The sequence below is a fragment of the Arenimonas alkanexedens genome (assembly GCF_054781355.1).
This window is the reverse complement of the sequence record NZ_BAAGUO010000006.1, coordinates 1-56526: the sequence shown is the minus strand read 5'-3', so window position 1 is coordinate 56526 and position 56526 is coordinate 1. Positions and strand designations below refer to the sequence as shown.

Here is a 56526-nt window from a genome sequence, read left to right as displayed (position 1 = left end):
CGGTCCCGTCGTCGGCGATCTGGCCCACCAGCACCGAGCCGCCAGGCGCGTAACTCATGATCTGCGCCTCGCCGCCGGGCCAGTCGGCCACGCGGTGTTCGGACGCCTGTCCGGCGACGGGAAGAGCAAGAAGCAGGGCGAGCAGCAAAGGCGTACGACGCATGAAAGTCCTCCAGGGACACAATGGCTTTCTTTAAAGTACGCAGTGGAGCGGCTTCGTGGGCCAAAACGCAGCACAGCGAGCGAGCTGAAACTGGCGAGGCCTCGCGAATCACACGCGAGGGCGCCAGGATCAGCCGTTCCGGCTGCGGATGCGGCCAGCCCGGTTGATGATGGCCACCAGCGAGAGCATGACCGGCACCTCGACCAACACGCCCACCACGGTCGCCAAGGCGGCGCCGGAGTTCAACCCGAACAGTGATATGGCCACGGCCACGGCCAGCTCGAAGAAATTGGACGTGCCGATGAGGCAGGCGGGGCCGGCGATAGCGTGCGGCAGCTTGAGCAGCTTGGCGCCCCACCAGCCGATCAGGAAAATGCCATAGGTCTGAAGGATCAAGGGTATGGCGATCAGAACGATCACGGCGGGCTGCGCGATGATGGTTTTTGCCTGAAAACCAAACAGCAGGACGACGGTGGCAATCAGGCCCACCATCGACCACGGCTTGATGCGCGCGACGAACTGCCCCAGTGCGGCGGCTGAGCGCTTGACCAGTATCTGTCGGGTCACCATGCCTGCCAGCAGGGGCAGCACCACATAGAGCACCGTCGACAGCACCAGCGTTTCCCACGGCACGGTGACATCGGTAACGCCCAGCAGGAACGCTGCGATCGGCGCAAAGGCGACGACCATGATCAGGTCGTTGACCGAAACCTGGACCAGCGTGTAGTTGGCGTCGCCTTTGACCAGCTGGCTCCACACGAAAACCATGGCCGTGCAGGGCGCCACGCCCAGCAGGATCATGCCGGCGATGTATTCGTTGGCCGATTGAGGATCCACCCAGCCAGCGAACAGATAGTGGAAAAAAAAAACGCCGATGCCCGCCATCGTGAAGGGCTTGATCAACCAGTTGATGGCGAGCGTGAGAAACAGGCCCTGCGGCTTCTTGCCGACATCCTTCACCGCGGCCCAGTCAATCTGGATCATCATCGGGTAAATCATTATCCAGATGAGCGCGGCGACGACCAGATTGACGTGGGCCATCTCGAACGACGCGACCGCCTGGAAGGCGCCCGGCAGCAGCAAGCCAAGCGCTACGCCAAGGGCAATGCCCAGCGCCACCCACACGGTCAGAAGCCTTTCAAACAGATTCATGGTGTCCGCCCAGTGGATCGGGAGTGCTGCGGCCGCTGTCGCCGTCGCGGTGCAGCAGGCGATAGAGCGCCGGCAGCACCAGCAGGGTCAGCAACGTCGACGACACGATACCGCCAATCACCACCGTCGCCAGCGGGCGCTGTACCTCGGCGCCGGCCCCGACGTTGAAGGCCATGGGCACGAAGCCCAGTGACGCCACCAGGGCCGTGACCAGTACCGGCCGCAGCCGGCTGAGCGCGCCCTCGCGGATGGCCTCGTCGAGCTGATGGCCCTTCAGGCGCAGGCTGCGTATGAACGAGATCATGACCACGCCATTGAGCACGGCCACGCCGGAGAGCGCGATGAAGCCGACGCTGGCGGAGATGGACAGCGGAATGTCCCGCAGCCAGAGCGCCAGCACCCCGCCGGTGAGGGCCAGCGGCACGCCGCTGAAGACGATCAGCGCATCGCGACCGGACCCGAAGGCCAGGAACAGCAGCCCCAGGATCAGGGCCAGCGTCAACGGCACCACGATGGACAGTCGCTGCGTGGCCGCGATCAGCTGCTCGAACGTGCCGCCGTAGTCCACCCAATAGCCGGCGGGAACAGCCACCTGCGCATCAACCTCTTCCCTGAGTTCCGCCACGAATCCACCCAGGTCGCGATCACGCACATTGGCCGTGACGACGACTCGTCGTTTGCCGTTCTCGCGGTTGACCTGATTGGGCCCTTCAATGATCTCGATCGTCGCCAGCTCCCTGAGCGGTACGGTCCTTGCCTCGCCACGGCTCCAGCTTGCGCTACGGCCCGTCTCGGCCTGCGCCGGCAGCGCAATGGGCAGGTCCGCCAGCCGGGCCGGATCACTGCGCAGGTCTTCGGGCAGTCTTACCACCAGGTCGAAGCGGCGATCGCCCTCGAACAGCTGCCCGGCCACGGTGCCGCCCACGGCCGTGGCCACGGCCTCCTGGATCGCCACCTGGTTCAAGCCATAGCGGCTCAGGCCCTCGGGCTTGGGCGTGATCGACAGGAGCGGCAGACCCGTCGCCTGCTCCATCTTCACGTCCGAGGCGCCGCGCACCGTGCGGGCCACCGCCTCGATCCGCTCGCCCACTTCCACCAGCGTGTCGAGGTCATCACCGTAGAGCTTGATGGCCACGTCCGCGCGCACGCCGGAGATGAGTTCATTCATGCGCATCTGGATGGGCTGCGTGATCTCATAGTTGTTGCCGGGCAATTCGCGTACGCCCACCTCGATCTCGGCAACCAGCTCGGCCTTGCTCTTGCGGGGATCCGGCCATTGCTCACGCGGCTTGAGCATGATGAAGGTATCGGCTACCGAAGGCGGCATCGGATCGGTAGCGACTTCGGCGGTGCCGAGCTTGCCGAATACCCGGTCGACTTCATCGAACTGCTTTATTCGCGCCTCCAGCGCGCCTTGCATCTCCACCGCCTGGCCCAGGCTGGTGCCCGGGATGCGCAGCGCATGCAGGGCGATGTCGCCCTCGTCCAGGCTCGGAATGAACTCGGTGCCCAAGCTGCCGGCCAATAGTCCGAACAGCACCACCAAGGCGCCGGCACCGGACACCACCGCCACGCGAAGCCGCAGCGACCACGCCAGCGCGGGCGCGTAGGCGCGACGGATCGCCAGCAGAACCCGGCTTTCCTTCTCTTTCACCCTGCCGCTCATGAACACCGCCACCGCCGCCGGCACGAAGGTGAGAGACAGCAACATCGCCGCGGTCAGGGCCAGCACCACGGTGAAAGCCATGGGATGGAACATCTTGCCTTCGATGCCGGTCAGCGCGAACACCGGCAGGTAGACCGCCGCGATGATGGCGATGCCGAACAGGCTGGGCCGGATGACCTCGGCCGTGGCGGTCGCGGTCAGGTCGAAGCGTTCGTCGCGCGTCAGCACCCGCCCCAGTGCCTGCTGGCGCTCGCCGAACCGGCGCAGGCAGTTTTCGATGATGATCACCGCGCCGTCAACGATCAGGCCGAAATCCAGTGCGCCCAAGCTCATCAGGTTGCCCGAGACGCCGCCGCGCACCATGCCGGTGATGGTCATCAGCATCGCGATCGGAATCACGGCGGCGGTAATCAGCGCGGCCCGGACGTTGCCCAGCAGCAACAGCAGCACCACGATCACCAGCAAGGCGCCTTCGACCAGGTTCTTGGTCACCGTGGCGATGGTCCGATCCACCAGCGCCGTGCGGTCGTAGACGGGCGTGACCACCACGCCCTCGGGCAGTGACTTGGCAACGTCCTGCAGTCGCGCCGCGGTCGCCTGCGCCACGGCGCGGCTGTTCTCGCCGATCAGCATGAATACCGTGCCCAGCACGATCTCCTGGCCGTTCTGGGTGGCAGCACCGGTGCGCAGCTCGGGGCCGTCGCCGACTTCGGCGACATCGCCCACCCGGATCGGCACGCCGTCACGGCGATCGAGCACGAGCCGGCGCAGGCTATCGAGGTCCGACACCTGGCCCGGCACGCGCACGAGGTACTGCTGTCCATTGCGCTCGATGTAGCCCGCGCCGATGCTCTGGTTGTTGCGCGACACAACGTCCACCACGTCCTGCAGGGTGAACCCGTAGGCGATCAGTTTGGCCGGGTCGGGCGTGATGTGGATCTGCCGCGCGAAGCCGCCAATGGTGTTGACCTCGGTCACGCCCGGCGTGTTGCGCAGCTGGGGCCGGACGACCCAGTCCTGCAGGGTACGCAGGTCGGTGGCGGTCCACGGGCTGCCGTCGGGCCGGGTGGCGCCCGGCGCGGCTTCCACGGTGTACATGTAGATCTCGCCCAGGCCGGTGGCTACCGGCCCCAGCTCCGGTTCAAGACCGGGCGGCAGCTGCGATTTCGCCTGCTGCAGCCGTTCGGCCACCTGCTGCCGCGCAAAGTAGATGTCGGTGCCGTCCTTGAACACCACGGTCACCTGCGACAGCCCATAGCGCGAGAGCGAGCGCGTGTAGTCCAGCCGGGGTAATCCGGCCAGGGCGGTTTCAATCGGGTAAGTGACGCGCTGCTCGGACTCCAGCGGCGAATAGCCGGGCGCATGGGTATTGATCTGCACCTGCACGTTGGTGATGTCGGGCGTGGCGTCGATGGGAAGTTGGGTGAAGCTCCAGACGCCCAAGGCCGACAGGGCCAAGGTAGCCAGCAGCATCATCCAGCGGTGCCCGATCGAGAATCGGATCACTCGCTCGAGCATGCCGGGCGGGTTAGTGGTCATGCGAGGCACCCGATTTCTCGATGTCGGCCTTGACGATATAGCTCTGCTCAACCACTACCTCATCGCCTGCCGCCAGACCGCCCAGTACCTCGACGTGGCTGCCGTCGCGACGACTCAGTTTGAGCGGGCGGCCTTCGTAGTCCTCGCCGACGCGGACGAACACGACATCCTCGTCGCGCAAGCGCTGCAGTGCCGCCAGGGGCACCACCAGCGCCACGCTGTCTTCGGCCACCGTAGCGCGGGCGCGCACGGCCGCGCCGGGGCGCCAGCGGCCGTCGGTATTGGCGATCGTGGCGCGGGCCACGCTGCTCTGGCTGGCGGTTGCAACGCCCGGCAGCACGCGATCGAGCGAAGTCGTCGCGCTCACGCCATCACTGAGGCGGGTGACCACGACCGGCAGTCCGGGCCTGACGTTCTGGGCATCGGCGCCGAACAGATGGAGTTCCACCCAAAGCGAGGAGAGATCGGCGATCTCGAACAGTGGCTGATCGCCGGCGAGATCGCCCACGGCCACGTTTCGCGCCAGCACCGTGCCGGCCAAGGGCGCCGTCAGGGTGTAGTTGGACAGGCTTACGTTGCTTTCGATCGTGGCCAGCGGCTGACCGGCGCGCACCGTATCGCCAATGCCGACGCTGACCGCCTTCACCGGCCCCGGGAATCGCGCTACCACCCGGGCGTATCGGCCTTCGATCGGCGTCAGGCGCCCCTGCACGTCATGCTCATCGCGGATCACGCCCGGGCCCGCGGGCGCGACGACGATGCCGGCATCCGCGGCGATCTGGGCCGGGATGCGCGTGCCGGTTTCCTCGCTTTCGGAGTGTTCGTCGTGTTCGTCGTGTTCGTCGTGCCCGGCCTGCTCGTCGTGGCCGGCTTCTGCGTCATGGGCATGGCTGTCCGCGGGGTCGCCGCCGCAGGCGGCCAGTCCGAACGTGAGCAGCAGGAGGACGGAAAGTTGGCGCAGGCTCATGGCGTGGTTTCCTCGAAAGTGTCGTCCGCGAGCACGAAGGGCTCAGCGGTCAGTCGCTGGATTTCAATTAGCGCGCGGTGGAACTCGTGCGCGGCGGCGATGCGGTCACGGCGAGCGGTCAGCAAATCAAGCTGCAGCTGCGCCCACTCCAGGTAGCTCAAGGCGCCCGCGCGGTAAGCCTTGCCGGCCGAACGCTCGGCGCGCTCGAGCAGCGGCAGCAGGATGTCGCCGCTGCGCTGCACCGACAACGCATCCACGCGCAGGCGGGCGTGGGCCTGCGCCAGCGTGGCGTACAGACTGAGTGCGCCGGCCTCGCGGTCCAGCGCCAGCTCCTCGAGCTCGGCCTGCGCGGCACGGATGGCCGGCTGCGCGCGCTGGCGGCTGCCCAGCGGCAGCGACAGCCCGCCCATCAAAGCCCAGTCCTCGCTGCCCTGCAGCCGCCGCAGTCCCACCTGCCATTCAAGATCAGGACGCGACTGCGCCTGCGCCAGCTGCAGGCGCGCTTCGCGAATCCGCGTCTCGCCGGCGAAACGCTGTAGCTCGGGCGTCCGTTCGATCAGCGCCGCCAGCGTCGCGAACTCGGGCGTATCCGGCAGCACCAGCAGATCGCCGGTCAGGCTTTGGAAATCAGGATCAGCGCGGCCCCACATCAAGGCCAGACGCCGACGCGCGGCGCTCGCGTCTTCCAGCGTGCGCGCATGTTCAAGCTCGGCGCGGGCGAGCGCCGCCTCGGCACCCAGCCTCACCGCTTCCGGGGCGGCACCGGCCTGGACGCGTCGGGCGGCGGCGATGGCCATCGCCCGATGCCGGGTCACGCTGTCTGCCAGTACCTGGCTCTCGGCCTGCGCCGCCAAGGCCTCCAGATAGCGACGCGCCACTTCGGCCATAAGGTCCAGGCGTTGACCTTCCGCCGCGAGGTCGAGACCGGCGAGGCGCGATTGCGCCAGCGTCTGGCGCGCCTGCCGTCTGGCGGCGGGCTCAAACAAGGACCCCAGGGTCAGCGAGAAGTCGGCGCTGTCGGCGGCGCGGAATTCACCGCTGCCCAGCACGTTCTCAAGCTCAACGCCGACCACCAGCGCCGGTGCCTGCGCCGCGATGTCCACCTCGGCCGACCCAACAAGCTGGCGTAGCGGCAGGCGCTTGAGCTCGGGATGGTTGCGTTGGGTGAGTACGAATGCCTGCTCGAGGCTAAGGGACGGCACGGGCGAAACGCTTTGCGTGGCGTGCGCGCACAGGGCGCAAAGCCACAGGGCAGCCATCGCCGCCTTGGAAATAAGCATGGGAGGTTCTCCGACATCGGACGGGTGGGACACGGCGTCCCACGGCGAACAGGCGTCAGGCGGAGATGGGAGGGCGCAGGAAACGCGACAAAGGTGAGGCTGCGACCGTGGAAACGGCGGTCTTCGGCGGGCTGGCGCCCATCACGCGTGGCGTCCACGCCAACGCCGTGCCGGTCAGGGCCGTTGCATGAAGGCAGCAGTCGAAGGCGTGCAGCAGGCCCTCGAGGGTGCCGGGCTCGGGAACCGATTCAGTATCGTCTGCGCAGCCATCGGCCGCGGAAGCGACCTGCACGTGTTCGAGTTCGTGCAGCTCATGGCCGGCACTCAGCACCGGCTGCACCAGCAGGCACAGCACCGCCGAACCCAGCACCAAGGCCAGAAGCGAGCGGAACACGATATTCGGCAGGATCATCACAGCGGCCAAGGGTAGCGGCTAGGGTCCGGGTTACACAATTTCAGCGATCCGGCCAGCTCAGCGCCGGCGACGCTCAAGCGCCACGGATGCCCGCGCGGTGAGCCGATCCACCAGCGCCTCGGCGCCCGCGCCGCCACGGGTGAAGCCGAACGCATGCTCGTCATCGCGCTGCCGGTCGAGCCAGATGCCCTCGCCGGTGGGCGGCCGCGTTGCGGCCAGCCACAGGGCGGTGTCGGCCCCTTCTTCCGGGGTTCGCAGCACAGCGCGGAACAGCTTGCGGAAGCCGGGCAGCGAACTGCGCACGCCATCGGTGTCGACCCAGCCCGGATGCATCACCCACGCCCGCGGCGCGCCGGGGCCGAGCCCGTTCCAGTGATGGGTCAGCGCGAGCTGCGCGCGCTTGTGCTGGGAGTAGGCGCTGAAGCCGTCGTGGCCGGCGGCGGCATCAGCCTCCAGCGCATCCAGATCCAGCGCGGCACCGTACATGCCGCCCGAGCTCATCGAAACAAGGGCGGTGTCGGCGACCAGCGCGCCGCCGCGACGCAGCGCCGCGTCCAGCACCCAGTGCCCCAGCACATTGGTGGCGAAGCTGCGCTCCACGCCCTCGGCGGTCAGCGCGAAATCGTGCAGCATCACGCCCACGTTGTGCACCAGCACGTCCAGCGGTCCCGCGGCCGCAACGTCGGCCGCTGCGCGCTCGATGTCGCGCATCAGCGACAGGTCGACAACGACCGGCTCGATCCGGCCCGGGCCTTGCGCTTTTCGCACGAGTGCGTCGAGCTTCACCGGGTCGCGCGCCAGCGCCAAAACGGTTGCACCGCGGGCCGCCGCGCCCAAAGCAATGGCGAGACCGATGCCGCCGGTGGCGCCGGTGACCAGCCAGCGCTGGCCGCTGAAGTCAGCGTCCAGACCCGCGTCGCCGACGCGCCGCTTGAAGCCAAGGCGCGAGAATGGCCGCGCGAAGCGGGCGTAAAAAATCGCGGCACCAATGGCCTTCTTCATGCCGCCCACCGGCGCAGGAAGTCTTGGTCCAGATGCCCGGTCTTGACCAGGATGCGCGCGCCCAGCGGGGCACGCGGTGCGTGCTGGGAGAGATGCGGACTGCGCAGCCAGCTGCCGGCCGGGTAGCTGCCGTGCTCGTCTTCGAACACGCCTTCGAGCACCAGGATTTCTTCGCCGCCCCAATGCGTATGTGGCTGGAACACGGTGCCCGGCGCCCAGTCCACCAGCGCGGTGTGCTGGGTGCCGAACGAATGCAGCGGCATCACCTGCAGGCCCGGCACCAGGCCGGGGCGCCAGGCCTGCGCCTGGGTGTCGATCCGTACCGACTCGGTGTCACCCGGCTGGAACTGCCGCAATTTCACGAACAGCGTGCAGCCGGCGTCGCTACGCGGCGCATGCCGGCTGCCGTCGGGGTTGCGCAGATAGGTGCCGGGACCGTGGTCGCCGCGCTCATCGCTGAACACCCCCTCCAGCACCAGGATCTCTTCGCCGTCCGGATGCTCGTGGGTCGGAAACACCGAGCCGGGCGCGTATCGCACCACGCTGGTGGCGCGCGCGGCCTCGGCGCCCACCCGGTCCAGCGGGCAGCGGGTCACGCCCGGCGCGGGCGATGGCTGCCAGGGCACGTCGCCGGGGCGGATAACGACGCGCTGGCTGAAGTCGGCGTTGAGGCGCTGGCTGAGGTCTTGGCTGTTCATGCTGCGGATTCTCCCCCGTGCCGCGTGGACAGCAGATGTACGCCCAGCTTGGGGCCGGGCCCGCAGCAGCATTCGCCGGGTGAAGGCAGGGTTCAGCCCGCCGGCGTCTGCAGCCGCCAAGCCAGGCCGGTGCCCGCCCGCAGCGGGACCAGCGCATCGGCGCCTTCGCCCAGTTGGGCCGGCAGGGTCCACGCCTCGCGCACCAGGGTGACGCGGTCGGTGTTACGCGGCAGGCGGTAGAAGTCGGGGCCGTGGAAGCTGGCGAAGGCTTCGAGCTTGTCGAGCGCGTTCTCGGCTTCGAAGACTTCGGCGTAGAGCTCCAGCGCCGCGTGCGCGCTGTACATGCCGGCGCAGCCGCAGGCCGATTCCTTGGCGCCGCGGGTGTGGGGTGCACTGTCGGTGCCCAGGAAGAACTTGGGGCTGCCGCCGGTGGCAGCAGCCACCAGCGCGCGCCGATGTTCTTCCCGCTTGAGCACCGGCAGGCAGTAGTGGTGCGGACGCAGGCCGCCGGTGAACATCGCGTTGCGGTTCATCAGCAGGTGGTGCGGGGTGATGGTCGCGGCGACGTGGGCCGGCGCCGCGGCGATGAATTCGGCGGCCTGGCGGGTGGTGATGTGCTCGAGCACCACGCGCAGCTTCGGGAAGCGCTGCAGCAGCGGCTTGAGCAGGGTTTCGATGAACACCGCTTCGCGATCGAACACGTCCACGTCGGCGCCGGTGACTTCGCCGTGCACCAGCAGGGGCAGGTCGTGGTCCTGCATGGCCTGCAGGGTGTCGGCACAGCGCTGGATGTCGGACACGCCCGCGTCGGAGTTGGTGGTGGCGCCCGCCGGGTACCACTTCACCGCTTGCACGAAGCCGCTGGCCTTGGCCTGGGCGATGTCGTCGGGCGTGGTGCGCTCGGTCAGGTACAGGGTCATCAGCGGCTCGAAGGCCAGGCCCGCCGGCAGCGCGGCCAGGATGCGGTCGCGGTAGGCGCCAGCCAGGGCGACGGTGGTGACCGGCGGCGCCAGGTTGGGCATGACGATGGCGCGCGCGAACTGGCGGGCGGTGTCGGGCAGCACCCGCGCCAGCATGTCGCCGTCGCGCAGGTGCAGGTGCCAGTCGTCGGGGCGGGTGAGACTCAGCGTGCTCATGGGCATGGTTTCGGGACAGTCCGGGTGCGCAGGCGCTCATTTTCCCTGATTCGGGCCGCGTTTGCCCGTGCCTTTGCCCCCATGGCCCGGCTTGGGGGAGGATGGGCCAAGTCACACCGAGTCCTGCCCATGTCACGACACCACGAGGTCATCATCCTTGGCGCCGGCACTGCCGGCCTGGCGGCGCTGCGCGAAGTACGCCGGCGCACCGAGGATTTCCTGATCGTCAACGCCGGACCCTACGGCACCACGTGTGCGCGCATCGGCTGCATGCCGTCAAAGGTGCTGATCGAGGCGGCCAATGCCTTCCATGCCCGCAAGAAGCTGGCTGAATTCGGCGTGGCGGGTGCCGAAGGGCTGTCGGTGGATATCCCGGCGGTGCTGGAACGGGTGCGCAAGCTGCGGGATTTCTTCGTCTCGGGCGTGCTCGAGGCCACCGCCGAGCTGGGCGAGCGCAGCCTCGCCGGACGCGGCCGGCTGCTCGGCGACGGCCGCGTGGACATCGACGGCCAGGAACACACCGCCCGCCGCATCATCCTGGCCACCGGATCAAGGCCGGTGCTGCCTGCGCCCTGGGCCGAGCTCGGCGACCGGATCATCACCACCGACTCGCTGTTCGAACGCCGCGACCTGCCGCGCCGTATCGGCGTGGTCGGCCTGGGCGCCATCGGCGTGGAAATGGCGCAGGCGCTGGCGCGCCTGGGCATCGAGGTCACTGCGTTCTCGCGGGGCGAGCGCCTGGCCGGACTGCAGGACGAGAGAGTAAACGCCACCCTGCGCGCCGCGCTGGAACAGGAGTTCACCCTGCACACCGGCCACGACGTTGAACTCGAAGCCGCCGGCGACGGCGTACTGATGCGTGCCGGCGACTCCCGCGTGGAGGTGGACGCAGTACTGGTCGCGATTGGCCGCCGTCCCAACCTGGACGACGTCGGGCTGGAAACACTGGGCCTGGACCTGGACGATCGGGGCCTGCCGCCGTTCCAGCCAGGCATGCTGCAGATAGGCGACACCGGCGTGTTCATCGCCGGCGACGTCAACACCTTTGCGCCGATCCTGCACGAAGCCGCCGACGAAGGTTTCATCGCCGGCCGCAACGCGATGGCCGAGGAGCCGATCTGCTACCAACGCCGCACGCCGCTGGGCGTGGTGTTCTCCGACCCGACCACCGCTTTCGTCGGCAAGCACCTGCCCGACTTGCCCAAGGACACCGTCGTCGGCGAAGTGGACTTCCGCCGGCAGGGCCGCGCCCGCGCGGCGCAAAAAAACCAGGGCCTGCTGCGTGTGTACGCCGCCAAGGACACCGGCTGTCTGCTGGGTGCGGAGCTGTGCACGCCGTCGGGCGATCACCTCGCCCATCTGCTGGCGCTTGCGATCGACCGCAAGCTAACCGTCTTCGACCTGCTGCGCATGCCCTTCTACCACCCGGTACTGGAAGAAGGCCTGCGTACCGCCCTGCGCAACGCCGGCAAGCAGGTCAAGGACAGCCCGGACCGCAGCGACCTGGCCAACTGCCCGCCGCTGGGCACCGAGGCCTTGGACTAGGTTCAAGTGAGGCGTATCAGGCCGGCTGCAGCAGCCGCAGGCCGAACCAGTCCTTCGGGTCGTTCCAGCCCTGCACCACGGCCAGTCCGGCGCGTGCGGCCAGGCTGGAAAAACCGGCGTCGGTGTATTTGTGGCTGTACTCGACATGCATCGCTTCGCCGGCGGCGAAACGGAAGCACTGGTCGTGCACCGTTACCTGCTGGTCGCGCAGGCTGTCGATGAAGGTTTCGATGCGGCCGGCTTCCGGCAGGTAGACGGCGCGATGGCGGAAACCGTCGAGGTCGAAGTCGGCGCCCAGCTCGCGGTTCAGGCGCGTCAGCAGGTTGAGGGTGAACGCGGCGGTGACGCCGGCGGCGTCGTTGTAGGCGGCTTCGATCAGTTCGGGGGATTTATCCAGGTCGATGCCGATCAGCGCGGCGCCGCCCGGGCCCATGGTTTCGCGCATGGCGGCGAGCAGCTGCACGGCTTCGGTTTCGGTCAGGTTGCCCAGCGTCGAACCGGGGAAAAACACCAGCACCCGGCGCGCCGTGCGCTCGGGTTCGGGCAGCGGCACGGCCTGGGTGAAGTCGCCCAGCACCGGCAGCATCTGCACGGGCCCGAATTCACGGTCCAGGCGCTCGACGCTGGCGACCAGGGCGCTGCGCGAGATTTCCACCGGCGTGTAGGCCACCGGGTCCTGCAGTGCGTCGAGCAGCAGCCGGGTCTTGCGGCCGCTGCCGCTGCCGTACTCGACGACGTGCGTCTGCGGGCCCACCGCGGCGGCGATGTCAGCCGCGCTGGCCTCAAGCAGCGCCAGCTCCACGCGGGTGAGGTAGTACTCCGGCTGCCGGGTGATTTCCTCGAACAGCTCGGAGCCACGTCGGTCGTAGAAATACTTCGAAGGCAGGCACTTGGGCGTCGCTGACAGACCGGACAGCACGTCGCCCAGCAGGTCGTCGCGGCTGGGATGGAGGTCGGTCAGTTCGACGGCATCGGCAGTCGCATTCATGGGGGATCCTTGGCCAGGCGTAGCCCGGAGAACTGCCAGCGGGCATGGGGTGGGAAGAAATTGCGGTAGCTCGTACGGATGTGGCTCGATGGCGTGGCGCAGCTGCCGCCGCGCAGGATGACCTGGCCGCTCATGAACTTGCCGTTGTACTCACCCAGCGAACCCGACAGGGGTGCGAAGCCGGGATAGGCGGTGTAGGCCGACGTCGTCCATTCCCAGACATCGCCGAAGAGCTGGTGCAGGCGCGCGTCGCCGGCAGCCCGCCCCTGCGGATGCAGGGCATCGGAATCGAGAAAGTTCCCATCGCTGGCCTGGCCGGCGGCGGCGTGTTCCCACTCGGCTTCGGTGGGCAGCCGGGCGCCGGCCCAGCGCGCAAAGGCGTCGGCTTCGTAAAGGCTCAGATGACAGGCGGGCGCATGCGGGTCGCGTTCGCGCCAGCCGGCGAGGGTGAATTCGCGGGCGCCGTCCTCGTGCCAGTACATCGGTCGCTGCCAGGCTTCGGCCTGCACGCGGTCCCAGCCGTCGCTGAGCCACAGCGCCGGATCCTCATAGCCGCCTTCGGCAACAAATTCGGTGAACTCGGCATTGCTGACCGGCCGGCTGGCCAGCGCATGCGCCGGCACCAGCACGCGATGCCGCGGCGATTCGTTGTCGTAGGCGAAGCGGCCCGCTGCGGGCCAGGGCGCGGCGCCCTGTTCGACCACCTCTTCCTCGCGCCCGACCCATTGCATCAGGCGCGCCTCACCCGTCGCGTGCACCAGGTCCTTGCGATAGGCCGGCCCGAGGGGGTTGCTCCAGAAGGCGTGCTTGATGTCGGTGAGCAGCAATTCCTGATGCTGCTGTTCGTGGTGCGTGCCCAGTTCAAGCACTCGCAGCGTGGTGTCGTCGAAGCCGCCGGCCTGCAGTTTTTCCAGCAAGCGGGCATCCACCTCCGCCCGGTAGTCCAGCACCTGGGCCAGCGTGGGCCGCGACAACACGCCGCGCTTGGCCCGCGCGTGGAAGGGGCCGACGCTGTTGTAGTAGCTGTTGAACAGGACGTCCCAGCGCGGCTCGACCGGCGTGTAGCCCGCATCAGCAGCCAGCACGAAACGCTCGAAGAACCAGGTGGTGTGGGCCAGATGCCATTTCGCCGGGCTGGCGTCGGGCATGGACTGCAGCATCGCGTCCTCGGCCGACAGCGGCGCGGCCAAAGCCAGGCTGCAGGCGCGAACAGCCCGATAGCGCGTGGCCAGCGCCTGCTTCGCGGGTGGGGGTTCCCGGCGTTCTGCGGTGGCGGATTCATTCACTCGCATTGACTCGAAAGCATACCCCCGGCAGGTGAACGATGCATGATCAGGCGCCGCGCGCGGCGTAAAGTAGGCGTATGCCGATCACACGCTCCGCTTCCGACGCTTTCGTGACCGATGAAGGCGTGCTTTACCTTGATTGCGCGGCGCAGGGCCCGCGCTTGCGCGCCGTGCAGGATGCCGCGATGGCGGCCATGGAGCTCAGTGCGCGTCCCTGGAATCCGCCGCCGGTGTTGCCGCAGGACCTGCGCGAGCAGCTGCGCCAGCGTCTTGGTCGTCTGTTCGACGACGATGCCGAGGGTGTCGCGCTGGTTCCTTCGGCGGCCTATGGTCTGACGACGGCGGCGCGCAACCTGGCGCTGGCGGCCGGCGACGAAGTGCTGGTGCTCGAGGGGCAGTTCCCGTCCAACCTGCTGTGCTGGCAGCAACGCTGCGCCGAGGTCGGTGCGAGCTTGCGTGGCGTGCGCCGTGAGTCCGGCCAGGGCTGGACCGAGGCCGTGCTGGCAGCCATCGCCAACAGTCCGCGCCTGCGCATCGCCACGCTGCCGCAGGTGCGCTGGGACGACGGCGCCGTGCTCGACCTTGACCGCATCTGCGCGGCCCTGCAGGCGCGCGACATCGCCCGGGTGCTCGACCTGAGCCAGAGCCTGGGCGTGCTGCCGGTGGACCTGGCCCGCTGGCGCCCCGACTTCATCGCCTCGGTCGGCTACAAGTGGCTGCTGGGCGCTCGCGGCCTGGCCTGCCTGTGGGTCGCGCCGCGCTGGCGCATGCAGGGGCTTGCCATCGAGAACCACTGGCTTGCCCGCGACGCTGGCGACCAGTGGCGCTTCGCCCTGGCGCCGACCACGCCCTACGCCGCAGGTGCACGCCGCTACGACGCCGGCGGGCTCGACGGCCTGGTGCCGCTGGCGATGGCCCTGGCAGCCATCGACCAGGTGCTGGACTGGCAGCCCGCGCATATCGCCACGGCACTCGCGCAATGCACCGGCGCGCTCGACGACGGCCTCGCCCAGGCGGGACTGTCGGAGTGGAAGACGCCGCACCATGCGCCACACCTCACCGCGTTGCGCCCGCCGGCCGACCGGCTCGAAGCCGTATTCGTGGCGCTCAAGCAGGCCCGCATCGCCTGCACGAATCGCTACGGCCTGCTGCGGATCGCGCCACACCTGCACGTGGCGCCCGCCGACATGGCCCGCGTTGTCGAGGCTGCGGCGCGTGCCGCCTGAAGCGCTGCCAAGTCCTGTCAGTAGAAGCGGAAGGATTCGGGCGCCAGCTGCCTGATGCCTTTTCGGTACTCGGCGGTATAGCCCGGGAAAATCGCCACCACCTTGCCGCTGTCCATGCGGTACCAGCTGCTGCACTGGGTCCAGATCGAACCGGACAGGCGCTGCTGCAGCGCGACGTTGTGGCTGCGCATCACGTCCTCGCGCACCTCGATGGCGCGGTGGCCGCCTTCGGCCACGGCGCGCATGCAGGCGATGGCATAGCGCACCGCGGGTTCAATGTAGAGCAGGGTCGAGGTGTGGCCGGTGGCGGTGTTCGGGCCCAGCAGCAGGAACAGGTTCGGGAAGCCCGCCACGCTGATGCCCTGCCAGGCCTCCGGGCCGTCGCGCCAGGCCTCGGCCAGGGTCTGGCCATTGCGGCCGGCTACGACCACCGACTGCAGCAGGTTGACCGTGTCGAAACCGGTCGCGCAGACCAGCACGTCCAGCTCACGTTCGCTGCCGTCGACGCAGCGGATGCCGGTGGCGGTGAAGCGCTCGATGCCGGCGGTCACCAGCTCCACGTGCGGCTGGCACAGGGTCGGGTAATAGTCGCTGGAATAGATGATGCGTTTGCAGCCCAAGGGGTAGTCGGGCACCAGCGCGGCACGCAGCCCGGCATCGGTGACCTGCGCCTGCAGGTGCCGGCGCCCTTGCCACAGCATGATGCGACGCATCAGCGTGCCCTCTTCGAAACCACGCCGCCCCAATTCCAGGAACGCCACCCAGAACCGTCGCACCAGCGCGGCCCAAGGGGGCACCCGCGCCAGCCAGCGGTCGAACCAGCGGTACTTGCGCTCGAGCCGCGGCAGCACCCAGTTGGCCGTGCGCTGGAACAGATAAAGCTGCCCTGCCTTCGCGGCCACTGGTGGCACCAGCTGCACGGCGGTGGAACCCGTGCCGATGACGCCCACGCGCTTGCCCTGCATCGCCACCTCCGCATCCCAACGGGCGCTGTGCAGGCGCTCGCCACGGAAGTCGTCCAGCCCGGGAATATCGGGCCAGCGCGGCTGGCTCAGCGGGCCGGTGCTGCAGATGAAGAACTGCGATTCGAAGCTTTCGCCGCTTTGCGTGCGGAAATGCCAGCGGCCGCTGGCTTCGTCGTAGCGGGCCTCGGTAAGGCGCGTGCCCAGGCGTAGCCGCGCCGTCAGGCCATGGCGTTCGGCCAGCGCCTGCTGGTAGGCCTGGATCTCGGACGCGTTTGCAAAGCGCTGGCGCCAGCGTGGGTTGGGCGCGAACGAGAACGCATAAGCCGGCGCCGGCACGTCCACCTGGGCACCGGGGTAGCGGTTGTCCCACCAGGTGCCGCCGATGCCCTCGCTTTGTTCAAGCATGACGAAGTCGTGCAGACCGGCTTTTTGCAGTTCGATGGCGGCGCAGAGGCCGGACATGCCGGCGCCGAGGATCACCGTGTGGTGGACATGCCTTCGCCCCTCGCCCGCATCCCGCGCACGCGTGAGGAATTGCGCTATCCGCGCCACCGCCGCATCCGCGCTCGGCAGCTGGCCCGCGTGCAGCTGGAACACATGCCAGCGGTCTGGGGTGAGGTCGCGCTGTGTTTCCACGCCGGCCTGGGCCAGGGCTTCAAGCAGGGCCTCGGCCTGCGGCCGCAGCAGGTCGTCGCTGCCGAACTGCACCAAGGTCGGCGGCAGACCGCGCAAATCGGCCAGCAGCGGCGACACCCGCGGGTTGGCGAGGTCGTCGCCGGCGTAGTGGCGGGCGTTGGCGTGCAGCCAGCGCTCGGTCAGCATCGCTTCGCCCGCCACCGGCGGCAACGGCGTTGATTCGCGCAGGTCCACCAACGGCGCCAGCAGCGCCAGCGCGGTGGGTTGCGTGCCGCCGCGTTCGCGCAGCATCAAGGCCAAGGCCAGCGCCAAGCCGGCACCGGCCGAATCGCCGGCGACCTGCACCGGACCCTCGCTGGCCAAGGCATCGAAGGCCGCGAGCGCGTCGTCCAGTGCGGCCGGGAAGGGATGCTCGGGCGCGAGCCGGTAGTCGATCACCACTACCGGCAAGCCGCTGTCGCGCGCCAGCCAGGCGGCGAGCGAGCGATGCGTTCGCGGCGAGCCCACGGTGTAACCGCCGCCGTGCAGGAAAAGTATATTGCCGTCGCGCACCGGTGCGGCGCGTTCGTCGGCCCATCGCTCGGCGCGGACGCTACCGACACTGAGGTCGCGGCGCGTGATGCCTTTGGGCAGCCGGCCGATGCTTGCCATCAGATGCAGCCAGCGCCGCTGCCATGTAACCGGCCAGCGGGGATGGAAGGCAGGCTTCAGCAGACAGCGCAGCGTTGTGCGCAGCCCCGCAGCGATCATCCGCTCAGCGAAGGTCATACGAGCCTGCCGGGCCGCAGCCTCAGACCCGGCCGACGACAGGAATCAGCGCACCGGTGATGGCGCTCGCCCGCTCAGACAACAGGAAGACGATCGCGTCGGCCAGCTGCGAGGGCTGCACCCAGCGGCTGAAGTCGGCATCGGGCATGTCGGCCCGGTTCGGCGCGGTGTCGAGGATGCTGGGCAGCAGCGCGTTGACGGTGATGCCGCGATCCTTGAGCTCTTCCGCCAGGGCTTCGGTGAGGCGCATCACGCCCGACTTCGAGGCCGCGTAGGCTCCCATGCCGGCGCCCGCCTTCACTGCGCCATTGGCGCCGATGTTGACGATGCGACCCCCGTCCGGAAGCTGCGGCAGCGCCGCCTGGCAGGCCGCCACGGCGGTGCGCACGTTCATCTGGTACATCGCTTCCCAGGTGTCGAGGGAGCCGCCCGCCACTTCTTCCCAACGGAAGCCGCCGGCGATATTGACCAGGCCGTCGAGGCGGCCGTGCTGCTTGGCGATGGTCGCGAATGCGGCGTTCGCCGCCTTGGCATCTCCCAGGTCCAGGCCGCCGTGCAGGCTGGCGCCCTTGAGCGCTGCGGGTTCACGGGGCGCATCCGCCAGATCAATCGCGGCCACCTGGGCGCCCTGCGCCAACAGGGCCTGGACCACGGCGGTACCCAGCGTGCCGAAGGCGCCGGTGACGGCGATGGTTTTTCCGGATAGGGACATGTCGCACTCCTACTGAATCGTTAGCAGCATGGTAACCGAGGCCATGTGCGCTCCGGCTTCACGCCTCCAGGCTGTTCGCCGGCACGCGCACCGCGCCCTCCATCAGCACGCGCGCGCTGCGGCTCATGATGGCCTTGCGCACCACCCACGCGCCCTTGACCTGGCTGGCCTCCGCGCCCACCCGCAGAGTGCCGCTGGGGTGGCCGAAGCGCACCGCGCTGCGCTCGCCGCCGCCCGCGGCGCGATTGACCAGCGTGCCGGGGATGGCGGCGGCGGTACCGATGGCCACCGCGCAGGTGCCCATCATCGCGTGGTGCAGCTTGCCCATGGACAGCGCGCGAACGTGCAGGTCGATCTCGCTGGCCGCGACCTGCTTGCCGCTGCTGGTGCGGTAGTCGGCCGGTGGCGCGACGAAGGCGACCTTGGGCGTGTGCTGGCGCGTGGCGGCCTCGGCCACGTTCTTGATCAGACCCATGCGCACGGCGCCGTGGGCGCGGATGGTTTCGAACATGGCCAGGGCCTTCGGGTCGCCGTTGATGGCGTCCTGCAGTTCAGTGCCGGTGTAGCCGATGTCCCGGGCGTTGACGAAAACGGTGGGGATGCCGACGTTGATCATCGTCACTTCAAGCGTGCCGACGCCGGGCACCTCGAGATGATCGGTGAGCTGGCCGGTCGGGAACATCGCGCCGCCGCCCTCGCCTTCGCCCTCGTCAGCCGGGTCGATGAACTCCAGCACGATCTCGGCGGCCGGGAAGGTGACGCCGTCGAGTTCGAAGTCGCCGGTTTCCTGGACCTGACCGTTCGTGATCGGCACATGGCAGAGGATGGTCTTGCCGATATTGGCCTGCCAGATGCGCACCACGAAGATGCCGTTCTCCGGAAGCCGCGAGGGCTCGATGAAGCCGTTCGCGATCGCATAAGGGCCCACCGCCGTGCTGAGGTTGCCGCAGTTGCCGCTCCAGTCGACAAAGGCGGTGTCGATCGAGACCTGGCCGTAGAGATAGTCCACGTCATGACCCGGCTGGCTGCTCGCGGCGATGATCACGCACTTGCTGGTGCTCGAGGTCGCACCGCCCATGCCGTCGGTGTGCTTGCCGTAGGGGTCGGGCGAGCCGATGACGCGCATCAGCAGCGCATCGCGGGCCGGACCGGGGATGCGCGCGGCTTCGGGCAGGTCGTCGAGGCGGAAGAACACGCCTTTGCTGGTGCCGCCGCGGAGGTAGGTGGCGGGGATTTTCAGCTGCGGGGCTTGGGGCATGGGGTTCTCGCTGGGTTCGGGGCGGGTTCCCCCTCTCCCCAACCCCTCTCCCACAAGGGGAGAGGGGTTGGGGAGAGGGGCTCAGGAGCCGGGTGGCTTTGCTCCCCTCTCCCCTTGTGGGAGAGGGGCCGGGGGAGAGGGGCCGGCGCAGAGCGCACGCCAGATCTCATCCAACACCCCCTGCGTATTCTGCAACACCTCATGATTCCAGAATCGAAGCACCCGAAACCCCTGCCCCGCCAGCCACGCATCCCGGACGCCATCACGCAGGCTGGCGTGGTGTTGACCGCCATCGGCTTCAACCACCAGGCGATGCCGGAAGGCGACGAAATCGACGATGTAGGCACCTAGTGGCTGCTGCCGCTTGAACTTGAATCCGGCGAAGCGATGGGCGCGAAGGTGGAACCAAAGGCGGTGTTCGGCTTCGGTCATGGTGGTGCGGAGGTGTTTTGCGAAGGGGTGTGAGGGCATGGCGGGTTCCCCTCTCCCCAACCCCTCTCCCACAAGGGGAGAGGGGCTTTAGACCGGCTTTATCCCCTCTCCCGCGAAGGACAGGGCTTTCTCCCCTCTCCCCTTGTGGGAGAGGGGCCGGGGGAGAGGGGTCCAATCTTGCCTCAACCCCCCTTCGCCGCCGCCAGGAAATCCTGCGCAAACCGCTGCAGAACACCGCCCGCTTCATAGATCGAAACTTCTTCACCCGTATCCAGCCGGCAAACCACCGGCACCTCGAGGCGCTCGCCGCTGCGACGCGTCACGCCCAGCGTCAGCGTCGCGCGCGGGGTGCGCTCGCCGATAACGTCATAGACCTCGGTACCGTCCAAACCCAGCGTCTTGCGAGTCGTGCCGGGCAGGAACTCCAGCGGCAGCACGCCCATGCCGAGCAGGTTGGTGCGATGAATGCGCTCGAAGCCTTCGGCCACGATCACTTCCACGCCCGCCAGGCGCACGCCCTTGGCCGCCCAGTCGCGGCTCGAGCCTTGGCCATAATCGGCACCGGCGACGATGATCAGCGGCTGGCCGCGTTCCATGTAGGTTTCGATCGCTTCCCACATGCGCATCACCTGCCCTTCCGGCTCCACGCGCGCCAGCGAGCCCTTCTTTACCGCGCCGTCCACCACCGCCATTTCGTTGCTCAGGGTCGGGTTGGCAAAGGTGGCGCGCAGTGCGGTCAGGTGGTCGCCGCGATGGGTGGCGTAGGAATTGAAGTCCTCTTCGGGCAGGCCCATCTTCGCCAGGTATTCGCCGGCGGCGCTGTTGGCCAGAATCGCGTTCGAAGGCGAGAGATGGTCGGTGGTGATGTTGTCGCCCAGCACGGCCAGCGGACGCAGGCCGCGCAGGGTGCGCTCACCCGCCAGCGCACCTTCCCAATACGGCGGTCGGCGGATGTAGGTGCTCTGCGGGCGCCAGTCGTACAGCGGGCTCACCTTGGCCGTGTTCTCGACCACGACCTTGAACATCGGCTCGTAAACGCTGCGGAACTGCGCCGGCTTTACCGACGACTTCACGATCGCATCGATCTCTTCGTCGCTCGGCCACAGGTCCTTTAGCGTGATCGCGTTGCCGCTGGCATCGTGCCCCAGCGCGTCCTTCTCAATGTCGAAGCGGATGGTGCCGGCGATCGCGTAGGCCACCACCAGCGGCGGCGAGGCCAGGAAGGCCTGCTTGGCGTAGGGATGGATGCGGCCGTCGAAGTTGCGGTTGCCGCTGAGCACGGCGGTGGCGTACAGGTCGCGGTCAATGATCTCTTTCTGGATCACCGGGTCCAGCGCACCGGACATGCCGTTGCAGGTGGTGCAGGCGAAGGCGACGATGCCGAAGCCGAGCTGCTCGAGCTCCTGCTTCAGGCCGGCTTCGTCCAGGTACAGCTCGACCGTCTTGGAGCCCGGCGCCAGCGACGACTTCACCCAGGGCTTGCGCACCAGGCCGGCGCGGTTGGCGTTGCGCGCCAGCAGGCCGGCGGCGATCACGTTGCGCGGGTTCGAGGTGTTGGTGCAGCTGGTGATGGCGGCGATGATCACCGCGCCATCGGGCATCAGACCCTCGGCTTCCTGCGCGCGGGCCGCGGCGAGATTGCCGGCGATGCCTTTGGCCGCGAGGTCAGCGGTGGCAACGCGTGCATGCGGGTTCGACGGGCCGGCCATATTGCGGCCCACGACCGAAAGGTCGAAGGACAGCGTGCGCTCATACTTGGCGGTAGTCAGCGCGTCGGCCCACAGGCCGGTGTGCTTTGCGTAGGTCTCGACCAGCTTTACCTGCTCGTCGCTGCGGCCGGTCAGGCGCAGGTAGTCGATGGTGTTGTCGTCGATGAAGAACATCGCGGCAGTAGCGCCGTACTCGGGCGCCATATTGGAAATGGTGGCGCGGTCGCCCAGCGTCAGCGCGGCGGCGCCTTCGCCGCGGAACTCCAGCCAGGCGCCGACCACTTTCGAAGCGCGCAGGAATTCGGTGAGCGCCAGCACGATGTCGGTGGCGGTGATGCCGGGCTGCGGCTTGCCGCTGAGCTCCACGCCGATGATGTCGGGCAGGCGCATCCAGGAGGCGCGGCCCAGCATCACGTTCTCGGCTTCCAGCCCGCCGACGCCGATCGCGATCACGCCCAGCGAATCCACGTGCGGCGTGTGGCTGTCGGTGCCGACGCAGGTATCGGGATAAGCAACGCCGTCAAGCACACCGATCACCGGGCTCATTCGCTCCAGGTTGATCTGGTGCATGATCCCGTTGCCCGGCGGAATCACGTCCACGTTCTTGAACGCGAGCTTGGTCCAGTCGATGAAGTGGAAGCGGTCTTCATTTCGGCGATCTTCGATGGCGCGGTTCTTGGTGAACGCATCCGGGTCAAAGCCGCCGCACTCCACCGCCAGCGAGTGATCAACGATCAGCTGCACCGGCACCACCGGATTCACCTGGGCCGGGTCACCGCCCTGGTCGGCGATGGCGTCGCGCAGGCCGGCCAGGTCCACCAGCGCGGTCTGGCCCAGGATGTCGTGGCAGACCACGCGCGCCGGGAACCAGGGGAAGTCGAGGTCGCGCTTGCGTTCAACCAGCTGGCGCAGCGAGGCGTCCAGCGTGGCCGGCTCACAGCGGCGCACCAGATTCTCGGCCAGTACCCGCGAGACATAGGGCAGGCCATCCCAAGCGCCAGACTGGATCGCCTCCACGGCGGCGCGGGCGTCGAAATAGTCCAGCGAAGTGCCGGGCAGCGAAGTGCGGAAAGCGAGGTTCATGGGCATGCCAAAAGCGGGGACGCGCCATTATCCCGGAGCCGCCCTTGCCCGTCATGTCCGCGCAGACCGCGATCTGGCGCGGCGCCCCGGCCAGGGATTGCATTTCAAGGGAGGCCGGCCGGGCAAGCGGGCAATTCGCCCGATCCGGCCGGTAGCGCCTGGCGTCAGCGCGCAACGCGGCCGCCTATGGCGGGCTGGCACGGTTCCTGCTGATTCGTACTGGAACCCCCTCGCAACGGAGCCTCCCCGATGACCGTCCTGATGCGCGATGAATTGAACGAGGCCGATCTGGCTTGGGCCGCCGCCGAACCGTCGGTGGCCTCCGTGATGGGGCAACTGCTGCGTGCGAGGGATGCGCTGAACGTCGGGACGCCAGCGGCCGTTGCGCCGATGCGCGACGAGACGGTCGATCCCACCGTCCTGCGCGCCCGGGGTGCCCTGTGATTGCGCGCGCCCTGGGCGCGTTCGCACTGGTCGCGTCGGCGGGCTTCGCCACCCCGTGGACGGCGCCGGGGAATAATTCCGAGCATGTCGCCGTGGCGGCCGATGCCGCGCCCAGCCTGCACGACGCCGTGGAAAACGCCGCCCACCGCCACGTGCCGGGCGCTGCCGGCCAGACCTGGGTGCTCGACAGCATCCAGCGCTCCTCGCCCGACATCGATGGCAGCGCGTTTATCGTAGCCAGTGGCCGCATCATGGCTAGCGACGGCGCCGGCACCCAGGTCCGCCTGAGCGGCCGCTACCGGCCAGACACCGGCGAAGTATCCCGCGTCAGCTACCGCCTTCAGGCTGCGTCACCGCGCCCGGTCGTTGCCGACGCCGCCGGCGGCTGGACGCTGCAGCAGGCGGTCCAGCACGCCTTCGGAGAGGTCCTGCCCGATCAGCCGATGCAGTTCGTGCTGTCATCGGCGCAATCCTCGCGGGTGGAAGGTGGCGGCCGTCGCTTCGATGGCGCCGGCATCGGCACCTGGGGCGAAGGTGACGCCCGCTTCGTCGCCTTCACCCTGACGCTCTCGGCGCGTGGCGAAATGGTGGTCTTCGACTATCGCGCCGAAGGCCAGGGCGATGGCTTGGAATTCCTCGCACGCGACTGACCCTTCGCACCCCACGCCGTTCTCAAGTCGCGGCGGGCGAGCCTCCGTCCGTCGGTGTCTCCGGGATTCAAACCTTCTTGATCACCACGTCGAATCGACCCGTCGGCACAGCCCCGCCATCGGCAGCGAAGGCCACGGTGAGACTGGCGCGGCTTTCAGGCGAGAGTTCTTCCCAGAAGTATTCGACGGCATTGAGCGGGTCGCCGTCGAAATACATCTGCGTGGTGATTTCCCGGTAGCCGCGCCGCGCGACCTTGAAGTGGATATGCGGCGGAGGGGGCGCAACCGGCCCTCACTTACCGGATAAGCCTCCGGCTTGATGGTGCGGACTTCGCCGATAGTGCGGCGAGAATCAGGCGAGACTGGCTAGGTTTGACGATAGTTGCGAATATTGATGACCCAGCGGGAGTTCATCACCTGATGCGGTGCATCTCTGCACCCCCGCCCCAACGAGGAGCGATTGATGACCAGACCACTCTTTGCCGCCGCGGCCCTCTGCGTTTTGCTGGCCGGTTGCCAGGACAACTCCGAACCGGACGCGGACTATCCCAGCGCCGAGGCGCGTCGCTCTCAGGCGATCCAGAATCCGGAAACCGGCGTATACGTCCCCGCCGTCGCCGGTGACCCGGCGGGCATCGCCGCGCCGCAGGACCTGGATATCGACGCCGACCCGGAAGCGGCCGCCACCGATGGGATACAAGCGGACGACGCCGGTTCCGAACTGGCGCGCGTCCTGCTGGAATGCAACGACCTGCCGCTGGACGAACGCAACGAATGCCGCGAGCGGGTCGGCGAGGCGCATGCCGAGGCCTTGCGCGAGCAGGCGTCTAGTGAGCCCGGCGCGCCGGCGAACGACTAAGCGGGAGCCGGAACGAGGCCGCGCCGCGCGCACGGCGCGGCCGAATCAGCCGGTCAAACCGTGGCGGTATGCCATCCAAAGGCCCATCGCCACCATCAGCAGGTTCTCGGTAAGCGACACGATACCCAGCGGCACCTTGCTACCGCCGCCCACGCAGGCGCACTTGAGTTCGCGCTTGTCCACGTACACCGCCTTGAATACCGAAACCGCGCCGATACCGCCGATAACCAGCGCCACCGGCACCGACAGCCAATTCAGCAACCCGGCCAGCATCAATGCGCCGGCGAAAAGCTCGGCGAATGGGTAGACATAGGCGTAGGCCACCACGCGTCGCGCCAAAAGATCGTAGTTCAGGAACATGTTCGAGAACTGCTCGATGTCCTGCAGCTTCAGCAGCGCCAGAAGACACATGCTGATCGCGATGAAGCGCTCGGCGGAGAGCACGGCGAGGTCGCCGCTCCACGCATCCGGCGCCGCGGGCCACGTGGCGGCAAGGGCCATCAAGGCCGCCACCGCGAAAACCGCCACCACCGGCGTGTAGCGGGTAGCCTCGGGATCGCGCGCGGCCAGGCCGAAGTGCTCGCGCAAGTCATCGTAGCCACCGATGCGGCGGCCCTCGATGAAAGTCTGCGGCGTAGTCTTGACCGCATGCTCGAGCTTGAACGCATCGGTCTCGGTACGCGTGGTCAGCCAACGATCGTCGACCTCGAAGCCTTTCCGGCGCAGCAGCGCCCGCGACTTAAGCCCGAAGGGGCAGACATGCTCGTCGGTAACCATGCGGTACAACACGGCGACGCGGGGATCACCCGTAGTCATGAGGAACTCCCGGTTGAGAGGAACTCGCCTTTCACCATAGCGCCCCTGACGCCCGCGCGCACTCGGATCATCGCGCGCCCAATCGGCTCGCCAGCCCGCCGGCGCGTACCACGCGCCGCGACAGCGCAGCGTCCACACTGGCGCGCGGACCCCAGAGTTCCACGCTCTTTCGGGCGCGCGATAGCGCGGTGTAAAGCAGCTGGCGAGAAAGGATGCGGTGCTCGGGATCGGGCGGCAGCAGCACGGCGACATGGGTGTATTCGCTGCCCTGGCTCTTGTGGATGGTGAGGGCCCAGGCCATGTCGTGCGCCGGCAGCGCCCCAGGTGCAAAGGCACGCGCACCCGCTTCGCTTTCGAACCAGACCTGCAGCCGCCCGTCGCTGCCGCGCAGGCACAGGCCAAGGTCGCCGTTGAACAGTCCTGCGCCGTAGTGGTTGCGGGTGATCATGACCACGCGGCCCGGGTACCACGCCTGGTCGGCAGGCACCTGCCACCGCAGGCGAAGGTGGCGCTCGATACTGGCATTGATGGCATCGGCGCCGTAGGGGCCGTCGCGCAAGGCGCACAACAGTTGGCGCCCGGCCAGCTGGCGCAGCGCTGCTGCCGCGTCGGCCGGACTATCCGCGACCTGCGGCGGGCCGCCCTCGGCGAGGGTATCGGCCCAGCGTCGTGCCTCGCGGGCGACCGCGGCGGCGGTTTCTACGGTGCGCAGTGAAGCGCGATCGCCCGCCGCTGCCAGCGCTGATGCCAGCGCTTCGCCATGACCGTCGCGTACGGCCGCATTCACGGGCTGCAGGACGGCGTCAGCGCGGAAGCTGTGGTGCAGGCGCACGAGATCCGGGGCGGACTGCGCGTCCAGCACTGCCACCAGATCCATCAGCACGGACCCTGCGCCGACCGGATTGAGCTGGTCGGCGTCGCCCACCAGCACCAGCACGGCATCCTCGCGCAGCGCGCGCAGCAGGGCGCGCAGCTGCGACAGGTCGAGCATCGAGGCTTCATCAACCACAACGACGCTGGCGGCAATCGGTGATTCGGGTCCACGTCGATAGGCGTTGGTGGCGGGCGACCAGCCGAGCAGGCGATGCACGGTGAGGGCTTCCGTGGTCGGCAACGCATCGAGCGCCGGCTGCCAGTCGGCGGAAAGATGCTCGCGCAGACGCTCCGATTCCTGGCGCAGCGACTGCACCAGGCGCTGCGCGGCCTTGCCGGTCGGCGCCGCTACCGCGATGCCTTCGCCAGCGGCGCCATCGCGCTGCAGGCGCAGCAACATGCGCAGCACGGTGGTGGTCTTGCCGGTACCGGGGCCGCCGGTCAGCACGAAGAAGCGGCGGCCGCCGACGGCGCTGACCGCGGCGCGCTGGGCGCCATCGAGCGCCGGATCGCCGCCGGGGAAGAGCGCCGAAAGCACGTCATCCGTTAGCGGCTTCGGCTCGCCGGCCGCGCGGCGATGGCGCAGTGCGGCGGCTACTTCGCTTTCGTGCTGGAAGTTGCGCCACAGGTAGAAGCGGCCGTCAGGATCCACCACGAAGGACGCAGGCGCACTGCCGTCGCCGACCAGGGGCTCGCGGCGCAGCGCGTCGCAAACGTCAAGGTCCAGCGGCGCCAGCGCGGTGTCGCCCGCCAGCTCGGCGACCGCTGCACGTCCCGCCAGCACCGCAAGTCGCTCACTGCCCCCGTGGCCCAAGACCCAGCGCGCAATCGCACGGGCCAGCGCACGCTCGCGCAGCGGACCGTCGCTATCGACGTTGGGCGGACGGGCTTCGTAACGTGGCGCGCTCATGCGGGAACCCCGGTATCGGTTTCGGTTAGCGCGGCGTCCACGGCCTCGACCAAGGCATCGGGGAAACGCTCCGAGAACAGGCCCGCGCCAGGCCCGAGGCCGGCCGCGCGCACAAACAGATAGACGTACTCGCCCAGATGCGCGGCCGGAGAGTAGTTCGGCACGCGCTGGCGCAGGAATCGATGCAGCGCCAGCGTGTACAGCAGCGCCTGCAGGCGATAGTGGCTGTGGTCCATCGCTACCCGCAGCGCGGCGCCGGTGTAGTCGGCCACGCGTTCACCCAGCCAATTGCCTTTGTAGTCGAGCACATGGAAACGACCGGCATGCTCGAACACGAGATCGATCTTGCCGGTCATCAGACCGCGCAGGTGTTCGGCGGCCAGCGGCGGCACCAGGTCCGGGTCGCCGTGCGCGGCGCAGGCGGCGCGCAGGCGTGAGAGGCGTGCCGCGTCGAGCTGGAAATGGAAGGCCATCTCGGCACGCTGCCGCTCGGGAGACACTTCGCCCAACGCCAGGCCGGGCAGCAGTTCTGCCGCCAGGGCGCCATCCATTCGGTGGGCCAACACTGGCAGCAGCTGCTCGAACGCGATCTCGCCGGGCCGCACGCCGTACTCATCGAGCTGGCGCTGCAGCAGGCCCAGCTGATCGGCGAGTGGCTGCGCTTGCCGGCGATGCTCGAACGCGCCGTGCAGGGCATTGCCGAACGCGGGGCCACGCACGCTGGCCAGCGCCAGGAGATCGGGGTGCGGGGCCTCGACGCTGGCTTCGGTGTCAGGCGCCTCGCCCGCCAGGGTCTCGTCGTCGGCGGGCGCTTCTTCGGTGGGCGCGGCGCGGTGGCCGCTGATCAGGGTCGAGAAACTCAGACGCTGGCGCAGCGGCGTTGCGGCCGGCGAAATCAGCGCCCGGCGCTCGGTGGGATCCGCGGGCGGCCGCGGCAGCGAGGCGTAGCCATCCGGCCAGCCGGCCTCGATCCAGGCCACCTGCGGCAGCGTCCCGGCGCTGCCTTCGGCCTTGACCCGCGCCACCATCGCATCAAGCGGTGCACGATCGGGATCGACCTTCGGCTGGGGACTGTTGGACGTGGACCGCTCCGGCACCAGCGCATAGACATGGCAAGCGTGGACAGCGCGGGTAAGCGCCACGTAGAGCGTGCGGAAGCGCTCGTCCTGGCCCTCCCACTTCGCTGCCAGCTTGGCGGCCTCGTCGAACGCGGCGCGGCGCCCGCCCTCCGCCAGCGGCATCAGGTAAGGACGATGCTGGGACGCGCCTTCCTGCGCCCACATCAGCGGCAGGAAGACGAGGTTGAACTCGAGGCCCTTGCTGCGATGCAGGGTCATCAGCTGCACGCGGCGGGCGTCGGACTCGAGGCGCGGCTGGCGTTCGTCGGCGCTGTCGGCATCGCCTTCGTCGCGGCGCTGCTCGCCCAGCCAGGCCAGCAGCTCGCGCGGACCGCCGCCGCGTTCGGCGCGCTGCTGCAGCAGTTCGCCCAGGTGGCGCAGGTCGGTGAGCTCGCGTTCGCCGCCGGGCGACGCCAGCAGGCGCGGCGCGGCCTCGTGGGCGAGCTGGCGAGCGAGTCCAAGCACACCTTCGCGCTGCCAGCGCACGCGTAGCGCAGCCAATCGGGCTGAAATAGCCGGCCACTGCGGCGATTGCGCGTCGAGCCCGGCCAGCATTGCCAGGTCCTCGCCCCACAGCCGCGTGAGCAGGGCGGCGCGCAGGGCCGGCTCATCGTCGGCGTTGAGTACGGCCGCGAGCAGCAGGTGCAGCTCAAAGGCGATGTCGCCGGCGAAGACGCTGTCGCGCGCACCGCCCACGCAGGGCACGCCGCGAAGCTGCAGCTGCGCGCGCAGGCTGGCGATATCGCGGTTGGTGGGCAACAGCACGGCCAGGTCGCCAGGCTGCAGCGGTGCGTCGCCGATGCGGTGCTCACCCGAGGCCAGCATCGCCGCGATCTGGTTGGCGCAGGCCGCCAGCGCCTCGCGGCGGCGGCGCGGCTGGCCGTCGGGCGCGGGATCGCGATAGTGCAGCTGCAGCGGACGCGCCAGCGCGACGCCGGCCACGGTGTAGGGCGTACCGTCGCGGCGATCGCTGGCGGCGACGGCGCGGTACTGCACGTCCTCGCTGCCGGAGCGGCCCAGGGTTTCGCCGCCGGCGGCATACCACTGGTTCACCGCCTGCACGTAGGCGCGCGAGCTGCGGTGGTTGGTGCCCAGTTCAAGCAGGTGCTGGGCGTCGCCGCGGGCGCGCCGATAGGCGTGGATGTCGCCGCCGCGGAAGCCGTAGATCGCCTGCTTGGGGTCGCCGATCATCACCAGGCGACCGCGTTGGTTCCCGTCGGCGTCGCGGTAAAGCCGATCGAGGATGCCGTATTGCTGCGCGTCGGTGTCCTGGAACTCATCAACCAGCGCCACCGGCCAGGCGGCAAACAGGGTATCGGCGAGCGCGGGGTTGGCGACGATGGCCGCGTGCGCACGCCGGATCATTTCATCGAAGGTGACCTGGCCGCGCGCCGCCAGTCGCTCGTCGCGCCAGCGCCGGGCCTGGTCGAGCTGCTGCCGCCAGAAGCGGTTGATCGGCTCGAATCGCGTCGACTCGATGCGCGGCCAGTGCCGGAACAGCGCGACCACCGCGGGATGCGACAGGAAGGCCTCCTGCTGCTCCGGCCGGATTTGTTTGTCGATCGTGCGTTCGCGCACGAGCTTGAGGTGATCGTCCTTGGGCCAGGGACCTTCGCCGGCGAACAGCGCGGCGAGTGCGTCCAGCGCGGTGCGCAGCGCGGCGTTGGAGCGTGCGAACCACGCCGTCGTCGCCACGACCTCGCGAAGCCCGGAAACAAGATCCTGGTCAAGGCCTTCGAGTATTTTTCCCAGCGCTTCGCCCTCGGGATCAAGACGCACGCCCGGCGCCATCAGCTGCCTGAGCTGCTTGCTGAAGGTGGACAGCTTCAGCGCCTCCAGGTCGAAGCCCGCGGGCACCTCGCCGTCGCCCTGATGCAGCACGCGCCAGGCATCGCGCGCCAGCTCCTCGGCCAGCGCCTGGCCCGAGGTCGGCTCGCCGACTTCAAAGCGGCTGCCGCTCTCGAACGGATGCTCGACCAGGATGCGCTGGCAAAGGCCGTGCAGCGTGCCCACCGGGGCGCGGTCGAAATCGGCCAGCGCCAGGCGCAGGCGGCGGCGGTCTTCGGTCCTCGTCCCCGGGTCCGCCCAGCGCGCGAACAGCCAGGCTTCGTTCTCGCCCGGCGCCTCGGGTGCCGACGGTTCGGTGCTGCTGGTGCCGGCCAAGGCCAGCGCATCACGCAGCGCGTGGCGCAGCCGTTCGCGCAGCTCTTGTGCGGCGGCATCGGTGAAAGTGGTGACCACCAGCTGCTCGACCTTGAAAGCCGGCGCCGGCTCCAGCAGCAGCCGCAGGTAGAGCACAGCGATCGTCCAGGTCTTGCCGGTGCCGGCGCTGGCCTCCACCAGCGAACGGCCGGGCGCGCCGAGCGGCAGCTCCGACCAGTGCCGGACCGGAATCGGTGTGCTCATGCCGCGCCCTCCCCGCCCAGCGTGATCCGCTGCACCAGTCGGTCAGCCTCGTCCTTGAGCCGGGCGAAGTCGGGCGTGCCCTCTTCGAAATCCAGGCCGCGGCCGAGCAGGCGGGCATAGCCCGGGGCGTAGCCGCGCTCGGCCTGCCAGGCCCCTTCAGCGGCGTCGTCCTTCTGACGGATGCCGATCGCCGCGGCGGCGCGCGGGAAATACCAGGCCGGATGGGTGGCGGGGCGCGCCCAGAGTTCGAGCAGTTCAAGCACGCGGGACTCGAGGTCTTCCAGGAACAGCGTCTTCGCCGAGGCGCTGGCCGCCAGGAATTCGCGCTCCCATTCGGCGATACCGGCCTGCCACAGGCCATCGGGCCGGCTGCCGGCGCGCGGCTTGGCCGGGGGCTTTTGCACCAGCGCGCACAGGTGCACCGCGCGGTCCGCATTCTCGGGCGCCAGCCGCACCAGCGCCCAAGTCAGGAACAATGGCAGGCGGTCGCGCAGATCGAGATCGTTTTCCTTTTCGCGATTCGGGAACACCTCGAGCACGTACAGCGCACCGCCGGCGTCGTAGCCAATGCCCACCTCGCCGGTGACGTGGAAGCGGCCGAAGTCGCGACGGATCGCCAGCGGCGTCGGTGCCGGCAAGCCGACCGCCAACAGCGCCGCCAGCTCGGGACGCTCGCGCGCGGTGGCGTCCACCGCCACGGCGGCGTCGAGCTCCTGCTGCCAGGCGGCGTCGCCCAGCGCGCCGGCGGTCAGCAGTCCGGCCAGGCGCATTGCCTCGGGCGCAGGCACCTCGCGCGGTGCCGAGGGGTCGGACAGGAAGCGCAGGCACAGCGCCCGCGCCGGCGAGTCCAGACGCTCCATGCGCGCTTCCAGCGGCTCGTCGGATGCCAGGCCCTCGTCGTCGAGGGCATCGAGGCGTGCGCCCAGGCGATCGGCCAGCTGCACGCGGGCCGGATCGCGGAAATAGCGGCGCAGGCCGGCCAGTGCGACGTCGCAGTCCTCGGTGGCGGGCGGCGGCGACGCCGTCGACATCAGCGTCGTGGCGCCGGGTTCGCCGCCAACCATGCCGGCGAACTCCGCGCGGAAGGAAAACAGGCGCGGATCGCGGCCGTTGAAATAGTCGGCGTGGAAAGGCTGCAGCCGATGCTCCACGCGCCAGGCCGGAGCCAGTCGCGTGTCGTCCTCGGTATCACCGACAGGCAGCGCCGCCATCAGTTCGGCCAGCGGCGCCGCCGGGTTGCGTGCGCCGCCGCCCACCTCGTCGAAGGCGACGTAGCTCAGGTGCAGCACATCGCGCGCCGACATCAGGGTTTCCAGAAACAGGTAGCGATCGTCGCCGCGCACATCACGGTCGCCGAGGCGGCGCAGGCCGGCGCGGCCGATCGGATCCAGGCCAGCGTCCACGTCGTTGCGCGGGTACTCGCCTTCGTTCAAGCCCAGCACCGCGACCACCCGGAATGGGATCGCGCGCTGCGGCACCATGCCGCAGACCGTGATGCCGCCGGCGAGGAAGCGCTGCCGCTCGGGTACGGCGGCCAGGCGCTCTTCCAGCCATTGCTTCACCACCGGGAAGGAAAGCATGGGGTCCAGGCCCAGCTCTCCCGGCTCGCTGGCCAAGGAACGCAGCAGGGCGCGCAGCTGGTCCATGGACTCTGGCCCGCGTGGATCATCGAGGTCAGGCAGGAACAGCGCGTCCAGGCGCTCTTCCAGGCGCCGCGCCCACTCCGAGGCCGGTCGCTCGGCCGCGACATCCGCGCGCAGCCCGGCCACCTGCTGCAGCAGGTGATCGAGCGCGCCCAGCGCCGCGCTGGCGCCGCCAACGACGCCGGGCACCGGCACCAGCGAATCGCCGCCGGGCAGGCGCAGCACATCGTCGTCGGCTTCATTGCCGTGGATGAAACCCGCGACCAGCCGATCCATGGCCCAGGCCAGGGTGTGGGCTTCGGTCGGCGGCACGCCCATGGCTGCCCGGGTGCCGCCGTCGAGACCCCAGGCGGCGCGGGCCCGCGCCAGCCACTGGGTCAGCGTGTCGAGGTCGCCTTCGTCCAGACCCAGGCGGCGCAGCACCGGCGCCTGGCCGAGGAAGTCGACCAGCTCGGGCGCGGTGAGGCGCGAGCTTGGCAGCGCCAGCAGCTGGCGGAAGGCCGCGAACAGCGGCTGCGCGCGCGCCATCGGCACATCGGCCAGGTGATAGGGCAGCGGGCCCTCGGCGCGTCCGGCCTCGCCGAACACGGCCGGCAGCAGCGGCAGGTAGGCGCCGATGTCGGGCGCCATCACCACGATATCGGCCGGTTCGAGCGAGGCGTCGTCGGCGCGGGCGCGCAGCAGCACATCGCGCAGGGCCTCGAGTTCGCGCAGGCGCGAGTGGCAGGCGTGCACGCGCAGCGACGCGTCCTGCAGGCGCTCGGTGCGCGGGCGCGGGTCCTGCGCCATGTGCGCCGGCAGCAGCTGCCGCAGGCTGTCCTGCGCCCGCGACAGCAACGCCTCGGGCCGGTAGTCAGTCGGCTGCTCGTCGCGGAAATGACGGATGTCGAGCGACGCTTCCAGCTGCTGGATGCTGAGCATGAAGTGCTGGCCCAGCCGGCCCCAGGCCGCCAGCAGCGGGTGGCCCTGGTCGAGGAAATAGGCGGTGGCGTCGTCGCCGTGGGGATCAGCCGCCAGCTCCAGCAGGCGCGCGCGCTCACTGCGCAGGCCGGCCCAGTACTCGCGGCAGGGGTCGGGCAGGTAGAACACCACCGGACGGTGCCCGGCCAGGGCCTGGAGCACCGCCAGCTCGGCCGGCGCCATATGGCCCAGACCGAACACGTGCAGCGGGTCCTGGGCGCCGACGTCGACCTCGCCGGCGCGCAGCTTGCCGCCCAACTCCATCAGTCGCTCGCCGCGATGCGGCTCTTTCAGCGCGAGCCGGAGCTGGCGCCATAGGCCTGGATGGAAACCGGCGGCCTCGAAGGTGGGCCGGCTGTAACCCCAGTCGTCGAGCCAGTCGGGCCGGTAGGCCATGTACTGGATGTAGATGCGCGCCAGCCGGTCGGCCAGCTGGAAGCGGCGCAGGGCGCGGTCGGGCCCGGCGAGGTAGGCCTGCAGCGCGGGATCGGATGGCGCCTCAAGCAGCTCATGCACCCGCCAGCGCAGCCACTCGCGACGCCAGCCGCGCGGCGACACCGCGTTCTCGCCCAACACCTGCCGCGCCAGCCCGTCGAGGAAGGTCGAGGGCAGCACGATCTCGAGATTGGCCACGATGTCGCCGACGCCGCGATGACGGGCCAGCGCGCCGGCCAGCCACTGGCGCATGCCCGGATGCGCGGCCACGACCGTCTGCGGCGCCAGCGGCGAGGCCGGCGCCTGGGTGCGCAACAGATGGTCCAGCGGTTCCAGCAGCGCCTCGAGCCGACTGGCCCGGAACACCGTGATTCCTTCGCTGGCGCGTTGTTTCCAGTCCGCGGGCATCCGCACAGCCTAGCCGATGTGGGCTGCCAGCTTGGCCGCCGGCCGTCTCAATCGCTGCGACCCGCGAACGATGGCCCGGGTGCCGGCCGGAATCAGTCGCGCGCCACGCCGGTGAGCGTTTCGCTCAAGGCCACCAGGCGCTGACGCGCGTCGGCATCGCCGGGCTGCGGATCCAAGGGGTCGGCGGGTTTGCCTTCGACGTAGAAGGCGCCGGCGTCCAGGGTCGGCGCGTGGATCAGGCCCATCACGTGATCGCGGCCGGCCTCGACGGTAGTGCGCGGCGGGATGCCCAGGCCTTCGACCATCGTGGTGTTCATCAGCGTGGCCGGATGCAGGGAAATCATGGTGATGCCGTCGGCGGCGAAGGCCGGGGCCAGTTCCACCGTCATCGAAACCTGGGCCAGCTTGCTCTGGCCGTAGCCACGCCGGGCGGCGCCGGGTTGCGCCAGCATTACGTCGTCGAAGTCGATCGGATCGGCGCTGAGCGAGGCCACGTTGATGATGCGCGACGGGGCCGCGGCGGCCAGGTTCGGACGCAGCTTGTTCACCAGCACCCAGCCGGCCAGGTAATTGACCGCGAACTGCAGCTCGTGGCCGTCGGCGCTGGTGCGGCGCTCATCGCCCATGAAGGCGACGCCGGCGTTGTTGACCAGCAGGTCGAGCTTCGGGGTGTCCCTGGCGATGGCATCGGCAAAATCGCGCACCGCCTGCAGCGACGACAAATCGGCGGCGACGAAGCGGGCCGAGCCCTTGCCGCCGGCGGTGATCTCGTCAACGACCGCCTGGCCGCGTTCGGCGTTGCGTCCATGGACGATGACGTGGGCGCCCTCGGCCGCCAGGGCGAGCGCCAGTTCACGTCCCAGGCCATCGGTGGAGCCGGTGACCAACACCGTCTTGTCGGCGTAAGACCGTGGCGCCGGATCGGCAGCCGCGGCGGGAAGGGCCAGGATGGCCAGCATCGACAGACAGGCGAAAAGGGTTTGCATCGCAGGGACTCCCGAGCCAGACCAGGCTTCACGCTACGCCTGACCCCAGACGGGAACAAGTTTCAGGACAAGGGCCAAGGCGCCTGCCGGGAACGGGGCGCGGGCCGCCGGGGCTACAATGCCGCCCATGGATATCTACAAGGTTTTCCGGATCGAAGCCGCACACCGGCTGCCGAACGTGCCGCCGGGTCACAAATGCGCGCGCCTGCACGGCCATTCGTTCGCCGTGGAGCTGCACGTGGGCGGTACGCCCGACCCGCACACCGGCTGGATCATGGACTTCGGCGACATCAAGGCGATCTTCAAGCCGACCTACGAGCGCCTGGACCACAACTACCTCAACGACATTCCCGGTCTCGAGAACCCGACGAGCGAAAATCTCGCCCGCTGGATCTGGGATGAGATCAAGCCGCAGCTGCCGGCCCTGTCGCTGGTGGTGGTGCACGAAACCTGTACCTCCGGCTGCCGCTACGCCGGCATGTAGGAGGGCCTTCAGGCCCGAAGCACTACAGGCAGAGCACCGAAACAGCTTCCTGCATACTTTGCCGAAGCACGTCGCGGTCTTGCGCCGGATCACGCACGTAGCAAAGAATCAGGCCGTCCACGAGGCAGCGCATCACTACCGTGCGGCGACGGACCGTCGCCATATCAAGCGGCGTCCCCGCGGCTTCGGCACTACGTCGCACCAGCGCCTCGAAGTCGATCCATAGCTGCGGTTCCTGGGCCGTGACCACGGCGGCAATATCGGCATCCCGGGTGGCTTCGGCGGAGACTTCCAGGAACAACGCGGCGTCGAAGCTGCCGTCGCAGGCGGCGCCGGGACCGCCCTCGCGCCAGGCGTCAATCTTCTCAAGCAGCCTGTCTACCAGCTCTGAACAGGTGGCGATGCCATCGAGCGCCTCGCGGCGCTCCTCGCGCTGCTCGTCGGTGATGGCGTGGATGATCGCCGCCTTGTTGGTGAAGTAGCGATAGATCAGGCCTTGGCTGATGCCGGCCGACTCGGCAATCGCCGAAATGCTGGCGCCGTGGAAGCCGCGCTCGGAAAAGCACTTGCGTGCCGCACCCAGGATGCGGGCACGCTGGGCCTCGGCGCGCGCGCTCACCTTGGCTGACGACGGCTCGACGCTCATGCCGGCTTCGCCTTGCGCTGGGTGAGCCTGCGCACGGCCACGAAGAACAGGGGAATGAAGAAGATTCCCAGGAAGGTGCCGGCCAGCATGCCGCCGACCACGCCGGTGCCGATCGCGCGCTGGGCGCCGGAGCCGGCGCCGGTGGCCAGGGCCAGCGGCAGTACGCCGAAGCCAAAGGCGATCGAGGTCATCAGGATCGGCCGCAGGCGATCGCGCACCGCAGCCAGGGTCGCCTCCACCAGCTCCATGCCGCTTTCGACGTTGGCCTTGGCGAACTCGATGATCAGCACCGCGTTCTTGCTCGACAGCCCCACCGTGGTCAGCATGCCGACCTGGAAGTAGACGTCGCGCTCAAGCCCGCGCATCGCCGTGAACAGCACCGTGCCCAGGATGCCCAGCGGCACCACCAGCAGCACCGAGGTCGGAATCGACCAACTCTCGTAGAGCGCCGCCAGGCAAAGGAATACGATCAGCAGCGACAGCGCGTACAGCATCGGCGTCTGCGCATTGGCCGAACGCTCCTGGTAGCTCTGGCCGCTCCATTCAAGCCCGAAGCCCTCGGGCAAGTCGGCGGCCAGGCGCTCCATTTCCGCCATCGCGTCGCCCGAGCTCACGCCGGGCGCCGGCGTGCCGGTGATGTTGACCGCCGACGCGCCGTTGTAGCGCTCCAGGCGCGGCGAACCATATTCCCAATGGGTGGTGGCGAAGGCCGAGAACGGCACCATTTCGCCAGCGTCGTTGCGCACGAACCAGAGGTTGAAGTCCTCGGGCACCATGCGGAAGGGTGCATCGGACTGCACGTAGACGCGCTTGACCCGGCCGCGGTCGATGAAGTCGTCGATGTACTGACCGCCCCAGGCCACCGACAGCGTCGAGTTGATGCTGGCGATCGGTACGCCCAGCGCCGCGGCTTTCTGGTTGTCGATGTCCAGGCGGAATTGGGGCGTGTCCTCCTGGCCATTCGGACGCACGTTCGCCAGCAGCGGACTCTGGCTGGCGGCGCCCAGCAGCTGGTTGCGCACGGCCACCAGGGCCTCGTGGCCCTGGCCGGTGTTGTCCTTGAGGTAAAGATTGAAGCCGCCGGACGTCCCCAACTCGGTCACCGGCGGCGGCGCCAGCGCGAACACCATGGCGTCGCGGATCTGGCTGAAGGCGCCCATGGCGCGGCCGACGATGGCGTCCACGCTGGCCTCGTCCGAGCTGCGCTCGTCCCAGTCCTTGAGCTTGACGAACACCATGCCGTTGTTCTGGCCACTGCCGGCAAAGCTGAAGCCCTGCACCGAGAACGTGGAGACCACGTGTTCCTGTTCGCTCTCAAGGTAGTGGCGCTCAACCTGCTCCATCACCCGCTGGGTGCGCTCCTGGGTCGCACCCACCGGCGTCTGCACGATGGTGAACAGTACGCCCTGGTCTTCGTCGGGCAGGAAGGAAGACGGCACTTTCGCATAGACGAACAGCATCACCAGCGCCAGCAGGCCGTACAGCGCCAGGAAGCGGCCGCTGCGACGGATCATGCTGCCAACGATGCCTTGGTAGCGCAGGTTGCCGGCGTCGAATTTCTTGTTGAACCAGCCGAAGAAGCCCTTCTGACCGTGGTGCTCGCCCTTCTTGAGCGGCTTGAGCATGGTGGCGCACAGCGCCGGCGTCAGGACGATGGCCACCAGCACCGACAAGCCCATGGCCGCCACGATGGTGGCGGTGAACTGGCGGTAGATCACGCCGGTGGAGCCGGTCAGGAAGGCCATCGGAATGAACACCGCGGCCAGGACCATGCCGATGCCGACCAGGGCGCCGGTGATCTGGTCCATTGATTTGCGGGTGGCTTCGAGTGGCGACAGCCCCTCCTCGCTCATCAGGCGCTCGACGTTTTCCACCACCACGATGGCGTCGTCCACCAGCAGGCCGATGGCCAGCACCATGGCGAACATGGTCAGCATGTTGATCGAGAATCCGAACGCCAGCAGGATCGCCAGCGTACCCAGCAGCACCACCGGCACGGCGATGGTCGGGATGAGCGTGGCGCGGAAGTTCTGCAGGAACAGGAAGATCACCAGGAAGACCAGGATCACGGCCTCGATCAGGGTCTTGACCACTTCATTGATCGACACGCGCACGAAAGGCGTGGTGTCGAACGGGATCACCACCTCGAGCCCCGGCGGGAACGATGGCTTCATTTCCTCCATCAGCGCCGCCATGCCGTCGGCCGTGGACAGGGCGTTGGCATTGGTCGCCAGCGAAACGGCCACGCCCGAGGCGGGCTTGCCGTTGTAGCGGCTGATTACCGAGTAGTTGTCGGAGCCCAGCTCGACGCGTGCCACGTCACCCAGACGCAGCACGGCGCCGTCGGTACTGCTGCGCAGGATGATGTCGCGGAATTGTTCCGGCGTCTGCAGGCGGTCCTGGGCAGTGATGGTGGCGTTGATCTGCTGGCCATCGATGGCCGGCGTACCGCCGAGCTGGCCCACGGCCACCTGCGCGTTCTGGGCGCGGATCGCGGCGATCACGTCGTCCGGCGCCATCTTGTAGGTATTGAGCTTGCCCGGGTCGAGCCAGATGCGCATGGCGTACTTGCCGCCGAACACCTGCACGCTGCCCACGCCCGGCACGCGGCTGAGCGGATCAACGATATTGGCCGCGACGTAGTCGGAAATATCGCCGCGGTCCATGCTGTCGTCGGTGGACACGAAACCCAGCACCTGCAGGAAGCCGGAGCTGGCCTTGGTGACGCCGATGCCCTGCTGCTGGACGATCTGCGGAAGCAGCGCCGTGGCGCCCTGGAGCTTGTTCTGGACCTGCACCTGGGCGATGTCGGGGTCGGTGCCCGTCTCGAAGGTGAGCGTGACGCTGACGCTGCCGTTCGAGTCGCTGGTGGCCGACAGGTATTCCAGGCCGTCCAGGCCCGTCATGGCCTGCTCGATGATCTGCGTCACCGAGTTTTCGACCGCCTGCGCCGAGGCGCCGGGGTAGCTGGCGCTGATCGTCACCGAGGGCGGCGCGATGGTCGGATAGCGTGAAATCGGCAGCTGGGTCAGGGCCAGTACGCCGGCCAGCATGATGATGATCGCAATCACCCACGCAAAGATCGGGCGATCAATAAAGAACCTTGCCATGGTGTTCGCCTCGTCTTCTTAGGGCGTCGCGGCGGGGGCCGGCGCGTCGGTCTGGGGAGTGGGCGTGGCCCCGGCTTCAACCGCGGTGGCCTTGGCACCGGGCTGCACTTTCTGCAGGCCTTCGACGATCACGCGGTCGCCGGCCGACAGTCCGCCGTCCACCAGCCACTGGTCACCCAGGGTGCGGTTGGCCTGGACGCTGCGCTGCTCGACCACGCCCTCGGGCGTGAGCACCATCGCCACTGCATCGCCCTTGGGGTCGCGGGTGATGCCTTGCTGCGGCACCAGCACGCCGTCCGGACGCTGGCCCATGTCCACCGCGGCGCGCACGTACATGCCCGGCAGCAGCAGGTTATCGGGATTGGGCACCACGACACGCAGCGCATAGCTGCCGGTGGTCGGATCCACGGTGACGTCGGTAAATGCCAGGCGGCCGTCGTGGGCGTAGGCGCTGCCGTCCTCGAGCAAGATGCGCACCGGCACGCCATCGGCCTGCTCGAGCTTGCCTTCGGCGATTTCTCGGCGCAGCTGCAGCAGCTCGCTGCTCGACTGGGTCAGGTCGACGTAGATCGGATCGAGCTGGTGGATGGTGGCGAGGGCCTGGACCTGGTTGGCGGTAACCAGTGCGCCGGCGGTGACCGAGGACTTGCCGATGCGGCCGCTTATCGGCGCATCAATGCGGGCATAGCCCAGGGTCACGTCGCTGGCGCGCAGGTCGGCGCGTGCAGCCGCGACGTCGGCCTTGGCCTGGGCCCATGCGGCCTGGGCGCGCTCGTTGTCCTGGGTGCTGACCAGCTGCGAGCCGGCCAGCTCTGCGGAGCGCTTGGCGGCCAGACGCGCCGACAGCTCGGCGGCGTTGGCGCGAGCCAGACTGGCATTGGCGCTGTCGCGACTGGCGCGATATGCCGCGTCATCAATGGCGTAAAGCGGCTCGCCGGCCTTCACCAGGCTGCCCTCATCGAACAGGCGGCGCTCGACGATGCCCGTGACCTGGGGCCGGACTTCAGCCACGAGGAAGGGCGTGGTGCGGCCCGCCAGCTCGCGGGTCAGGCTGACCGGCTCGGACTTGAGCGTAACCACGGCCACTTCGGGGACCGGCATCGGCGGCGGCGCGGACTCAGTGCTGCAGGCGGACACGGCCAGCGCGAGAGTGAGCGCAAGGAACAGCGGGGCAGGGGTGCGGGATGACATGGAAGCCTCGGAAGGGGAATGGCAGCGCCACGGGCCTCGGGAGACCCGGACCCACGGCGCAATAAAATGAACGGTCATTCTATTTTCTATTGCTGCACTGTCAAGTGCAGTAACCCCGGATCGCGGCAAACGCAGCGTTCTGCCGGCAGTGCCGGACTCAGCCGAGAGCCAGGCTGGCCGCCCGTTCCAGCGGCGCGGCGCCAGGGGCGTGGGGCAGCACACCCAGGCAGGGCGCGGGCAAGGCCGCGCGGACGAGGTCGAGGTAGGCGTCGGGGAAGCCGGGTTCGACCACGCTCCCGATCCAGCCCTGCAGCCGACAGCCATCGGCCAGGATGGCCCGGACGCTCAGGCGCGCGTGGTTCAGGCAACCCAGCTTCAGGCCGACCACGAGGATTACCGGCAGATCCAGGGCTTTCACCAGGTCGGACTGGTCGAGACCGTCGGCCAAGGGCGCCAGCCACCCGCCCACGCCTTCGACCACGACATGGTCGGCCAGGGCGTCCAGCGCACGATAAGCGTCCACGATCGGGGCCAGACTGACGGACACGCCCGCCGCGCGCGCCGCCAGCTGCGGCGCGGTCGGATCGCGCAGGGCGAAGGGATTGACCAGCGCATAGTCGGGCTGCGGATCGCTGGCCTGCTGCAGCGCCAGCGCGTCGGCGTTGCGCCAGCCGCCAGGCGTCGACACGCAGCCGCTGGCTACCGGTTTCATGCCGATTACGCGCGCGCCGCCGCGCCGAAGCGCATGCACCAGCGCCGTGCTGGCCACGGTCTTGCCGGCATCGGTGTCGGTTCCGGTGATGAAAACGCCGCGCGACGACAACACGTCATTGATAGCCATGCTGAGACTTTATCAGCCACGGCCAGGGCGGGAGGAGCCGGGAGCCGCTGCTACACTGGCTTTCTTTGCGCGAGGCAACGATGTTCCAGACCGGCACTTTGGAGGGCAGCAAGCCCGAGCAGTACGCGCAATTGCTCGACCAGGCGCGCGGGCTGATGCACGGCGAGCGCGACCGCACCGCCAACGCCGCCAACCTGTCGGCCCTGGTCTTCCATGCCCTGCCCGACCTGAACTGGGCCGGGTTTTACTTCTTCGACGGCACCGAGCTGGTGGTCGGTCCTTTCCAGGGTCATCCGGCCTGCGTGCGCATCGCGCTCGGCCGCGGTGTTTGTGGCACGGCAGCGGCCACCCGCCAGACCCAGCGCATTGCCGACGTCGATGCCTTCCCGGGGCATATCCCCTGCGATTCGGCCTCGCGCTCGGAGCTGGTGGTGCCGCTGTTCCAGGGCGAGCAGTTGATCGGCGTGTTCGACCTCGACAGCCCGCGCCTGGACCGCTTCGACGAAGACGACCAGCGTGGCCTTGAAGCCATCGCACAAGCATTCATCGCGTCGCTGCCGCCGGCCTGAGCCGGCACGCAAGGAGATAGGGAATGAACTCGGCCACCAAACTTCGCAATATCGGTCCCAAGTCAGCGGCCTGGCTCAAGCAAACGGGCATCCGCACGCATGAAGACCTGATTGCCGTAGGTGCCCTGGCCGCGTTCGTCCGGGTCAAGCGCGCGGGCTTCAAGCCCAGCCTGAATCTGCTCTATGCGCTCGAGGGCGCGATCCTGGACTGCCATTGGCAGGAAATCCCGGATGAGCGCCGCAGCGAACTGGTGCTGGCGGCGGGCGACGAAGTCGCCAAGCTGCCGCTGCCGAAGTACAAACGCATGCCCGCTGCGGGACCGGTGACCACGGTCCACCATGCCGACAGCGACGACGGCGACGACGGCGACGACGCGACGCCGGACTCCGACGCCAGCGAACACGCCTGACTCAGGCGATCAGACGCCGGTACGGCGGCAGGCTGTCGAGCAAGGCCCGACCGTAGCGCTTCACCACGACCCGTCGGTCGAGCAGCACGATCCGACCCCGGTCGTGCTCGGTTCGGATCAGTCGCCCCATGTATTGAGTCAGCGTGCGCTGAGCCTCGGGCAGGGCCACTTCGAAGAAAGCTGAGCGCCCGCGCGATTCATACCACTCAGCCTTGGTGGCACCCACCGGGTCGGAAGGCATCGCGAACGGCAGCTTGGCGATCACCACGGTGGTGGCCAGGTCACCGGCCAGGTCCAGGCCTTCGCCGAACGAGGCCAGGCCGAACAGGGTGCTGCCCTTGCCTTCGCGGATGCTGCGCGCATGCAGGTCCAGCATCTCGGTGCGCGAGCGCGAGCCCTGCACCAGGGTGCGGATCGCGCGCGCCGGCGACAGCAGCGCCACCACGCGCTCCATCTGCTTCCACGAGGTAAACAGCACCAGGTTGCCGGCGTCCCAGTCGAGCTCATCTTCGATCCAGCGCGCCACTTCATCGGTGTGGCTGGCCGCATCGTCGGGTAGGGTTTTCATCGCCGGAACCGACAGCACCGCGCTTTCGGCGAGGTTGAAGGGACTGGGCAAGCTGGCCAGCTCCCATTCGGCGGGGATGGCCGCTTCTTCGCAGAAATGGCGGAAGTCGCCGCCGGCGGCAAGCGTGGCGGACGTAACAATGACCGCGTCCACGCGCTCCCACACCAGCTGCCGCAGGATGCCGGCCGCCGATACCGGCGCGGCGTGGCACAGCAGGCTGCGGTCCTTGGCCACGGTGAGCCAGCGCGCCATCGGCGCCCTGCCCGCCGCGTCCTCGCGCGCCCAGCGCTGCCACAGCGCCGCCGCGTCCTGCAGGCGCTCGACCAGGCGACCGAGATTCCGCATCAGCTGGTCGTCGGGCTCGGCCTTGCCACCGTCTTCCTTGGGCAGCGCCGACACCAGGGCGTCGGCGAAGCGGCTCAGCCGCGAGAACAGACGATCAAGCTCGCGCGCGTCGGCGAGCCAGTCTTCGGGCAGCCAACCCATGGGCGCGCGCCAGCTGGGCTGCGCTTCGCTGGCATCGGGCGTCCAGGCCAGGGCCAGCTTGTCCTGGAAATCGCGCAGGGCGTCGCGCGCCCGGGTTACCAGCTCCTGCACCTCGAGCGGCGCCAGGCCGCTGATGCTGTCCTTGCCGCTGCGCACGAACGCGGCCGACAGCGGACCGCGTCCGCGCTCGAGCGCCTCCAGGCAGGTCGGCAGGTGCAGCTGCGCCGCATCGGCATCAATCGCCTTGGCGGGCAGGTGGTGGCCTTCGTCGAATACGAACAGCGCCTTCGACGGCATCGGAAGGATCGGGTTGTCGCCCTCTTCGCCGTCGGGCAGGGCCAGCGCGGCCAGCACCAGGTCGTGGTTGGCGACCACGATATCGGCGGCTTTCACCCCGGCCCGTGCCTTGAGATAAGGACAGGCGTCGACGAAGCCGCAGCGGGCCCGGGTGCAGGCGCCGGCCGACGTGGTGATGCGGCCACGCAGCCCGTCGGGCAGCGGAACCGGCGCGAGGTCGAGGTCCCCCTGCCACTCGCCGCTGTTGAAGACTTGCGACAAGGTGTCGATCACCTTGGCTTCGTCGGCGCTGGGCGAGCGGGTGTAGGCCGGATCGAAATCGAACAGCGATTCACCGGTGTCGCCGCCCGCCGCTTCAGCCAGGTTGCGCAGGCAGGCGTAGCGCTGGCGACCCTTGGCGATCGCGACCGTGGCGACCAGGCCGGTATCGGCGAGGAAGCGCGGGATATCGCGCTGCACCAGCTGTTCCTGCAGGCTCACGGTGGCGGTGGCGATCACCAGCGGCCGTTTATGCGCCAGCGCGATCGGCACCGCGGCGGTGAGATAGGCCAGGCTTTTTCCGACGCCGGTGGGGGCTTCGATCACCGCGCCGCCGCCCGAGGCGCCGAGGGCGCGGGCAGCAATCGCGATCATGGCGTTCTGGGCGCCGCGGCTCTTGAAGCCCGGCGATTGGCGCAGGCCCTCGAGCGCGGCGCGGATCGCGGTCTTCTCGTTTTCGCCCAGCGCGCGCGGCGGCTCCGGGACCTTGCCTGGTTTTTTCATCGGGCGCCGCGCCGACTCAGCGGACAACGGCATATTCGCGCGCGTCTTCGCGCCAGCGGGGCGTGGCGGCAATGGTCGGCATTACCTGCTCGACGCCGTCAACCAGCGACCACATGGCGTGGTGTTCGGGATTCATGAACTTCTGTTCGATCACCTGCTGCATGAAGGCCTGCAGCGGCGCATAAAAACCATTGGTGTTGAGCAGCAGGATCGGACTGAAGTAGATACCCAGGCGCTTGAGCGTGATCGCCTCGAACAGCTCCTCGAGCGTGCCACAGCCGCCGGGCAGCGCTACCACGGCATCGGAACCAGTAAGCAGCTTGTGCTTGCGCTCGCGCATGTCCTCGACCAGCTCGAGATGGGTCAGGCCCGGATGGCCCCACTCCAGGTCGGCCATGAATTTAGGCAGGATGCCGACCACCTCGCCGCCCTTGGACAGGGCGCCGTCGGCCAGCGAGCCCATCAACCCCTGGGAGCCGCCGCCGTAAACGACGCTGCAGCCGCCCGCAGCGAGGGTTTCGCCAAGCTGGCGCGCAGCGGCGTGGTATTCGGGCGCCACCTGGGCGCTGGAAGCGGCATAGACACAGACGCGCATGGCTTACTCCACCGTCACTGATTTCGCGAGATTACGCGGCTGGTCCACGTCGGTACCCTTGAGCAGGGCGACGTAGTAGCTCAGCAGCTGCAGCGGAAGCGTGGACACCACCGGCGCCGCGATCTCGCCGCAGGCCGGCAGGATCACCACGTGCGCGGCGTCCAGGCCGTGGGCCACGGTTTCGTCCACGAAGGCATAGAGCTCGCCGCCGCGCGCGCGCACTTCTTCGAGGTTGGACTTGAGCTTGTCGATCAGACGGTCGTTGGGCGCGACCGCGATCACCGGCATGTCTTCGTCCACCAGCGCCAGCGGGCCGTGCTTGAGTTCGCCGGCGGCATAGGCCTCGGCGTGGATATAGCTGATCTCCTTGAGCTTGAGCGCACCTTCCATGGCCACCGGCCAGTGCGTGCCGCGGCCCAGGAACAGCGCGTGGTGCTTGTCGGCGAAGCGCTCGGCCAGGACCTTGATCTCTTCGTCGAGCTTGAGCGTCTCGACGATCAGGCCCGGCAGCTGCTCGAGCTGGCTCACGCCGTCGGCATAGCGGGCATCGTCCAGGCCCTTGCTGCGCGCCAGCGCCAGCGCAAACAGCGCCAGCGCCACCAGCTGGGTGGTGAAAGCCTTGGTCGAAGCCACGCCGATCTCGGGGCCGGCGCGGGTCATCAGCACCAGCGCCGATTCGCGCACGATCGACGACTCCGGCACGTTGCAGACTGCGAGCTGGGTCAGGTAGGGCATCTGCTTGGCCAGCTTCAGCGCGGCCAGGGTGTCGGCGGTTTCGCCCGACTGGGAAATGGTGAGGAAGAGCGTGCCTTCGCGCACCACCGGGTCGCGGTAGCGGTACTCGCTCGCAATCTCCGTGCTGCAGGGAATGCCGGCCAGCTGCTCGATCCAGTAACGCGCAACCAGGCCGGCGTGGTAGCTGGTACCGCAGGCGATGATGTGCACGGCCTGGGTTTGCGCCAGCAGCTGTTCGGCGTCGACGCCGAAGATCTGGGTCAGCACCTTGCCGCCGGCGATGCGGCCTTCCAGGGTGTCGGCCACGGCCTGGGCCTGCTCGTGGATTTCCTTGAGCATGTAGTGGGCGTAGTCGCCGCGCTGCACGGCGTCGGCATTGAACTGCGACTCCTTCACTTCGCGCTGCACCTTGGTGCCGTCGACCGTGTAGACCTGAACGCCGGCCGGCGTCAGCTCGGCCACGTCGCCTTCCTCGAGGTAGAGGAAGCGGCGGGTCAGCGGCAGCAGCGCGTGCACGTCGGAGCCGAAGTACTGTTCGTTCTCACCCAGGCCCACCACCAGCGGCGAGCCCAGGCGGGCGCCGACCAGGGTGCCCGGCTCGCGCGCCGACACCACCACGATGGCATAGGCGCCGTGCAAGCGCGGCACGATGTCCTGCACCGCCTGCAGCAGCGTGCGGCCGGCGCGCTGGGCGCGCTCGACCAGGTGGGCGATGACCTCGGTATCGGTCTGCGAATTGAACTCGTAGCCCTCGGCCTGCAGCTCGGCGCGCAGCGCGGCGTGGTTCTCGATGATGCCGTTGTGGACCACGCTCACCTGGCCCGAAACGTGCGGATGGGCGTTGCCCTCGCTCGGCACGCCGTGGGTGGCCCAGCGGGTGTGGGCGATGCCGCAGTGGCCGTCGAGGCCGGTCTCGAGCTGCAGCGCGGCGAGGTCGCGGACCTTGCCCTTGGCGCGCAGGCGGACGATGCCGTCGGGGCCCAGCAGGGCGACGCCCGCCGAGTCGTAACCGCGGTACTCAAGCGCCGCCAGACCGTCGATGAGGTGCGTGACGATATTCCGCTGGGCGCTGATGCCGACGATTCCGCACATGAAGAAGTTTCCGATGACGAGCGAGACCGCCAGTTTACGGGATGCCGTGGCCGGCTCTCCCTAACGGTCAGCGGATGTCCGAAGATTCTTGCGGCCGACGCGGCGCGGACCTCCGTCGCCGGAAAGACTGGTTTTTCAATCAAGCACTTGAAATGCTTCGTATCCGCCAGCACTCCCGCCGCCAACACCCCCTGTAGGAGGGCCTTCAGGCCCGAAGCTCTTGGCGAAGAGCTTCGGGCCTGAAGGCCCTCCTACAGGTTCGCGGCTATTTCTTGGTCGGGCGCTGCCAGCCGTCGACGGTGGCCTGACGACCGCGGCCCACGGTGAGCTTGTCGGCCGGCGCGGGCTTGGTGATGACCGAGCCGGCGCCGATGGTGGCCTGCGCGCCGATCTCGACCGGCGCCACCAGCGACGAATTCGAGCCGATGAAGGCGCCATCGCCGATGGTGGTGGTGAACTTGTTCACGCCGTCGTAGTTGCAGGTGATGGTGCCGGCGCCGATGTTTACGGCCGCGCCGATTTCGGCGTCGCCCAGATAGCTCAGATGGTTGGCCTTGCTGCCTTTGCCCAGGCGCGTTTTCTTGGTCTCGACGAAGTTGCCGATGTGCACCTCGTCGGCCAGCTCGGTGCCGGGACGTAGCCGCGCGAACGGCCCCAGGGTGCAACCAGCGCCGGTGACCACGCCCTCGAGGTCGCTGTGCGCCCGCACCACGGTGCCGGCGCCCAGCACCACGTCGCGCAGGCGGCAGAAGGGGCCGATGCGGACCTCGTCACCGAGCACCACGCGGCCCTCGAGAATCACGTCCACGTCGATCTCGACGTCGCGGCCGGCCGCCACGGTGCCGCGCTGGTCGTAGCGGGCCGGGTCGGCCAGGCGCACACCGGCCTGCATCAGGGTCTCGGCGGCGCGCCGCTGCCAGGCGCGTTCAAGTCGCGCCAGCTGGATCGGATCGTTCGCGCCCTCGGCTTCGCCCGGAAAGCCGCAGCCAATCTGCGCCGCGGGCCGGCCGTCGGCGCGGGCCATGGCGAAGATGTCGGTGAGGTAGTACTCGCCCTGCGCATTGTCGTTGCCCAGCCGGCCGAGCCAGCGCCGAAGCTCGGCCGCCGGTGCCGCAACCACGCCGGTGTTGACCAGGCGCACGGCACGCTGGCGTTCGTCGGCATCCTTGTGTTCAACGATGGCCTGCACGTCACCGTTGCCGTCGAGCACCACGCGGCCGTAGCCGCTCGGGTCGGCGAGGGTTTCGGTCAGCACGGCGGCGCGCTCGGCCGCCGCCGCCAGCAGGCGCGACAGGGTCGCGACCGTGATCAGCGGGACGTCGGCGTAAAGCACCAGGACCCGGGCCTTGTCGGGCACGCCGGGCATGGCCTGCAGCACCGCGTGGCCGGTTCCCAGCTGCTCGGCCTGCTCGGCCCAGTGCAGGTCGGGCTGGCCGGCGAACGCTGCCTGGACCTGGTCGCCGCCGTGGCCGTAAACCACGTGGATGCCGGCGGCGCCGAGGGCGCGGGCGGCCTCGATCGCGTGGGCCAACATCGGGCGGCCAGCGATCGGCTGCAGCACCTTGGGGGTGCGCGACTTCATGCGCTTGCCTTCGCCGGCGGCGAGGATGATTACGTGCAGGGCTTGGGTCATGGGTTCCTCCAGGGCCCTAGTATCGGCGCGCCGGCGCGGCGCTGCTAGCATGCGCGAATGACCGGCCAGTCCCATCCCATTTCACGGCAAGCGCTGCTTTTCCTCGCGGTGGGAGCGGCGCAGCTCGTGCTCGACAGTGGCGTATTCGTGCTGTTGACGGCGCTTGGCCTGCCCCTGGTCACGGGAAATATTCTCGGCCGCATGTCCGGCGCCTGCCTGGGCTATTGGCTCAACGGTCGCTACACCTTCTCGAAGGGGGGCGAGCCGCAGCTCCAGCGCCGGCACCTGTGGCGGTTCTTGCTGGCCTGGTCGGCCCTGACGGCGCTGAGTACCTTGCTGTTGGCGCAGGTCGAGGCCGTCGCCGGTCTGTCGGGTTCGTGGCTGGCCAAGCCGCTGGTCGAGGCCTTGATGGCCGCGATCGGCTTCGTGCTTTGGCGCCACTGGGTCTATCGCTGAAGCCTGGACAGCAAAACGCCGGCACGAGGCCGGCGCTTGCTTGAACCGCGTGCCGCCGGTTTAGTGCTTGAGGTTCTTGCGCAGGCGCTCGAGCGCCTGCAGCTGGGCCATGGCCTCGGCCAGACGCATCTGAGCCTCGGCGATTTCCATCGCTTCGCCACGGTTGGCCAGAATGCGCTCGGCCTCGGCCTTGGCTTCCTTGGCCTTGGCCTCGTCGAGGTCGGCGGCGCGAATGGCCGTGTCGGTGAGAACCGTCACCACCTGCGGCTGGACCTCGAGGATGCCGCCGGAGACGTAGAACGACTGCTCCTCGCCGTTGGCCAGGATGACGCGGACCTGGCCGGGCTTGAGCCGGGTGATCAGCGGGGCGTGGCGCGGCGCGATGCCGAGTTCGCCCAGCTCGCCGGTGGCCACGACCATCTGCACTTCACCGTGGAAAATCTCGGCTTCGGCGCTGACGATGTCGCAACGGATGGTGGATGCCATGTCGTGATTCCCCGAATGTCGCGGCTTAGGCCGCGTCGCTCATCTTCTTGGCCTTCTCGAAGGCCTCGTCGATGCCGCCGACCATGTAGAACGCCTGCTCCGGCAGCGAATCGCATTCGCCGTCGCAGATCATCTTGAAGCCGCGAATGGTTTCCTTCAGCGTGACGTACTTGCCCGGCGAACCGGTGAAGACTTCGGCCACGTGGAAGGGCTGCGAGAAGAAGCGCTCGATCTTGCGGGCGCGGGACACGGCCTGCTTGTCTTCTTCGGACAGCTCGTCCATGCCCAGGATCGCGATGATGTCCTTGAGCTCCTTGTACTTCTGCAGCGTCGATTGCACCTTGCGCGCGGTGTCGTAGTGCTCGTTGCCGATCACGTTCGGGTCGAGCTGGCGCGAGGTCGAATCGAGCGGATCCACGGCCGGGTAGATGCCGAGCGAGGCGATGTTTCGCGACAGCACGACGGTGGCGTCGAGATGGGCGAAGGTGGTCGCGGGCGACGGATCGGTCAAGTCATCGGCGGGCACGTAGACGGCCTGGATCGAGGTGATCGAGCCGGTCTTGGTCGAAGTGATGCGCTCCTGCAGGACGCCCATTTCCTCGGCCAGCGTCGGCTGGTAGCCCACGGCCGACGGCATGCGGCCCAGCAGCGCCGACACTTCGGTGCCGGCCAGGGTGTAGCGGTAGATGTTGTCGACGAAGAACAGGATGTCGCGGCCCTTGCCGGTGGCCGGGTCGATGTCGTCGCGGAAGTACTCGGCCATGGTCAGGCCGGTCAGCGCGACGCGCAGGCGGTTGCCCGGCGGCTCGTTCATCTGGCCGTACACCATCGCCACTTTGTCCAGGACGTTGGAGTCCTTCATCTCGTGGTAGAAGTCGTTGCCCTCGCGGGTACGCTCACCCACGCCAGCGAACACCGACAGGCCTTCGTGGGCCTTGGCGATGTTGTTGATCAGTTCCATCATGTTGACGGTCTTGCCGACGCCGGCGCCGCCGAACAGGCCGACCTTGCCGCCCTTGGCGAACGGGCACATCAGGTCGATGACCTTGATGCCGGTTTCCAGCAGCTCGTTACCCGAGGACTGGTCCTCGTAGCTCGGCGCGGCGCGATGGATTTCCCACTTGTCCTTGGTGTTGACCGGACCGGCTTCGTCGATCGGGCGACCCAGCACGTCCATGATGCGACCCAGGGTTTCCTTGCCCACCGGCACGGAGATGGCGGCGCCGGTGTTGCGCGCGACCAGGTTGCGCTTCAGGCCGTCGGTCGAGCCGAGGGCGATGGTGCGCACGATGCCGTCGCCGAGCTGCTGCTGCACCTCGAGGGTGATCTCGGTTCCGTCGACCTTGAGCGCGTGGTACACCCTCGGCACGTCGGCGCGCGGGAACTCGACGTCCACGACCGCGCCGATGATCTGAACAATCTTGCCCTGGCTCATTGCTGTTTCCTCTGGAAAGCGATTCTTTGGTGTGCTGGAGATGCGGGTCAAACCGCCGCGGCGCCGCCGACGATTTCGGAAATTTCCTGGGTGATCGCCGCCTGCCGAGCCTTGTTGTAGATCAGCTGCAGCGTTTCGATCAGCTTGTTGGCGTTATCGGAGGCGGCCTTCATGGCCACCATGCGCGCCGCGTGTTCGGAAGCGAGGTTCTCGAGCACCGCCTGGTAAACCAGCGACTCGACGTAGCGGGTGAGCACCTGGTCCAGCACGGAGGCGGGATCGGGCTCGTACAGGTAGTCCCAGTCGTGCTTGGCGTCGAGCTTGTCGGTCGCCGGCAGCGGCAGCAGCTGGTCTTGCGTGGCGCGCTGCGTCATGGTGTTGACGAAGTCGTTGTAGCAAAGGAAGACCCGGTCCAGGCGGCGGTCGGCATAGCCGTCGAGCATGACCTTGATGACGCCGACCAGCTGGTCCAGCGAAGGCTTTTCGCCCAGGTGCGTGACCGTGCCGACCAGGTTGACCTTCAGGCGGCGGAAGAACACCGAAGCCTTCTGGCCAATGCAGACCAGATCAACCTCGACGCCCTTCTCCTGCCAGCTGCGCATGTCGGCCAAGATCCGGCGGAACATCTGCGAGTTCAGGCCGCCGCACAGGCCGCGGTCGGTCGAAACCACGATGTAGCCGATGCGCTTGATGCTGTCGCGCTTGGCCATGAACGGGTGCACGTACTCGGTGTTCGCCTGCGCGATATGGCCGATGACCTGGCGCATCAGGCGCGCATACGGACGCGAGGCCTTCATGCGGTCCTGCGCCTTGCGGATCTTCGATGCCGAGACCATCTCGAGCGCGCGCGTCACCTTGCGGGTGTTCTGCACGCTCTTGATCTTGGTCTTGATTTCCCTGCCGCCAGCCATGTCTCTTCCTTTTTATGTAGGAGGGCCTTCAGGCCCGAAGCTTTCGCGCCTGAAGGCGCTCCTACAAATTGTTACCAGGTGCCCGTGGACTTGAACTCGCTGATGACCTGCTTGAACTGGGCTTCGATTTCCTTGTCCCAGGCGCCGGTCTCGACGATCTTCTTCTCCAGCTCGCCCTGGGTATTGCTCAGGTGAGCGTGCAGGCCAGCTTCGACCGCCAGGATCTTGTTCAGCGGCACGTCGTCGAGGTGACCTTCGTTCACGGCGTAGATCGACAGCGCCATCTGAGCGATCGACATCGGCGCGTACTGCTTCTGCTTCATCAGCTCGGTGACGCGCTGACCGCGCTCGAGCTGCTTGCGGGTGGCTTCGTCGAGGTCCGAGGCGAACTGGGCGAACGCGGCCAGCTCGCGGTACTGCGCGAGCGAGATACGAATGCCGCCCGAGAGCTTCTTCATGATCGTGGTCTGGGCCGCACCACCGACGCGCGACACCGAGATGCCGGCGTTCACGGCCGGGCGGATGCCGGCGTTGAACAGGTCGGTCTCGAGGAAGATCTGGCCGTCGGTGATCGAGATCACGTTGGTCGGGACGAAGGCGGAGACGTCACCGGCCTGGGTTTCGATGATCGGCAGCGCAGTCAGCGAACCGGTCTTGCCCTTGACGGCACCGTTGGTGAACTTCTCGACGTAGTCGGCCGAAACGCGGGCCGCACGCTCGAGCAGGCGCGAATGGAGATAGAAGACGTCGCCGGGATAGGCTTCGCGACCCGGCGGGCGGCGCAGCAAGAGCGAGATCTGGCGGTAGGCCACGGCCTGCTTGGACAGGTCGTCGTAGACGATCAGCGCGTCTTCGCCGCGGTCCATGAAGTATTCACCCATGGCGCAGCCGGAGTACGGCGCGATGTACTGCATCGCAGCCGACTCGGAAGCCGACGCGGCGACCACCGTGGTGTAGCCCATCGCGCCGTTCTCTTCGAGCCGGCGGACGATGTTGGCGATGGTCGAGTTCTTCTGGCCGATCGCGACGTAGACGCACTTCACGCCCGAAGACTTCTGGTTGATGATCGCGTCGATGGCCAGGGCGGTCTTGCCGGTCTGGCGATCGCCAATGATCAGCTCGCGCTGGCCGCGGCCGATCGGGATCATGCTGTCGACCGACTTGTAGCCGGTCTGGACCGGCTGGGCGACCGACTGGCGCCAGATCACGCCCGGCGCCACGCGCTCGACCGGCGAGGTCAGCGTCGCGTTCAGCGGGCCCTTGCCGTCGATCGGCTCGCCCAGCGCGTTGACCACGCGACCAAGCAGCTCGGGACCGACCGGCACTTCGAGGATGCGGTTCGTGGTCTTGGCCACGTCGCCTTCGCAAAGATGCTCGTAGTCACCCAGCACCACGGCGCCGACCGAGTCGCGCTCGAGGTTGAGCGCCAGCGCGAACGTGTTGTTCGGCAGCTCGACCATTTCGCCCTGCATCACGTCGGCCAGGCCGTGGATGCGCACGATGCCGTCGGAGACGGAAGTCACGGTGCCTTCGTTGCGGGCGTCGGCCGACAGGCCGACCGATTCGATGCGGGCCTTGATCAGTTCACTGATTTCGGACGGGTTGAGCGTCTGCATGGGTATGTCCCTGGGTCGTCCGGCCTGGGCCGGCGCTTGGTTCAAAGGAAAATCGGATCAGTTCGCCAGCGCCGCGCCGAGGCGCGCCAGCTTGGTGCGGATCGAGCCATCAATGACCACGTCGCCGGCGTCAACGACGGCACCACCGATCAGGGCGGGGTCGACGCTGGTCGAAAGCTCGACGTCACGGCCAAAACGACGCTTGAGCGATGCGGTGATACGGGCGACGGCGTCGGCGTCCAGGGCGATCGCTGAGGTCACAGTGGCCTTCACGATGCGCTCGGCGTCGGCGCGCAGTTGCTCGTACACGCCAGCGATCTCCGGCAGCAGCGCCAGACGGCGATTGGCCGCCAGCACGCCGACGAAGCGCTCGAAGCTTGGGTCGGAGTCGCCCTTGGGCATCACCATACGGACCAGGGCCGCGGCATCCATGCGCGGGTGGCCGAACAGGGCCTGCACGTCGGGATGAGCGGTCACCTGGGCGGCAAAGCTCAGCAAGCCCGACCACTTGGGCAGCGCGCCGTGGTCCTGCGCGAGCGAGAACGCGGCGCGGGCGTAGGGGCGTGCGAGAGTGACTGCTTGGCTCATGGCGTCGTCCGACTCAGATGTCAGCGGCGAGTTCGTCCAGCAGCGTCTTGTGGACGTTGCTGTCGATCTCTTTGCGGATCAGGCGTTCGGCACCGGCCACGGCGAGCGCACCGACCTGGCGGCGCAGCTCTTCCTTGGCGCGGGTGGCCGCGGCGTCGATCTCGGCGTCGGCCTGGATGCGAATGCGCTTGGCTTCCGCATGCGCTTCGTCCTTGGCGAGGTCGATGATCTGGGCACGACGGGCCTCCGCCTGGGCGATGACCTCGTTGGCCTTGGCGCGGGCCTCGCGCAGGACTTCGTTGACCTTCTCTTCGGCCTGCGCCAGGTCCTTCTTGCTGCGGTCAGCAGCTGCCAGGCCCTCGGCGATCTTCTGCTGGCGCTCCTCGATGGCAGCGAGCAGCGGCGGCCAGATCTTGGTCGCGATGATCCAGATGAGGCCTGCGAAGGCCAGCGCCTGGGCGATCAGGGTTGCATTGATGTTCATGGCTGCGCTCTGTCCGGTGTCTATCTGGACCCTTGCGGGTCCTGCACGGCAACCCGCGCCGGCGAAATGCCGGGCGCGGGCTTGATCGGGCTGATTAGCCCAGGCGCTCGATGAACGGGCCGATCAGCGGGTTCGCGAACGCAAACATCAGGCCGACGGCGACCGTGATGATGAACGCGGCATCGATCAGGCCGGCGGTGATGAACATGCGCACCTGCAGGACCGGGATCAGCTCCGGCTGGCGGGCGGCGGACTCGAGGAACTTGCCGGCCATGATGGCCAGGCCCAGGCCGGCGCCGAGGGCGGCGAGACCGATCATGATGCCGATGGCCAGGATGGTCGAGGCCTGAACCTGAGCGAGAAGGGCGAGAGCTTCCATGGTGTTTCTCCGAGCGGATTTACGAGTGAAAGGAAAGGTTGAAGGTTTGAAGCGTGACTCAGTGATGCTCTTCCATGAGGCTCAGGTAGACGATCGAGAGCATCATGAAGATGAAGGCCTGCAGCGGGATCACCAGCAGGTGGAACAGCATCCACCCGAGGCCGAAGACGCCCGCCGCGATCGCACCGGCGACGCCGACGCCGCCGAGGACCCAAATCAGCAGGAACACGATCTCGCCGCCGTACATGTTGCCGAACAGCCGCATGGCCAGCGAAACCGGCTTGCTGAAAAGTTCGACGATGTTGAGCAGGATATTGGCCGGGAACATCCACGGACCGAACGGTGCGGTGAAGAATTCATGGATGAAGCCACGCAGGCCCTTGGCCCGCAGGGCGAAGAAGATCATCAGGAAGAACACACTGAACGACATGCCGAGGGTGGCATTGACGTCGGCGGTCGGCACCGGCTTCCAGTAGTCCACGCCGACGGCATGCAGAGGAATAGCGAAGAAGTCGGCGGGGATCATCTTGATGAAGTTCATCATCAGGATCCAGCAGAACAGGGTGATCGCGATCGGCGTCACCAGCTTGCTGCGGCCCGGGTAGGCGTCGCGCGCCTGGGCGTCCACGAACTCGAGCACGATTTCGACGAAGGCCTGCCACTTGCCCGGCACGCCGGAGGTGGCGCGACGGGTCGCCATCCAGAAGCCGAAGACCATCAACAGGCCCATCAGCACCGCCATCACCAGGGTGTCGACGTTGATCTGCCAGAAGCCGCCCTCCCCGATCTGGATGGTCAGGTTCTTGAGGTGGTGCTGGATGTAGCTCGTCGGGGTAAGTTCGGCTTCGCTTGCCATTGCGTCCAACCTGGTTGAATTCATCGTCGCTGCACTGCCATCACCGCGGATGCGGCGAGGGCGACCACCAGCCCCGCCAGCAGCGGCAGCGGCGGGAGCTTCAAAACACCAATCGCCAGCACGCCAAGCGCCAGGACCAGTACCCACTTGGCGAACACGCCGATGACGAGGCGCATCAGTGCGCCAGTCGCCGTCGACACGCCACCTTCGAGCAGTGCACGTCCCAACACGAACGTGCCCAACGCGACCGCCAGCGCCCCGATTGAAGCGGCGGCAGCTGCAGGCAGCCCGTACAGGGCGCCAAGCAGTCCCGCCACGACGGCCCCTGCGAGCAACTGGGCCAGCGCGGTCTTACGCGCCAAGCGATTCGTGGCTGCAGGGGTTCGGGACACGGTGGATCCAAGCAGGCCCAAGGAAACCCCCGGGCGTGGGGCGCAAATTATACGCGGGCGCATGGCCCCGGCTCAAGGGTGAAAAGCATGAATTTGAGTTGTTTCTGATATTTATTTCGAAGCACCGCCCACTGTAGGAGGGCCTTCAGGCCCGAAGCTCTTGGCGAAAAGCTTCGGGCCTGAAGGCCCTCCTACACGAGGCGGCAGCTGGCCAACTTTTTGCGGCGGTGGTTCGGACCAGAAAAAAGAAGAAGGCCGGTCCTTTTGGGACCGGCCTTCTGGGATAAAAACCCTGGCGATGACCTACTCTTGCATGGCTTAGGCCACACTACCATTGGCGCAGCTGCGTTTCACTTCCGAGTTCGGGATG

General features: G+C 68.3%; 48 protein-coding genes and 1 rRNA gene (1 of these 49 only partly in view). 9 read left to right on the top strand and 40 right to left on the bottom strand.

What is annotated here, in order from left to right:
- From ACYVGY_RS11830 to pyrC, 9 genes are all read right to left on the bottom strand, one after another.
- On the bottom strand, positions 1-163 hold the 5' end (the start) of the coding sequence (locus ACYVGY_RS11830) for a hypothetical protein (RefSeq protein ID WP_460457695.1). The gene continues 497 nt to the left of window position 1, outside the view; the window shows 163 of its 660 coding nt (coding positions 1-163); its start codon is at positions 161-163; the stop codon falls past the left edge of the window.
- A 129-nt stretch (positions 164-292) separates the two neighbouring features.
- Complete coding sequence (gene arsB, locus ACYVGY_RS11825) at positions 293-1315, bottom strand: ACR3 family arsenite efflux transporter (RefSeq protein ID WP_460457694.1); 1023 nt, start codon at positions 1313-1315, stop codon at positions 293-295.
- Positions 1302-4499 carry an efflux RND transporter permease subunit gene (locus ACYVGY_RS11820; protein ID WP_460457747.1) on the bottom strand — a complete coding sequence of 1066 codons (3198 nt, stop codon included), beginning with the start codon at positions 4497-4499 and terminating at the stop codon, positions 1302-1304. Before ACYVGY_RS11820 ends, arsB begins: the two co-directional genes overlap by 14 nt.
- Before the next feature lie 10 nt (positions 4500-4509).
- Positions 4510-5487 carry an efflux RND transporter periplasmic adaptor subunit gene (locus ACYVGY_RS11815; RefSeq protein WP_460457693.1) on the bottom strand — a complete coding sequence of 326 codons (978 nt, stop codon included), beginning with the start codon at positions 5485-5487 and terminating at the stop codon, positions 4510-4512.
- Entirely contained in the window at positions 5484-6767 is a 1284-nt protein-coding gene (locus tag ACYVGY_RS11810) for a TolC family protein (protein WP_460457692.1), read from the bottom strand. Before ACYVGY_RS11810 ends, ACYVGY_RS11815 begins: the two co-directional genes overlap by 4 nt.
- A 55-nt stretch (positions 6768-6822) precedes the next feature.
- Complete coding sequence (locus ACYVGY_RS11805) at positions 6823-7179, bottom strand: hypothetical protein (RefSeq protein WP_460457691.1); 357 nt, start codon at positions 7177-7179, stop codon at positions 6823-6825.
- Positions 7180-7239: 60 nt separating this feature from the next.
- A complete protein-coding gene (locus tag ACYVGY_RS11800; protein ID WP_460457690.1) occupies positions 7240-8184 on the bottom strand; it encodes an SDR family NAD(P)-dependent oxidoreductase in 945 nt (314 codons plus the stop codon).
- On the bottom strand, positions 8181-8882 hold the full coding sequence (locus ACYVGY_RS11795) for a cupin domain-containing protein (RefSeq protein ID WP_460457689.1): 702 nt from the start codon (positions 8880-8882) through the stop codon (positions 8181-8183). The genes ACYVGY_RS11800 and ACYVGY_RS11795 overlap by 4 nt, the downstream gene beginning before the upstream one ends.
- Before the next feature lie 92 nt (positions 8883-8974).
- Positions 8975-10024: a dihydroorotase gene (gene pyrC, locus ACYVGY_RS11790; RefSeq protein WP_460457688.1), complete on the bottom strand. Its 1050-nt coding sequence runs from the start codon at positions 10022-10024 to the stop codon at positions 8975-8977.
- Between the two features lie 123 nt (positions 10025-10147).
- Between pyrC and ACYVGY_RS11785 the strand changes: the two genes are divergently transcribed.
- Positions 10148-11563: a dihydrolipoyl dehydrogenase gene (locus ACYVGY_RS11785; RefSeq protein ID WP_460457687.1), complete on the top strand. Its 1416-nt coding sequence runs from the start codon at positions 10148-10150 to the stop codon at positions 11561-11563.
- Positions 11564-11579: 16 nt separating this feature from the next.
- Here ACYVGY_RS11785 and egtD read toward each other — a convergent pair whose 3' ends face one another.
- Together egtD and egtB are read right to left on the bottom strand one after the other, a co-directional pair.
- Positions 11580-12551, bottom strand: a complete 972-nt coding sequence (gene egtD, locus ACYVGY_RS11780; RefSeq protein ID WP_460457686.1) for an L-histidine N(alpha)-methyltransferase — start codon at positions 12549-12551, stop codon at positions 11580-11582.
- Positions 12548-13843: an ergothioneine biosynthesis protein EgtB gene (gene egtB / locus ACYVGY_RS11775; RefSeq protein ID WP_460457685.1), complete on the bottom strand. Its 1296-nt coding sequence runs from the start codon at positions 13841-13843 to the stop codon at positions 12548-12550. The genes egtD and egtB overlap by 4 nt, the downstream gene beginning before the upstream one ends.
- A gap of 71 nt (positions 13844-13914) precedes the next feature.
- Here egtB and ACYVGY_RS11770 point away from each other — a divergent pair, with 71 nt between their 5' ends.
- Positions 13915-15063 (top strand): aminotransferase class V-fold PLP-dependent enzyme, encoded by a 1149-nt coding sequence (locus ACYVGY_RS11770; RefSeq protein WP_460457684.1) that lies wholly within the window; start codon positions 13915-13917, stop codon positions 15061-15063.
- Between the two features lie 17 nt (positions 15064-15080).
- Here ACYVGY_RS11770 and ACYVGY_RS11765 read toward each other — a convergent pair whose 3' ends face one another.
- From ACYVGY_RS11765 to acnD, 5 genes are all read right to left on the bottom strand, one after another.
- Positions 15081-17432 (bottom strand): alpha/beta hydrolase fold domain-containing protein, encoded by a 2352-nt coding sequence (locus tag ACYVGY_RS11765; protein ID WP_460457683.1) that lies wholly within the window; start codon positions 17430-17432, stop codon positions 15081-15083.
- A gap of 22 nt (positions 17433-17454) precedes the next feature.
- On the bottom strand, positions 17455-18144 hold the full coding sequence (locus tag ACYVGY_RS11760) for an SDR family oxidoreductase (RefSeq protein WP_460457682.1): 690 nt from the start codon (positions 18142-18144) through the stop codon (positions 17455-17457).
- Between the two features lie 58 nt (positions 18145-18202).
- The gene (gene prpF, locus ACYVGY_RS11755; RefSeq protein ID WP_460457681.1) at positions 18203-19402 is read right to left on the bottom strand and encodes a 2-methylaconitate cis-trans isomerase PrpF; all 1200 of its coding nucleotides are present in this window, start codon (positions 19400-19402) and stop codon (positions 18203-18205) included.
- Positions 19403-19483: 81 nt separating this feature from the next.
- A complete protein-coding gene (locus tag ACYVGY_RS11750; RefSeq protein ID WP_460457680.1) occupies positions 19484-19834 on the bottom strand; it encodes an endonuclease domain-containing protein in 351 nt (116 codons plus the stop codon).
- 182 nt (positions 19835-20016) lie between these two features.
- Entirely contained in the window at positions 20017-22626 is a 2610-nt protein-coding gene (gene acnD, locus ACYVGY_RS11745) for a Fe/S-dependent 2-methylisocitrate dehydratase AcnD (protein WP_460457679.1), read from the bottom strand.
- A 249-nt stretch (positions 22627-22875) separates the two neighbouring features.
- Here acnD and ACYVGY_RS11740 point away from each other — a divergent pair, with 249 nt between their 5' ends.
- Positions 22876-23070 carry a hypothetical protein gene (locus ACYVGY_RS11740; protein WP_460457678.1) on the top strand — a complete coding sequence of 65 codons (195 nt, stop codon included), beginning with the start codon at positions 22876-22878 and terminating at the stop codon, positions 23068-23070.
- Positions 23067-23720 carry a hypothetical protein gene (locus ACYVGY_RS11735; RefSeq protein ID WP_460457677.1) on the top strand — a complete coding sequence of 218 codons (654 nt, stop codon included), beginning with the start codon at positions 23067-23069 and terminating at the stop codon, positions 23718-23720. The genes ACYVGY_RS11740 and ACYVGY_RS11735 overlap by 4 nt, the downstream gene beginning before the upstream one ends.
- 67 nt (positions 23721-23787) lie before the next feature.
- On the opposite strand, the gene ACYVGY_RS11730 is transcribed toward ACYVGY_RS11735, so the two are convergent.
- Positions 23788-23985, bottom strand: a complete 198-nt coding sequence (locus ACYVGY_RS11730; RefSeq protein WP_460457746.1) for a hypothetical protein — start codon at positions 23983-23985, stop codon at positions 23788-23790.
- Between the two features lie 198 nt (positions 23986-24183).
- On the opposite strand from ACYVGY_RS11730, the gene ACYVGY_RS11725 reads away from it, so the two are divergent.
- The gene (locus tag ACYVGY_RS11725) at positions 24184-24579 is read left to right on the top strand and encodes a hypothetical protein (protein WP_460457676.1); all 396 of its coding nucleotides are present in this window, start codon (positions 24184-24186) and stop codon (positions 24577-24579) included.
- Positions 24580-24624: 45 nt separating this feature from the next.
- Here the strand turns inward: ACYVGY_RS11725 and ACYVGY_RS11720 are convergent, their stop codons facing one another.
- From ACYVGY_RS11720 to ACYVGY_RS11700, 5 genes are all read right to left on the bottom strand, one after another.
- Positions 24625-25395 (bottom strand): MauE/DoxX family redox-associated membrane protein, encoded by a 771-nt coding sequence (locus ACYVGY_RS11720; RefSeq protein ID WP_460457675.1) that lies wholly within the window; start codon positions 25393-25395, stop codon positions 24625-24627.
- A 67-nt stretch (positions 25396-25462) separates the two neighbouring features.
- A complete protein-coding gene (gene recD, locus ACYVGY_RS11715) occupies positions 25463-27178 on the bottom strand; it encodes an exodeoxyribonuclease V subunit alpha (protein WP_460457674.1) in 1716 nt (571 codons plus the stop codon).
- Positions 27175-30702 carry a UvrD-helicase domain-containing protein gene (locus tag ACYVGY_RS11710; RefSeq protein ID WP_460457673.1) on the bottom strand — a complete coding sequence of 1176 codons (3528 nt, stop codon included), beginning with the start codon at positions 30700-30702 and terminating at the stop codon, positions 27175-27177. Before ACYVGY_RS11710 ends, recD begins: the two co-directional genes overlap by 4 nt.
- Positions 30699-34106: an exodeoxyribonuclease V subunit gamma gene (recC, locus tag ACYVGY_RS11705; protein ID WP_460457672.1), complete on the bottom strand. Its 3408-nt coding sequence runs from the start codon at positions 34104-34106 to the stop codon at positions 30699-30701. The genes ACYVGY_RS11710 and recC overlap by 4 nt, the downstream gene beginning before the upstream one ends.
- A gap of 134 nt (positions 34107-34240) precedes the next feature.
- Positions 34241-35134, bottom strand: a complete 894-nt coding sequence (locus tag ACYVGY_RS11700) for an SDR family NAD(P)-dependent oxidoreductase (RefSeq protein ID WP_460457671.1) — start codon at positions 35132-35134, stop codon at positions 34241-34243.
- Between the two features lie 127 nt (positions 35135-35261).
- Between ACYVGY_RS11700 and queD the strand changes: the two genes are divergently transcribed.
- Positions 35262-35618: a 6-carboxytetrahydropterin synthase QueD gene (gene queD / locus ACYVGY_RS11695; protein ID WP_460457670.1), complete on the top strand. Its 357-nt coding sequence runs from the start codon at positions 35262-35264 to the stop codon at positions 35616-35618.
- 22 nt (positions 35619-35640) lie between these two features.
- Here queD and ACYVGY_RS11690 read toward each other — a convergent pair whose 3' ends face one another.
- The 4 genes from ACYVGY_RS11690 to bioD form a co-directional block, all read right to left on the bottom strand.
- The gene (locus ACYVGY_RS11690) at positions 35641-36264 is read right to left on the bottom strand and encodes a TetR/AcrR family transcriptional regulator (RefSeq protein WP_460457669.1); all 624 of its coding nucleotides are present in this window, start codon (positions 36262-36264) and stop codon (positions 35641-35643) included.
- The gene (locus ACYVGY_RS11685; RefSeq protein ID WP_460457668.1) at positions 36261-39374 is read right to left on the bottom strand and encodes an efflux RND transporter permease subunit; all 3114 of its coding nucleotides are present in this window, start codon (positions 39372-39374) and stop codon (positions 36261-36263) included. Before ACYVGY_RS11685 ends, ACYVGY_RS11690 begins: the two co-directional genes overlap by 4 nt.
- A gap of 18 nt (positions 39375-39392) precedes the next feature.
- Complete coding sequence (locus ACYVGY_RS11680; RefSeq protein WP_460457667.1) at positions 39393-40565, bottom strand: efflux RND transporter periplasmic adaptor subunit; 1173 nt, start codon at positions 40563-40565, stop codon at positions 39393-39395.
- Between the two features lie 157 nt (positions 40566-40722).
- Positions 40723-41388 carry a dethiobiotin synthase gene (gene bioD, locus ACYVGY_RS11675; RefSeq protein WP_460457745.1) on the bottom strand — a complete coding sequence of 222 codons (666 nt, stop codon included), beginning with the start codon at positions 41386-41388 and terminating at the stop codon, positions 40723-40725.
- A 98-nt stretch (positions 41389-41486) separates the two neighbouring features.
- Here bioD and ACYVGY_RS11670 point away from each other — a divergent pair, with 98 nt between their 5' ends.
- Complete coding sequence (locus ACYVGY_RS11670; RefSeq protein ID WP_460457666.1) at positions 41487-41975, top strand: GAF domain-containing protein; 489 nt, start codon at positions 41487-41489, stop codon at positions 41973-41975.
- Positions 41976-41998: 23 nt separating this feature from the next.
- Positions 41999-42385 (top strand): TfoX/Sxy family protein, encoded by a 387-nt coding sequence (locus ACYVGY_RS11665; protein WP_460457665.1) that lies wholly within the window; start codon positions 41999-42001, stop codon positions 42383-42385.
- A 1-nt stretch (position 42386) separates the two neighbouring features.
- Here the strand turns inward: ACYVGY_RS11665 and dinG are convergent, their stop codons facing one another.
- From dinG to glmU, 4 genes are all read right to left on the bottom strand, one after another.
- The gene (dinG, locus tag ACYVGY_RS11660; RefSeq protein WP_460457664.1) at positions 42387-44498 is read right to left on the bottom strand and encodes an ATP-dependent DNA helicase DinG; all 2112 of its coding nucleotides are present in this window, start codon (positions 44496-44498) and stop codon (positions 42387-42389) included.
- Positions 44499-44514: 16 nt separating this feature from the next.
- The gene (locus tag ACYVGY_RS11655; protein ID WP_460457663.1) at positions 44515-45093 is read right to left on the bottom strand and encodes an LOG family protein; all 579 of its coding nucleotides are present in this window, start codon (positions 45091-45093) and stop codon (positions 44515-44517) included.
- 3 nt (positions 45094-45096) lie between these two features.
- Positions 45097-46920: a glutamine--fructose-6-phosphate transaminase (isomerizing) gene (glmS, locus tag ACYVGY_RS11650; RefSeq protein WP_460457662.1), complete on the bottom strand. Its 1824-nt coding sequence runs from the start codon at positions 46918-46920 to the stop codon at positions 45097-45099.
- 265 nt (positions 46921-47185) lie between these two features.
- Positions 47186-48553: a bifunctional UDP-N-acetylglucosamine diphosphorylase/glucosamine-1-phosphate N-acetyltransferase GlmU gene (gene glmU, locus ACYVGY_RS11645; RefSeq protein WP_460457661.1), complete on the bottom strand. Its 1368-nt coding sequence runs from the start codon at positions 48551-48553 to the stop codon at positions 47186-47188.
- 57 nt (positions 48554-48610) lie between these two features.
- On the opposite strand from glmU, the gene ACYVGY_RS11640 reads away from it, so the two are divergent.
- Positions 48611-49009, top strand: a complete 399-nt coding sequence (locus ACYVGY_RS11640; RefSeq protein WP_460457660.1) for a GtrA family protein — start codon at positions 48611-48613, stop codon at positions 49007-49009.
- A gap of 60 nt (positions 49010-49069) precedes the next feature.
- Here ACYVGY_RS11640 and ACYVGY_RS11635 read toward each other — a convergent pair whose 3' ends face one another.
- From ACYVGY_RS11635 to rrf, 10 genes are all read right to left on the bottom strand, one after another.
- Entirely contained in the window at positions 49070-49495 is a 426-nt protein-coding gene (locus ACYVGY_RS11635; RefSeq protein ID WP_460457659.1) for a F0F1 ATP synthase subunit epsilon, read from the bottom strand.
- Positions 49496-49520: 25 nt separating this feature from the next.
- Positions 49521-50930 (bottom strand): F0F1 ATP synthase subunit beta, encoded by a 1410-nt coding sequence (gene atpD / locus ACYVGY_RS11630; RefSeq protein WP_460457658.1) that lies wholly within the window; start codon positions 50928-50930, stop codon positions 49521-49523.
- Positions 50931-50977: 47 nt separating this feature from the next.
- Complete coding sequence (atpG, locus tag ACYVGY_RS11625) at positions 50978-51841, bottom strand: F0F1 ATP synthase subunit gamma (protein ID WP_460457657.1); 864 nt, start codon at positions 51839-51841, stop codon at positions 50978-50980.
- A 71-nt stretch (positions 51842-51912) separates the two neighbouring features.
- Positions 51913-53457, bottom strand: a complete 1545-nt coding sequence (atpA, locus tag ACYVGY_RS11620) for a F0F1 ATP synthase subunit alpha (RefSeq protein ID WP_460457656.1) — start codon at positions 53455-53457, stop codon at positions 51913-51915.
- A 57-nt stretch (positions 53458-53514) separates the two neighbouring features.
- Positions 53515-54045, bottom strand: coding sequence for a F0F1 ATP synthase subunit delta (locus tag ACYVGY_RS11615; protein WP_460457655.1), 531 nt, complete (start codon positions 54043-54045; stop codon positions 53515-53517).
- Positions 54046-54058: 13 nt separating this feature from the next.
- The gene (locus ACYVGY_RS11610; RefSeq protein WP_460457654.1) at positions 54059-54529 is read right to left on the bottom strand and encodes a F0F1 ATP synthase subunit B; all 471 of its coding nucleotides are present in this window, start codon (positions 54527-54529) and stop codon (positions 54059-54061) included.
- A gap of 94 nt (positions 54530-54623) precedes the next feature.
- Entirely contained in the window at positions 54624-54908 is a 285-nt protein-coding gene (gene atpE / locus ACYVGY_RS11605; RefSeq protein WP_460457653.1) for a F0F1 ATP synthase subunit C, read from the bottom strand.
- 58 nt (positions 54909-54966) lie between these two features.
- Positions 54967-55764: a F0F1 ATP synthase subunit A gene (atpB, locus tag ACYVGY_RS11600; RefSeq protein WP_460457652.1), complete on the bottom strand. Its 798-nt coding sequence runs from the start codon at positions 55762-55764 to the stop codon at positions 54967-54969.
- A 20-nt stretch (positions 55765-55784) separates the two neighbouring features.
- Positions 55785-56126: a hypothetical protein gene (locus ACYVGY_RS11595; RefSeq protein WP_460457651.1), complete on the bottom strand. Its 342-nt coding sequence runs from the start codon at positions 56124-56126 to the stop codon at positions 55785-55787.
- Between the two features lie 320 nt (positions 56127-56446).
- A 5S ribosomal RNA gene (gene rrf / locus ACYVGY_RS11590) occupies positions 56447-56526 on the bottom strand; the annotation flags it as partial.

Coding starts and splice junctions, on each gene's coding strand:
- arsB (WP_460457694.1), bottom strand. CDS start 1,315: ATGAATCTGTTTGAAAGGCTTCTGACCGTGTGGGTGGCGCTGGGCATT.
- ACYVGY_RS11820 (WP_460457747.1), bottom strand. CDS start 4,499: ATGCTCGAGCGAGTGATCCGATTCTCGATCGGGCACCGCTGGATGATG.
- ACYVGY_RS11815 (WP_460457693.1), bottom strand. CDS start 5,487: ATGAGCCTGCGCCAACTTTCCGTCCTCCTGCTGCTCACGTTCGGACTG.
- ACYVGY_RS11810 (WP_460457692.1), bottom strand. CDS start 6,767: ATGCTTATTTCCAAGGCGGCGATGGCTGCCCTGTGGCTTTGCGCCCTG.
- ACYVGY_RS11805 (WP_460457691.1), bottom strand. CDS start 7,179: ATGATCCTGCCGAATATCGTGTTCCGCTCGCTTCTGGCCTTGGTGCTG.
- ACYVGY_RS11800 (WP_460457690.1), bottom strand. CDS start 8,184: ATGAAGAAGGCCATTGGTGCCGCGATTTTTTACGCCCGCTTCGCGCGG.
- ACYVGY_RS11795 (WP_460457689.1), bottom strand. CDS start 8,882: ATGAACAGCCAAGACCTCAGCCAGCGCCTCAACGCCGACTTCAGCCAG.
- pyrC (WP_460457688.1), bottom strand. CDS start 10,024: ATGCCCATGAGCACGCTGAGTCTCACCCGCCCCGACGACTGGCACCTG.
- ACYVGY_RS11785 (WP_460457687.1), top strand. CDS start 10,148: ATGTCACGACACCACGAGGTCATCATCCTTGGCGCCGGCACTGCCGGC.
- egtD (WP_460457686.1), bottom strand. CDS start 12,551: ATGAATGCGACTGCCGATGCCGTCGAACTGACCGACCTCCATCCCAGC.
- egtB (WP_460457685.1), bottom strand. CDS start 13,843: ATGCGAGTGAATGAATCCGCCACCGCAGAACGCCGGGAACCCCCACCC.
- ACYVGY_RS11770 (WP_460457684.1), top strand. CDS start 13,915: ATGCCGATCACACGCTCCGCTTCCGACGCTTTCGTGACCGATGAAGGC.
- ACYVGY_RS11765 (WP_460457683.1), bottom strand. CDS start 17,432: ATGACCTTCGCTGAGCGGATGATCGCTGCGGGGCTGCGCACAACGCTG.
- ACYVGY_RS11760 (WP_460457682.1), bottom strand. CDS start 18,144: ATGTCCCTATCCGGAAAAACCATCGCCGTCACCGGCGCCTTCGGCACG.
- prpF (WP_460457681.1), bottom strand. CDS start 19,402: ATGCCCCAAGCCCCGCAGCTGAAAATCCCCGCCACCTACCTCCGCGGC.
- ACYVGY_RS11750 (WP_460457680.1), bottom strand. CDS start 19,834: ATGACCGAAGCCGAACACCGCCTTTGGTTCCACCTTCGCGCCCATCGC.
- acnD (WP_460457679.1), bottom strand. CDS start 22,626: ATGAACCTCGCTTTCCGCACTTCGCTGCCCGGCACTTCGCTGGACTAT.
- ACYVGY_RS11740 (WP_460457678.1), top strand. CDS start 22,876: ATGACCGTCCTGATGCGCGATGAATTGAACGAGGCCGATCTGGCTTGG.
- ACYVGY_RS11725 (WP_460457676.1), top strand. CDS start 24,184: ATGACCAGACCACTCTTTGCCGCCGCGGCCCTCTGCGTTTTGCTGGCC.
- ACYVGY_RS11720 (WP_460457675.1), bottom strand. CDS start 25,395: ATGACTACGGGTGATCCCCGCGTCGCCGTGTTGTACCGCATGGTTACC.
- recD (WP_460457674.1), bottom strand. CDS start 27,178: ATGAGCGCGCCACGTTACGAAGCCCGTCCGCCCAACGTCGATAGCGAC.
- ACYVGY_RS11710 (WP_460457673.1), bottom strand. CDS start 30,702: ATGAGCACACCGATTCCGGTCCGGCACTGGTCGGAGCTGCCGCTCGGC.
- ACYVGY_RS11700 (WP_460457671.1), bottom strand. CDS start 35,134: ATGCAAACCCTTTTCGCCTGTCTGTCGATGCTGGCCATCCTGGCCCTT.
- queD (WP_460457670.1), top strand. CDS start 35,262: ATGGATATCTACAAGGTTTTCCGGATCGAAGCCGCACACCGGCTGCCG.
- ACYVGY_RS11690 (WP_460457669.1), bottom strand. CDS start 36,264: ATGAGCGTCGAGCCGTCGTCAGCCAAGGTGAGCGCGCGCGCCGAGGCC.
- ACYVGY_RS11685 (WP_460457668.1), bottom strand. CDS start 39,374: ATGGCAAGGTTCTTTATTGATCGCCCGATCTTTGCGTGGGTGATTGCG.
- ACYVGY_RS11680 (WP_460457667.1), bottom strand. CDS start 40,565: ATGTCATCCCGCACCCCTGCCCCGCTGTTCCTTGCGCTCACTCTCGCG.
- ACYVGY_RS11670 (WP_460457666.1), top strand. CDS start 41,487: ATGTTCCAGACCGGCACTTTGGAGGGCAGCAAGCCCGAGCAGTACGCG.
- ACYVGY_RS11665 (WP_460457665.1), top strand. CDS start 41,999: ATGAACTCGGCCACCAAACTTCGCAATATCGGTCCCAAGTCAGCGGCC.
- dinG (WP_460457664.1), bottom strand. CDS start 44,498: ATGAAAAAACCAGGCAAGGTCCCGGAGCCGCCGCGCGCGCTGGGCGAA.
- ACYVGY_RS11655 (WP_460457663.1), bottom strand. CDS start 45,093: ATGCGCGTCTGTGTCTATGCCGCTTCCAGCGCCCAGGTGGCGCCCGAA.
- glmS (WP_460457662.1), bottom strand. CDS start 46,920: ATGTGCGGAATCGTCGGCATCAGCGCCCAGCGGAATATCGTCACGCAC.
- glmU (WP_460457661.1), bottom strand. CDS start 48,553: ATGACCCAAGCCCTGCACGTAATCATCCTCGCCGCCGGCGAAGGCAAG.
- ACYVGY_RS11640 (WP_460457660.1), top strand. CDS start 48,611: ATGACCGGCCAGTCCCATCCCATTTCACGGCAAGCGCTGCTTTTCCTC.
- ACYVGY_RS11635 (WP_460457659.1), bottom strand. CDS start 49,495: ATGGCATCCACCATCCGTTGCGACATCGTCAGCGCCGAAGCCGAGATT.
- atpD (WP_460457658.1), bottom strand. CDS start 50,930: ATGAGCCAGGGCAAGATTGTTCAGATCATCGGCGCGGTCGTGGACGTC.
- atpG (WP_460457657.1), bottom strand. CDS start 51,841: ATGGCTGGCGGCAGGGAAATCAAGACCAAGATCAAGAGCGTGCAGAAC.
- atpA (WP_460457656.1), bottom strand. CDS start 53,457: ATGCAGACGCTCAACCCGTCCGAAATCAGTGAACTGATCAAGGCCCGC.
- ACYVGY_RS11615 (WP_460457655.1), bottom strand. CDS start 54,045: ATGAGCCAAGCAGTCACTCTCGCACGCCCCTACGCCCGCGCCGCGTTC.
- ACYVGY_RS11610 (WP_460457654.1), bottom strand. CDS start 54,529: ATGAACATCAATGCAACCCTGATCGCCCAGGCGCTGGCCTTCGCAGGC.
- atpE (WP_460457653.1), bottom strand. CDS start 54,908: ATGGAAGCTCTCGCCCTTCTCGCTCAGGTTCAGGCCTCGACCATCCTG.
- atpB (WP_460457652.1), bottom strand. CDS start 55,764: ATGGCAAGCGAAGCCGAACTTACCCCGACGAGCTACATCCAGCACCAC.